The 54,708-nt window shown below is 72.3% G+C and carries 60 protein-coding genes and 1 pseudogene (1 of these 61 running past the window's edge); 44 read left to right on the forward strand and 17 right to left on the reverse strand.

Annotation, left to right across the window (positions count from 1 at the left end):
* The 4 genes in view from ACIQJT_RS02070 to ACIQJT_RS02085 are tightly spaced (each overlapping or abutting the next) and all read left to right on the forward strand, a layout consistent with a single transcriptional unit that may run on beyond the window.
* On the forward strand, window positions 1-1,276 hold the 3' portion of the coding sequence (locus ACIQJT_RS02070; RefSeq protein WP_365454866.1) for an L-fuconate dehydratase. It extends 74 nt beyond the left edge of the window; the window shows 1,276 of its 1,350 coding nt (coding positions 75-1,350); the start codon falls outside the window, past its left edge; the stop codon is at window positions 1,274-1,276.
* Complete coding sequence (locus ACIQJT_RS02075) at window positions 1,273-2,028, forward strand: SDR family NAD(P)-dependent oxidoreductase (RefSeq protein ID WP_402639079.1); 756 nt, start codon at window positions 1,273-1,275, stop codon at window positions 2,026-2,028. Before ACIQJT_RS02070 ends, ACIQJT_RS02075 begins: the two co-directional genes overlap by 4 nt.
* Window positions 2,025-2,984 (forward strand): aldo/keto reductase, encoded by a 960-nt coding sequence (locus ACIQJT_RS02080; protein ID WP_365454874.1) that lies wholly within the window; start codon window positions 2,025-2,027, stop codon window positions 2,982-2,984. Before ACIQJT_RS02075 ends, ACIQJT_RS02080 begins: the two co-directional genes overlap by 4 nt.
* A complete protein-coding gene (locus ACIQJT_RS02085) occupies window positions 2,981-3,109 on the forward strand; it encodes a hypothetical protein (protein WP_402639081.1) in 129 nt (42 codons plus the stop codon). The genes ACIQJT_RS02080 and ACIQJT_RS02085 overlap by 4 nt, the downstream gene beginning before the upstream one ends.
* A 14-nt stretch (window positions 3,110-3,123) precedes the next feature.
* Here the strand turns inward: ACIQJT_RS02085 and ACIQJT_RS02090 are convergent, their stop codons facing one another.
* On the reverse strand, window positions 3,124-4,545 hold the full coding sequence (locus tag ACIQJT_RS02090) for a lipase maturation factor family protein (RefSeq protein ID WP_402639083.1): 1,422 nt from the start codon (window positions 4,543-4,545) through the stop codon (window positions 3,124-3,126).
* Window positions 4,546-4,678: 133 nt separating this feature from the next.
* Here ACIQJT_RS02090 and ACIQJT_RS02095 point away from each other — a divergent pair, with 133 nt between their 5' ends.
* The 3 genes from ACIQJT_RS02095 to ACIQJT_RS02105 all read left to right on the forward strand — a co-directional run bounded on the left by ACIQJT_RS02095 (window position 4,679) and on the right by ACIQJT_RS02105 (window position 8,806).
* Window positions 4,679-5,731: a DUF6777 domain-containing protein gene (locus ACIQJT_RS02095; RefSeq protein WP_402639085.1), complete on the forward strand. Its 1,053-nt coding sequence runs from the start codon at window positions 4,679-4,681 to the stop codon at window positions 5,729-5,731.
* A 69-nt stretch (window positions 5,732-5,800) separates the two neighbouring features.
* Entirely contained in the window at window positions 5,801-7,906 is a 2,106-nt protein-coding gene (locus ACIQJT_RS02100) for a SpoIIE family protein phosphatase (protein WP_402639087.1), read from the forward strand.
* A gap of 36 nt (window positions 7,907-7,942) precedes the next feature.
* The gene (locus tag ACIQJT_RS02105; RefSeq protein WP_365454889.1) at window positions 7,943-8,806 is read left to right on the forward strand and encodes a DNA-formamidopyrimidine glycosylase family protein; all 864 of its coding nucleotides are present in this window, start codon (window positions 7,943-7,945) and stop codon (window positions 8,804-8,806) included.
* 10 nt (window positions 8,807-8,816) lie between these two features.
* Here ACIQJT_RS02105 and ACIQJT_RS02110 read toward each other — a convergent pair whose 3' ends face one another.
* From ACIQJT_RS02110 to ACIQJT_RS02120, 3 genes are all read right to left on the reverse strand, one after another.
* Window positions 8,817-9,470: a zf-HC2 domain-containing protein gene (locus tag ACIQJT_RS02110; protein WP_365454892.1), complete on the reverse strand. Its 654-nt coding sequence runs from the start codon at window positions 9,468-9,470 to the stop codon at window positions 8,817-8,819.
* A 150-nt stretch (window positions 9,471-9,620) separates the two neighbouring features.
* On the reverse strand, window positions 9,621-10,136 hold the full coding sequence (locus tag ACIQJT_RS02115; protein WP_402639089.1) for a hypothetical protein: 516 nt from the start codon (window positions 10,134-10,136) through the stop codon (window positions 9,621-9,623).
* A gap of 136 nt (window positions 10,137-10,272) precedes the next feature.
* Entirely contained in the window at window positions 10,273-10,818 is a 546-nt protein-coding gene (locus tag ACIQJT_RS02120) for a sigma-70 family RNA polymerase sigma factor (protein ID WP_365454898.1), read from the reverse strand.
* A 235-nt stretch (window positions 10,819-11,053) separates the two neighbouring features.
* Here ACIQJT_RS02120 and ACIQJT_RS02125 point away from each other — a divergent pair, with 235 nt between their 5' ends.
* Window positions 11,054-12,202 (forward strand): CapA family protein, encoded by a 1,149-nt coding sequence (locus tag ACIQJT_RS02125; protein WP_402639092.1) that lies wholly within the window; start codon window positions 11,054-11,056, stop codon window positions 12,200-12,202.
* 45 nt (window positions 12,203-12,247) lie between these two features.
* On the opposite strand, the gene ACIQJT_RS02130 is transcribed toward ACIQJT_RS02125, so the two are convergent.
* Window positions 12,248-12,724 (reverse strand): MarR family winged helix-turn-helix transcriptional regulator, encoded by a 477-nt coding sequence (locus ACIQJT_RS02130; protein ID WP_053849489.1) that lies wholly within the window; start codon window positions 12,722-12,724, stop codon window positions 12,248-12,250.
* Window positions 12,725-12,798: 74 nt separating this feature from the next.
* On the opposite strand from ACIQJT_RS02130, the gene ACIQJT_RS02135 reads away from it, so the two are divergent.
* On the forward strand, window positions 12,799-13,614 hold the full coding sequence (locus tag ACIQJT_RS02135; protein WP_402639094.1) for an alpha/beta fold hydrolase: 816 nt from the start codon (window positions 12,799-12,801) through the stop codon (window positions 13,612-13,614).
* Here the strand turns inward: ACIQJT_RS02135 and ACIQJT_RS02140 are convergent.
* Entirely contained in the window at window positions 13,611-15,023 is a 1,413-nt protein-coding gene (locus tag ACIQJT_RS02140; RefSeq protein WP_402639096.1) for an amino acid permease, read from the reverse strand. The genes ACIQJT_RS02135 and ACIQJT_RS02140 overlap by 4 nt on opposite strands.
* Before the next feature lie 115 nt (window positions 15,024-15,138).
* Window positions 15,139-15,600, reverse strand: coding sequence for a universal stress protein (locus tag ACIQJT_RS02145; protein ID WP_365454910.1), 462 nt, complete (start codon window positions 15,598-15,600; stop codon window positions 15,139-15,141).
* A gap of 316 nt (window positions 15,601-15,916) precedes the next feature.
* On the opposite strand from ACIQJT_RS02145, the gene ACIQJT_RS02150 reads away from it, so the two are divergent.
* A complete protein-coding gene (locus ACIQJT_RS02150; protein ID WP_402639099.1) occupies window positions 15,917-16,786 on the forward strand; it encodes a polysaccharide deacetylase family protein in 870 nt (289 codons plus the stop codon).
* A 30-nt stretch (window positions 16,787-16,816) separates the two neighbouring features.
* Here the strand turns inward: ACIQJT_RS02150 and ACIQJT_RS02155 are convergent, their stop codons facing one another.
* A complete protein-coding gene (locus tag ACIQJT_RS02155; RefSeq protein ID WP_365454916.1) occupies window positions 16,817-17,488 on the reverse strand; it encodes a class F sortase in 672 nt (223 codons plus the stop codon).
* Between the two features lie 333 nt (window positions 17,489-17,821).
* Between ACIQJT_RS02155 and ACIQJT_RS02160 the strand changes: the two genes are divergently transcribed.
* Complete coding sequence (locus ACIQJT_RS02160) at window positions 17,822-18,313, forward strand: hypothetical protein (RefSeq protein ID WP_402639103.1); 492 nt, start codon at window positions 17,822-17,824, stop codon at window positions 18,311-18,313.
* A 108-nt stretch (window positions 18,314-18,421) separates the two neighbouring features.
* On the opposite strand, the gene ACIQJT_RS02165 is transcribed toward ACIQJT_RS02160, so the two are convergent.
* The 3 genes from ACIQJT_RS02165 to ACIQJT_RS02175 all read right to left on the reverse strand — a co-directional run bounded on the left by ACIQJT_RS02165 (window position 18,422) and on the right by ACIQJT_RS02175 (window position 20,078).
* Window positions 18,422-18,952, reverse strand: a complete 531-nt coding sequence (locus ACIQJT_RS02165; RefSeq protein WP_402639106.1) for a hypothetical protein — start codon at window positions 18,950-18,952, stop codon at window positions 18,422-18,424.
* 208 nt (window positions 18,953-19,160) lie between these two features.
* Entirely contained in the window at window positions 19,161-19,925 is a 765-nt protein-coding gene (locus tag ACIQJT_RS02170) for a DUF4239 domain-containing protein (RefSeq protein WP_402639109.1), read from the reverse strand.
* A 21-nt stretch (window positions 19,926-19,946) separates the two neighbouring features.
* The gene (locus ACIQJT_RS02175; RefSeq protein ID WP_365454927.1) at window positions 19,947-20,078 is read right to left on the reverse strand and encodes a hypothetical protein; all 132 of its coding nucleotides are present in this window, start codon (window positions 20,076-20,078) and stop codon (window positions 19,947-19,949) included.
* A gap of 781 nt (window positions 20,079-20,859) precedes the next feature.
* On the opposite strand from ACIQJT_RS02175, the gene ACIQJT_RS02180 reads away from it, so the two are divergent.
* The 3 genes from ACIQJT_RS02180 to ACIQJT_RS02190 all read left to right on the forward strand — a co-directional run bounded on the left by ACIQJT_RS02180 (window position 20,860) and on the right by ACIQJT_RS02190 (window position 25,074).
* A complete protein-coding gene (locus ACIQJT_RS02180; protein WP_402639112.1) occupies window positions 20,860-21,828 on the forward strand; it encodes an SCO0930 family lipoprotein in 969 nt (322 codons plus the stop codon).
* A gap of 283 nt (window positions 21,829-22,111) precedes the next feature.
* On the forward strand, window positions 22,112-22,933 hold the full coding sequence (locus tag ACIQJT_RS02185; RefSeq protein WP_402639115.1) for an SAM-dependent methyltransferase: 822 nt from the start codon (window positions 22,112-22,114) through the stop codon (window positions 22,931-22,933).
* Window positions 22,930-25,074 (forward strand): putative bifunctional diguanylate cyclase/phosphodiesterase, encoded by a 2,145-nt coding sequence (locus ACIQJT_RS02190; protein ID WP_402639117.1) that lies wholly within the window; start codon window positions 22,930-22,932, stop codon window positions 25,072-25,074. Before ACIQJT_RS02185 ends, ACIQJT_RS02190 begins: the two co-directional genes overlap by 4 nt.
* A gap of 13 nt (window positions 25,075-25,087) precedes the next feature.
* Here ACIQJT_RS02190 and ACIQJT_RS02195 read toward each other — a convergent pair whose 3' ends face one another.
* Complete coding sequence (locus ACIQJT_RS02195) at window positions 25,088-26,326, reverse strand: PQQ-binding-like beta-propeller repeat protein (protein WP_402639119.1); 1,239 nt, start codon at window positions 26,324-26,326, stop codon at window positions 25,088-25,090.
* A gap of 58 nt (window positions 26,327-26,384) precedes the next feature.
* Window positions 26,385-27,272, reverse strand: a complete 888-nt coding sequence (locus tag ACIQJT_RS02200; protein ID WP_365454942.1) for a LysR substrate-binding domain-containing protein — start codon at window positions 27,270-27,272, stop codon at window positions 26,385-26,387.
* 120 nt (window positions 27,273-27,392) lie between these two features.
* Between ACIQJT_RS02200 and ACIQJT_RS02205 the strand changes: the two genes are divergently transcribed.
* The 6 genes from ACIQJT_RS02205 (at window position 27,393) to ACIQJT_RS02230 (ending at window position 35,866) form a co-directional block, all read left to right on the forward strand.
* On the forward strand, window positions 27,393-28,064 hold the full coding sequence (locus ACIQJT_RS02205) for a succinate dehydrogenase (protein WP_365454945.1): 672 nt from the start codon (window positions 27,393-27,395) through the stop codon (window positions 28,062-28,064).
* A 2-nt stretch (window positions 28,065-28,066) separates the two neighbouring features.
* Entirely contained in the window at window positions 28,067-30,016 is a 1,950-nt protein-coding gene (locus ACIQJT_RS02210; RefSeq protein WP_402639121.1) for a fumarate reductase/succinate dehydrogenase flavoprotein subunit, read from the forward strand.
* On the forward strand, window positions 30,013-30,762 hold the full coding sequence (locus tag ACIQJT_RS02215; protein WP_053851517.1) for a succinate dehydrogenase/fumarate reductase iron-sulfur subunit: 750 nt from the start codon (window positions 30,013-30,015) through the stop codon (window positions 30,760-30,762). The genes ACIQJT_RS02210 and ACIQJT_RS02215 overlap by 4 nt, the downstream gene beginning before the upstream one ends.
* A gap of 345 nt (window positions 30,763-31,107) precedes the next feature.
* Window positions 31,108-33,945, forward strand: coding sequence for an FAD-binding and (Fe-S)-binding domain-containing protein (locus ACIQJT_RS02220; protein ID WP_402639124.1), 2,838 nt, complete (start codon window positions 31,108-31,110; stop codon window positions 33,943-33,945).
* A gap of 227 nt (window positions 33,946-34,172) precedes the next feature.
* Window positions 34,173-34,946, forward strand: coding sequence for a GNAT family N-acetyltransferase (locus tag ACIQJT_RS02225; RefSeq protein ID WP_402639126.1), 774 nt, complete (start codon window positions 34,173-34,175; stop codon window positions 34,944-34,946).
* Window positions 34,943-35,866 (forward strand): lysophospholipid acyltransferase family protein, encoded by a 924-nt coding sequence (locus ACIQJT_RS02230; protein WP_402639128.1) that lies wholly within the window; start codon window positions 34,943-34,945, stop codon window positions 35,864-35,866. The genes ACIQJT_RS02225 and ACIQJT_RS02230 overlap by 4 nt, the downstream gene beginning before the upstream one ends.
* Here the strand turns inward: ACIQJT_RS02230 and ACIQJT_RS02235 are convergent.
* Window positions 35,781-38,255 (reverse strand): ATP-binding cassette domain-containing protein, encoded by a 2,475-nt coding sequence (locus ACIQJT_RS02235; RefSeq protein ID WP_402639130.1) that lies wholly within the window; start codon window positions 38,253-38,255, stop codon window positions 35,781-35,783. The two genes, ACIQJT_RS02230 and ACIQJT_RS02235, sit on opposite strands and share 86 nt — an antisense overlap.
* 10 nt (window positions 38,256-38,265) lie before the next feature.
* Complete coding sequence (locus ACIQJT_RS02240) at window positions 38,266-39,261, reverse strand: LLM class flavin-dependent oxidoreductase (RefSeq protein WP_402639132.1); 996 nt, start codon at window positions 39,259-39,261, stop codon at window positions 38,266-38,268.
* A 98-nt stretch (window positions 39,262-39,359) separates the two neighbouring features.
* Between ACIQJT_RS02240 and ACIQJT_RS02245 the strand changes: the two genes are divergently transcribed.
* Window positions 39,360-40,031, forward strand: coding sequence for a DNA polymerase beta superfamily protein (locus ACIQJT_RS02245; protein WP_402639134.1), 672 nt, complete (start codon window positions 39,360-39,362; stop codon window positions 40,029-40,031).
* On the opposite strand, the gene ACIQJT_RS02250 is transcribed toward ACIQJT_RS02245, so the two are convergent.
* Entirely contained in the window at window positions 40,013-41,131 is a 1,119-nt protein-coding gene (locus ACIQJT_RS02250) for a GTP-binding protein (protein WP_402639136.1), read from the reverse strand. The two genes, ACIQJT_RS02245 and ACIQJT_RS02250, sit on opposite strands and share 19 nt — an antisense overlap.
* On the opposite strand from ACIQJT_RS02250, the pseudogene ACIQJT_RS02255 reads away from it, so the two are divergent.
* Both ACIQJT_RS02255 and ACIQJT_RS02260 read left to right on the forward strand, forming a co-directional pair.
* Window positions 41,024-41,371: pseudogene (locus ACIQJT_RS02255) on the forward strand (recombinase family protein); the annotation flags it as partial. The gene ACIQJT_RS02250 and the pseudogene ACIQJT_RS02255 sit on opposite strands and share 108 nt — an antisense overlap.
* 87 nt (window positions 41,372-41,458) lie before the next feature.
* Complete coding sequence (locus ACIQJT_RS02260; protein WP_402640059.1) at window positions 41,459-42,439, forward strand: recombinase family protein; 981 nt, start codon at window positions 41,459-41,461, stop codon at window positions 42,437-42,439.
* 364 nt (window positions 42,440-42,803) lie between these two features.
* On the opposite strand, the gene ACIQJT_RS02265 is transcribed toward ACIQJT_RS02260, so the two are convergent.
* Window positions 42,804-43,115, reverse strand: coding sequence for a hypothetical protein (locus ACIQJT_RS02265; RefSeq protein WP_402639138.1), 312 nt, complete (start codon window positions 43,113-43,115; stop codon window positions 42,804-42,806).
* A 363-nt stretch (window positions 43,116-43,478) separates the two neighbouring features.
* On the opposite strand from ACIQJT_RS02265, the gene ACIQJT_RS02270 reads away from it, so the two are divergent.
* From ACIQJT_RS02270 to ACIQJT_RS02370, 21 genes are all read left to right on the forward strand, one after another.
* On the forward strand, window positions 43,479-43,715 hold the full coding sequence (locus ACIQJT_RS02270; RefSeq protein ID WP_402639140.1) for a helix-turn-helix domain-containing protein: 237 nt from the start codon (window positions 43,479-43,481) through the stop codon (window positions 43,713-43,715).
* A gap of 239 nt (window positions 43,716-43,954) precedes the next feature.
* Window positions 43,955-44,821 (forward strand): hypothetical protein, encoded by an 867-nt coding sequence (locus ACIQJT_RS02275; protein ID WP_402639142.1) that lies wholly within the window; start codon window positions 43,955-43,957, stop codon window positions 44,819-44,821.
* Complete coding sequence (locus ACIQJT_RS02280; protein ID WP_402639144.1) at window positions 44,818-45,486, forward strand: hypothetical protein; 669 nt, start codon at window positions 44,818-44,820, stop codon at window positions 45,484-45,486. Before ACIQJT_RS02275 ends, ACIQJT_RS02280 begins: the two co-directional genes overlap by 4 nt.
* Window positions 45,483-46,013, forward strand: coding sequence for a hypothetical protein (locus ACIQJT_RS02285; RefSeq protein ID WP_402639146.1), 531 nt, complete (start codon window positions 45,483-45,485; stop codon window positions 46,011-46,013). Before ACIQJT_RS02280 ends, ACIQJT_RS02285 begins: the two co-directional genes overlap by 4 nt.
* Window positions 46,010-46,246 carry a hypothetical protein gene (locus tag ACIQJT_RS02290; protein ID WP_402639148.1) on the forward strand — a complete coding sequence of 79 codons (237 nt, stop codon included), beginning with the start codon at window positions 46,010-46,012 and terminating at the stop codon, window positions 46,244-46,246. Before ACIQJT_RS02285 ends, ACIQJT_RS02290 begins: the two co-directional genes overlap by 4 nt.
* Window positions 46,243-46,629, forward strand: a complete 387-nt coding sequence (locus ACIQJT_RS02295; RefSeq protein WP_402639150.1) for a hypothetical protein — start codon at window positions 46,243-46,245, stop codon at window positions 46,627-46,629. Before ACIQJT_RS02290 ends, ACIQJT_RS02295 begins: the two co-directional genes overlap by 4 nt.
* 80 nt (window positions 46,630-46,709) lie before the next feature.
* The gene (locus tag ACIQJT_RS02300) at window positions 46,710-47,315 is read left to right on the forward strand and encodes a hypothetical protein (RefSeq protein WP_402639152.1); all 606 of its coding nucleotides are present in this window, start codon (window positions 46,710-46,712) and stop codon (window positions 47,313-47,315) included.
* On the forward strand, window positions 47,312-47,716 hold the full coding sequence (locus tag ACIQJT_RS02305; RefSeq protein WP_402639154.1) for a hypothetical protein: 405 nt from the start codon (window positions 47,312-47,314) through the stop codon (window positions 47,714-47,716). The genes ACIQJT_RS02300 and ACIQJT_RS02305 overlap by 4 nt, the downstream gene beginning before the upstream one ends.
* Entirely contained in the window at window positions 47,713-48,327 is a 615-nt protein-coding gene (locus tag ACIQJT_RS02310) for a helix-turn-helix domain-containing protein (protein WP_402639155.1), read from the forward strand. The genes ACIQJT_RS02305 and ACIQJT_RS02310 overlap by 4 nt, the downstream gene beginning before the upstream one ends.
* A 169-nt stretch (window positions 48,328-48,496) precedes the next feature.
* The gene (locus ACIQJT_RS02315; RefSeq protein ID WP_402639157.1) at window positions 48,497-48,727 is read left to right on the forward strand and encodes a hypothetical protein; all 231 of its coding nucleotides are present in this window, start codon (window positions 48,497-48,499) and stop codon (window positions 48,725-48,727) included.
* Complete coding sequence (locus ACIQJT_RS02320; protein ID WP_402639159.1) at window positions 48,724-49,101, forward strand: hypothetical protein; 378 nt, start codon at window positions 48,724-48,726, stop codon at window positions 49,099-49,101. Before ACIQJT_RS02315 ends, ACIQJT_RS02320 begins: the two co-directional genes overlap by 4 nt.
* The gene (locus ACIQJT_RS02325) at window positions 49,098-49,337 is read left to right on the forward strand and encodes a hypothetical protein (protein ID WP_402639161.1); all 240 of its coding nucleotides are present in this window, start codon (window positions 49,098-49,100) and stop codon (window positions 49,335-49,337) included. The genes ACIQJT_RS02320 and ACIQJT_RS02325 overlap by 4 nt, the downstream gene beginning before the upstream one ends.
* Window positions 49,338-49,343: 6 nt before the next feature.
* Entirely contained in the window at window positions 49,344-50,723 is a 1,380-nt protein-coding gene (locus tag ACIQJT_RS02330; RefSeq protein WP_402639163.1) for a MarR family transcriptional regulator, read from the forward strand.
* A 24-nt stretch (window positions 50,724-50,747) separates the two neighbouring features.
* Window positions 50,748-51,107, forward strand: coding sequence for a hypothetical protein (locus tag ACIQJT_RS02335; RefSeq protein WP_402639165.1), 360 nt, complete (start codon window positions 50,748-50,750; stop codon window positions 51,105-51,107).
* Window positions 51,104-51,712, forward strand: a complete 609-nt coding sequence (locus ACIQJT_RS02340) for a hypothetical protein (protein ID WP_402639167.1) — start codon at window positions 51,104-51,106, stop codon at window positions 51,710-51,712. Before ACIQJT_RS02335 ends, ACIQJT_RS02340 begins: the two co-directional genes overlap by 4 nt.
* Complete coding sequence (locus ACIQJT_RS02345; protein ID WP_402639169.1) at window positions 51,709-52,077, forward strand: hypothetical protein; 369 nt, start codon at window positions 51,709-51,711, stop codon at window positions 52,075-52,077. The genes ACIQJT_RS02340 and ACIQJT_RS02345 overlap by 4 nt, the downstream gene beginning before the upstream one ends.
* 92 nt (window positions 52,078-52,169) lie before the next feature.
* Complete coding sequence (locus tag ACIQJT_RS02350; RefSeq protein ID WP_402639171.1) at window positions 52,170-52,607, forward strand: hypothetical protein; 438 nt, start codon at window positions 52,170-52,172, stop codon at window positions 52,605-52,607.
* Window positions 52,604-52,966, forward strand: a complete 363-nt coding sequence (locus ACIQJT_RS02355; protein WP_402639173.1) for a hypothetical protein — start codon at window positions 52,604-52,606, stop codon at window positions 52,964-52,966. The genes ACIQJT_RS02350 and ACIQJT_RS02355 overlap by 4 nt, the downstream gene beginning before the upstream one ends.
* Window positions 52,963-53,490: a hypothetical protein gene (locus ACIQJT_RS02360; RefSeq protein WP_402639175.1), complete on the forward strand. Its 528-nt coding sequence runs from the start codon at window positions 52,963-52,965 to the stop codon at window positions 53,488-53,490. The genes ACIQJT_RS02355 and ACIQJT_RS02360 overlap by 4 nt, the downstream gene beginning before the upstream one ends.
* Window positions 53,487-54,194: a hypothetical protein gene (locus ACIQJT_RS02365; protein WP_402639177.1), complete on the forward strand. Its 708-nt coding sequence runs from the start codon at window positions 53,487-53,489 to the stop codon at window positions 54,192-54,194. Before ACIQJT_RS02360 ends, ACIQJT_RS02365 begins: the two co-directional genes overlap by 4 nt.
* A gap of 243 nt (window positions 54,195-54,437) precedes the next feature.
* Window positions 54,438-54,677, forward strand: a complete 240-nt coding sequence (locus tag ACIQJT_RS02370; protein ID WP_402639179.1) for a MerR family transcriptional regulator — start codon at window positions 54,438-54,440, stop codon at window positions 54,675-54,677.
* Window positions 54,678-54,708: the final 31 nt, after the last annotated feature.

Genomic DNA, 54,708 nt, shown 5'->3' on the forward strand with positions numbered 1-54,708 from the left:
CGGCTCCGACGCGATGAACCCGGACCCCGACTACTCGGCGGCCTACGTCGTCCTGCGCACGGACGCGGCCGACGGGCACGAGGGACACGGGTTCACCTTCACCATCGGGCGGGGCAACGAGGTCCAGGTCGCCGCGATCGAGGCGCTGCGCGGACACGTGGTGGGACGCTCCGTCGACGAACTGTGCGCGGACCCGGGCACGTTGAACCGCGACCTGATCGGCGACAGCCAACTGCGCTGGCTGGGGCCCGAGAAGGGCGTGATGCACATGGCGATCGGCGCGGTCGTCAACGCCGTGTGGGACCTGGCCGCCAAACGCGCCCGGAAGCCGCTGTGGCGGCTCCTGGCCGACGCCGAGCCCGAATGGCTGGTCCGGCAGGTCGACTTCCGCTACCTCACCGACGCCCTCACCCCGCAGGAGGCGCTGGACCTGCTGCGCCGGGGCCGGGCGGGCGCCACCGAACGCACCTCGAAGCTCCTCGCCACCGGCTACCCCGCCTACACCACCTCCGCCGGCTGGCTCGGCTACGACGACGAGAAGCTCTCCCGGCTCGCCGCCGAGGCCGTCACCGCCGGCTTCCGCCAGATCAAGCTCAAGGTCGGCGCGGACCTCGCGGACGACGTACGGCGCTGCCGCGTCGCCCGCCAGGTCGTCGGCCCGGGCATCCGCATGGCGATCGACGCCAACCAGCGCTGGGACGTCGACGAGGCGATCCGCTGGACCGAGGCGCTCGCGGAGTTCGACCCATACTGGATCGAGGAACCCACCAGCCCCGACGACATCCTCGGCCACGCCGCGATCCGCAGGGCGGTCGCCCCGGTGAAGGTCGCCACCGGAGAGCATGTCCAGAACCGGGTCGTCTTCAAGCAGCTCCTCCAGGCGGGCGCCCTGGACGTCGTCCAGATCGACGCGGCCCGCGTCGGCGGCGTCAACGAGAACCTGGCCATCCTGCTGCTCGCGGCCAAGTTCGGCGTACCGGTCTGCCCGCACGCAGGCGGGGTCGGCCTGTGCGAACTCGTGCAGCACCTCTCGATGTTCGACTACGTGGCCCTGACCGGCACGACCGAGAACCGGGTCATCGAGTACGTCGACCATCTGCACGACCACTTCCTGGACCCCGTGGTGATCACGGACGGCCACTACACGGCACCCACCGCGCCGGGCTTCTCGGCCGCGATGCGCCCGGAGTCCATCGCGCGGTACACGTTCCCGGGCGGCGCCTTCTGGGCAGAAGACCTCGCCGACGACACGGAGAAGAAAGGGCGGGCGGCATGAGCGACTTCGAGGGTCTGAGGGCCCTGGTGACAGGCGGCGCCTCCGGCATCGGCCGGGCCACCGCGGAACTCCTCACCGCACGCGGTGCCCGGGTCGCCGTCCTCGACCTGGACCCCTCGTCCGTGGAGAAGCCGCTGCTCGCCTACCGGGCGGACGTCACCGACGACGCCTCGGTGCGTACGGCCGTCGCCGCGGCCGCCGCCGACCTCGGCGGCCTCGACGTGCTGGTCAACAACGCGGGCATCGGAGCCCAGGGCACGGTCGCGGACAACGACGACGAGGAATGGCACCGCGTCCTCGACGTCAACGTCGTCGGCATGGTCCGGGTGGCCCGCGCCGCCCTGCCCCACCTGCGCGAGTCGGCGCACGCGGCGATCGTGAACACCTCCTCGATCGCGGCCACCGCGGGCCTCCCGCAGCGGGCCCTGTACAGCGCGACCAAGGGCGCCGTGTACTCCCTGACCCTCGCCATGGCCGCCGACCACGTCCGCGAGGGCATCCGCGTGAACTGCGTCAACCCCGGCACGGCGGACACCCCGTGGATCGGCCGCCTTCTCGCCAAGGCCGCCGACCCGGCCGCCGAACGGGCCGCGCTGGAGGCCCGCCAGCCCACCGGCCGCCTCGTCTCGGCCGACGAGGTCGCGGGCGCCATCGCCTACCTGGCGAGCCCGCTCTCCGGCGCCACCACCGGCACCTCCCTCGCCGTCGACGGCGGCATGCAGGGCCTGCGCCTGAGGCCGGTGGGCCCGTGAGGACGCACACCCTCGGCGGCAGCGGCGTCCCGGTCAGCGCACTGGCCTTCGGCGGCGCCGTCATCGGCAACCTCTACACCGAGGTGACCGACGAGCAGGCCCACGAGGCGGTGACGGCCGCCTGGGAGCGCGGCATCCGTTACTTCGACACCGCCCCGCACTACGGACTGGGACTGTCGGAACGCCGGCTGGGGGAGGCTTTGAGGGCTTTCCCGCGCTCGGAGTTCACCGTCTCCACGAAGGTCGGCCGCCGCCTGGAGCCGACGCCGGCCCACGGCGACGACCTCGCCCACGGCTTCGCCGTCCCCGCCGCCCACCGCCGCGTGTGGGACTTCTCGGCGGACGGTGTACGACGCACCCTGGAGGCGAGCCTCGAACGGCTCGGCCTGGACCGCGTGGACGTCGTCTACCTCCACGACCCCGACGACCACGCCGAACAGGCCTTCCGCGAGGGCTATCCGGCGCTGGAGAAACTGCGTTCGGAGGGGGTGGTCCGCGCGATCGGCGCCGGGATGAACCAGACGGAGATGCTCACCCGCTTCGTCCGGGACACCGACGTGGACGTGGTGCTGTGCGCCGGACGGTACACCCTGCTCGACCGGAGCGCGCTCACGGACCTGCTGCCCGCCGCCGAGGAACGCGGCGTGTCCGTCGTGATCGGCGGTGCCTTCAACTCCGGTCTGCTGGCGGATCCGCGGCCCGGGGCGACGTACAACTACGCACAGGCGCCCGGGGAGTTGCTGAAGCGTGCCCTGCGGCTGAAAGCGCTGGCCGAGCGGCACGGCATCGGTCTGCGCGCCGCAGCCCTCGCGTTCTGCGCGGCCCACCCGGCGGTCGCGAGCGTCCTGGTGGGCGCCCGCTCGGCCGCCGAGGTCCACGACAGCGCCGACCAGTTCGCCACCGCGGTACCCGCCGCCTTCTGGCAGGACCTGAGGGACACCGAGGGGCTCGCGTGAGAGTCGCCCCGCACACCAAGGTCCGCGCCGACGGCGTCGCCGAGCACGACGCCGCCCACCGCGCGAGCGCAGCCGAGCGTGCCGGCGTCCTCGGCGGCACGGCCACTCGCACCCACGGTCTCTGACCCCGCGGCTCACGTCAGGTCTGCCGGGCCGGTTGCGCCAGCCGGGTGGGAGGCAGGAACTCCCGCACATAGGTCCGCTCCCAGCACGCCCCCGTCTCCCGCAGCTCCCGCCACGTCGTGTACCGGTACCGGAAGAGGCGGGCGCGGACATGGCGGGGCGGCTCGTCGGCGGGGAAGGGGGAGCGGCGCAGCAGCCGCAGCGTGGCGGGATCGTTCTCCAGGAGCCGCTCCACCATGGTGCCGAACCACGCCCCGGCGTACGCGGGGGACAGCGCGGCGAACCACATCATCCAGTCCAGGCGCAGATGGTAGGGCGCGAACTGGCGCGGCCAGCGCCGCGGATCGCCCGGCTTGCCGCGGAACTCGTACTCCCGCCACTCCGAGTCCCGGCGCGGCACCTCGTCCGCCGTGCCCTCGACCACCACCTCGTAGCGGATCCGGCTGACGCTGCCGAACGCGCCGTAGGTGTTGACGAGGTGGAGCGGGTCGAAGGAGCGGTTCATGATCTGGCTACGGGAGATCATGTTGCGGACCGGGTGGTAGCTCAGGGCGAGGAGGAGAGCGCCGACGGCGAGGACCGTGACCTGGTACCAGAGCGGGGTCGCGGGCCGGTCCGGCGCCTCGCCCGGGAGCTCCAGCGCCGGCACCGCCAGGACGATCGTGATCCAGTTCAGCCAGGCGAAGTTGCCCGAGAGCACCAGCCAGAGCTGGGTCACGATCATCAGGGACGCGGCCGCCGTGGCGATCGGCTGCGGGGTGAACAACAGGAAGGGCACGACGAGTTGGGTGAGGTGGTTCGCGGCCGCCTCCACCCGGTGCACGGGCTTCGGCAGATGGTGGAAGTACCAGCTCAGCGGCCCCGGCATCGGCTGGGTCTCGTGGTGGTGGTCCAGGCACGTGAGCTTCCGCCAGCAGGCGTCGCCGCGCATCTTGATCAGCCCCGCGCCGAACTCGACCCGGAACAGCACCCAGCGCAGCAGGAACAGGACCACCACGGGCGGGGCCACCTCGTCGTTGCCCAGGAACACCGCGAGGAAGCCGACCTCCAGCAGCAGGGACTCCCAGCCGAAGCCGTACCAGGTCTGGCCCACGTTGACGATCGACAGGTACAGCAGCCAGGGCACCAGCCACAGCAGCATCCCGCCCCACAGCGGCAGCCGGGAGTCGAGGCCCGCCGCCAGCGCGACGGCCACCGCGCAGCCCGTCCACGCGCAGAGAGCGAAGAACCGGTCGGAGTAGTGGAGTTGGAACAGGCTCGGGGCCCGTCGGAACGGGACCCGCGCCACGAAACGCGGCACCGGCAGCATGCCGCGCTCGCCGAGCAGCGGCCGGAACTGGAGGGCCGCCGCCAGGAACGCGACGAGGTACAGCCCCGCCAGAGCCCGCTGGAAGACCAGCCGGCTCAGCCAGTAGTCGGGTGCGGTGAACCAGTCCACGGCCGTGCTCTCCTGCCTCCATTGTCCAGCCGGACCCTCGGTGACTCTCCGTGTACCTCCCTTCCGCTTGCGTAACCCAAGTGAGTGAAGCAGACAATAGTGGCGAACTGCACGGGACGGACGGGAGAGCGTGGTGCGGAGACCCACCAGGACCCTCGCCACGGCCGGTGTCCTGGCGGCGGCCCTGATCGTCGCGGGATGCGGCCGCGACGAGAGCACCGGCGAGCCGACCGGCACGCTCCTGCTGCAGCCGGCGGCGGCCCGGGGACCGAACCCCTTCACCCCCTCCGCGGCGACCGCGCCGCCGCCCCTCACCCGAACGCCCCACCGGGACGCGAGCGCCCCGCGGACCCTCTCCGGCGGGACGCCCGGCCTGTACGGCGGCACCGCGCGCGTCGGCAGTTGCGACGTGGAACGGCAGATCCGCGACCTGACCGCCGACCGGCGGAGAACGAGCGCGTTCGCGCGGGCCGCCGGAGTCCCCCCGGCCGCGGTCCCCGAACACCTGCGCGCTCTCGCCCCCGTCGTCCTGCGCGCCGACACCCGGGTCACCGACCACGGCTACCGCGACGGCCGGGCGAACGGCTTCCAGGCCGTCCTCCAGGCGGGCACCGCCGTCCTCGTCGACGGCCGGGGCGTGCCGCGCGTCCGCTGCGCCGGCGGCAACCCCTTGACGCCGCCGGTGGCCATGCGGGGCGGCGCGGTCGTGGAGGGGCGGCCGTGGCCCGGGTACCGGCCCGACCAGGTCGTCGAGGTGAGCCCCGGCGAGCAGGTCGTCACCGACCTCACGATCATCGACCTCGTCGACCACTCCTGGATCGAACGCCGGATCGGCCACGACTGCCGGCACGACCACGTCATCCCCACGACAGCACCCGAACCCCTGCCTCCCGAGGACCTCCCGGGGGACAGCGCCTCCCCGGACACCCCCCTCGGCACCCACCCGCCGACGCCCGTGCCGTCCCTGCCGTACCGGCCCTCCCCGCCGTCCACGCCCGACTGCGCCTCCGGGCGGCCGTACGACGACGGCTGCCCCACCCCCACCGTGCCGGCCGCGCCCCCCACGGTCCCGCCGGACGGCACCCGTCCGACCGCCACCGAGGTCTCCGGCACCGACCTCGGCCCCGAGACCGTCCCGGACACGCCCGATCTCCCCGACGGCGGCGGCCTGATCCCCGACGGCTGATCCCCGCCGATGCCGCCCAACACGCCGCCCCCGGTCGAAGAATCCGACAAATCCTGGCAAGGTGGCCCCATGGTTGATCGGGGAGCGAGCGCCCTGTCACTCCCGGACGACTGGCCCGCCCACCCGGATCCGATCCTGGCGCTCAATCGCATGGGCAGCTTCGACTGGGACCTCGACAGCGGCCTGTTCCACATGGACGCCCAGGCCCACGAGGTCTTCGACCTGCGCCCCGACGAGTACGACGACAACCCCGCGACCCTCGCCGTCCGGGTGCCGAGGAGCGAGGCGCACCGGCTCGACACCCTGGTCTCCCAGGCGATCAAGGACGGCAGCGAGAACTACGGCACCTACTTCCGCATCCGCTGCCGTGACGGCACCCTGCGCTGGACCCACACCCAGGGCTACATCCGACGCGACGAGACGGGCCGTCCGCGCCGGATCATCGGGATCGTCCGGGACGCCACCCAGGAGATGGGCGAGCTGGAGGTCCGCCGCGAGCAGGCCGCCCAGGACGAGGCCCGGCGCCGGCAGACCAACGTCGTCCAGCTCACCACGGCCGCCCTCGCCCACGCCCGGACCGTTCAGGACGTCATCGACGTCCTGAAGGACACCCACGGACTCACCCACCTCGGCGCCACCAGCCTGGTCATGGGCCTGGTCGAGGCGGGCCGCATCCGGCTGATCGCCGAGGGGCCCGCGGGCAGCTTCGTGCCGGGCACCGACATCACCCGGATCGACGAGCCGTACCCGATGAGCGAGGCCGTGCGCACCCTCACCCCCCGGTTCATCGAGTCGCCGGAGGAGTTCGCGGACCGCTACCCGATCCTGTGGCCGCACCTCACCGGCCTCAGGATCACCTCGGCCGCCTATCTCCCGCTCATCGCCGAGGCCCGCCCGATCGGCGCCATGGGCCTGCTCTACAGCGACCGGTACGGCTTCACCCCCGAGGACCGCAACGTCCTCATCGCCCTCGGCAGCAGCATCGCCCAGAGCCTCCAGCGGGCGATGCTCTACGAGCAGGAGAAGGACCTCGCCACCGGTCTCCAGCAGGCCATGCTGCCGCGCACCATCCCGAGCGTCCCCGGCGCCGACGTCGCCGTCCGCTACCGGGCCGCCAGCCCCGAGGGCTCGCTGGCCCGGGACATCGGCGGCGACTGGTACGACCTGATCCCGCTGCCCGGGGGCACCCCCTCCGGGGGAGGCCGCGTCGGCGCCGTCATCGGCGACGTCCAGGGCCACGACACCCACGCCGCCGCCGTCATGGGCCAGTTGCGGATCGTGCTGCGGGCCTACGCCGCCGAGGGTCACACGCCGGCCGCGGTGATGGCCCGGGCCTCCGTCTTCCTCCACGAACTCGACACCGACCGCTTCGCGACCTGCCTGTACGCCGAGGCCGACCTCGCCACCGGAGTCGTCCAGGCCGTCCGCGCCGGCCACATCGACCCGCTGGTCCGGCACGCCGACGGCACCTGCCGGCGGGTGCCCGTCGAGGGCGGGCTGCCGCTCGGGCTGTCCGTCGAGTTCGGGCAGCTCGAGTATCCCGTCACCACCCTCGAACTCGACCCCGGGAGCACCCTGCTGCTGTGCACCGACGGGCTCGTCGAACAGCCCGGCGCCGACCTCGACGACGGGATGCGCACCCTCACGGACCTCATCGGCGTGGGCCCCGCCGACGTGTGGGAACTCGCCGACCGGCTCATCGACGTGGCCGAGGAACGCGGGGGCGACGACGACGTGGCCCTGCTCCTGCTGCGCCGCCGCAGCCCGGACACCCAGCAGTCCGGCGGACGCCTCCAGCAGCACGTGGCCCCCGGTGACCCCGAGGCGCTGACCGGGGCCCGGCACATGATCCGGGCCGCGGTCGGCGCCTGGGGCGCGCGGGAGCGCTCCGACGAGATCGAACTGGTCGCCGACGAGCTGATCACCAACGCCCTGATGCACACCGAGGGGGCCGCGATCGTCACCCTGCGGGTCCTGACCGGCTCCGACCGGCGGATGCGCGTCGAGGTCGAGGACTCCTCCAGCGCCCTGCCGCGCCGCCGCGAGGCCGGTGCTTCGGGCGTCTCGGGCCGCGGCCTGCTCCTGGTCGACCTGCTGAGCGACGTGTGGGGCGTGGAGGCGCGGGGCGGCGGGAAGTGCGTGTGGTGCGAGTTCGTCGTGCCGCAGCGCACCTGACCTGACCACAGCCGCCCCCGGTGGCACTCTGGACCTATGCCGGAACTGCCCGAGGTGGAAGCCCTCAAGGACTTCCTCACCGAGAACCTGGTCGGCCACGAGATGGTGCGCGTGCTGCCGGTGGCCATCAGCGTCCTGAAGACGTACGACCCTCCGCTCACCGCCCTGGAGGGCCGCGAGGTGGCCGCCGTGCACCGGCACGGCAAGTTCCTCGACCTGGAGACGGACGGTGGCCCGCACCTCGTCACCCACCTGGCCCGCGCGGGCTGGCTGCACTGGAAGGACCGCCTGCCCGACGGCCCGCCCCGCCCCGGCAAGGGCCCCCTCGCCCTCCGGGTGGCGTTGGAGACCGGGGCCGGCTTCGACCTCACGGAGGCGGGGACGCAGAAGCGCCTCGCGGTGTACGTGGTGGCCGACCCTCAGGAGGTGCCCGGCATCGCCCGCCTCGGCCCCGACCCGCTGGCCGCGGACTTCGACGGGGCGAGCCTCGCGGCCCTGCTGAAGGACGAGCGCCGGCAGCTCAAGGGCGCCCTGCGCGACCAGACCCTCATCGCCGGCGTGGGCAACGCCTACAGCGACGAGATCCTGCACGCGGCGCGGATGTCCCCGTTCAAGCTGGCGGCCTCCCTGACCCCCGAGGAGACCGAGACCCTGTACCAGGCGCTGCGCACGACCCTCACCGAGGCGGTGGAACGCTCGAGGGGGGTGGCGGCGGGCCGTCTGAAGTCGGAGAAGAAGTCGGGTCTGCGTGTGCACGGCCGCACCGGCGAACCCTGCCCGGTCTGCGGCGACACCATCCGGGAGGTCTCCTTCAGCGACTCCTCCCTGCAGTACTGCCCCACCTGTCAGACGGGCGGCAAGCCCCTGGCGGACCGGCGGTTGTCGCGCCTGCTCAAGTGACCGGAGCCCGTCAGCCCGGCTCCAGCGTCACCAGGTGCTCCCCGTTCGACGTCCTGACCTCGTAGTGGTCGATCTGGTCGGCGTGGAAGGTGGAGCTGCCCATCATGATGTCGTCGCCGGTGCCGTGCCCGGTGGCGTTCCAGCCGGTGACGGTCTCCTCCGTGCCGTCATGGCCGATCGCGACGAGGTGACAGGCGCGCGGGCCGGACTCGTCCTTCACCTTGAGCTCCACCTGGGTGCCCCAGTCCTCGTCCTCGGTGGTGACCTGCGCCCACACGCCGGAGCGGGCGTCGGTCGCCTCGACGCTGGTGGCCCGGGCCGCGTCGGCGTCCGTCGTCATCGCCAGGGTGGAACCGCCCACGGCCAGGACCACCGAGGCGGCCACCGCGTACAGCAGCCGCCTGCGGCGCGCCCGGTTGCGGGCCGCGACCTCGGTGAGCAGGCGGCCCAGGAGCTGGGGGCCGGGCTGGGCCATCGGGTGCACGGGCCGCGGTGTCGCCCGGCGGTACAGCATCATCTGACGGGTCACAGGACCGAACTCGGTCACGTGTGCCGCGCACCTGGGGCACTCCATGAGGTGGTCCTCGAAGCGGAAGGCCTCCGCCTCGTCCAGCACGCCGAGCGCGTACGCGCCGACGTCGCGATGCCTCTCCAAGGACCTCATGCGGAAACCTCGTGCCGTTGGGTGTGGGTGGGGTTACTCCTTGCTCCCACCGGTACGCACCAGCCCGCCGAATCACTCAAGGCATGCACAGAATCGTGACCGAGGGATTCGGAGCGGTCGGCCCCGCGGATTGGTCCGGATCGAAGGAATCTAGAAAAGATGGATGGCGAGGTGGCCGAGCGGCAGACCGAGCTGCCAGGCCGGTGTCCACACCTTCGGACCCTCGTCCTCGCCGAGGCCCGCCCCACCGCCCGGCACGGCGTTCAGATCGGGTGCGAGCAGTTCCGTCTCCTCCAGCCAGCGCCAGGCCGCGGCCGCCAGTTCGAGGTCCGCGTCGGGCTCGCCGGTGGCGACCGCCTCGGCGGTCAGCGCGGCCATCCGCTCGCACACCCAGTCCTGCCACGGCTGGTCGTACGCCGTCAGGGAGAGCCAGTTCTCGAGCTGGGAGACGACCTGGATGCCGGAGAGCTCTCCCTCGGTGTCGGCGAGGAAGACGGTCAGCGCCAGCGCGTCCCGCCCGGCCCGGAACTCGAAGGACGTCGGCGGCATCAGATCGCCGGAACGCAGCAGCTCGTCGGCGATGTACTCGGCGTACAACCAGGCCATGGGGACGACGAGTTCGCCGCCGCCGGTGCCGTCCGTGCTCTCGTGCCCTCTGTGCAGCATCCCTTCCTGCCTTCCTCCGGTGCGTGCGCGTCGCCCGACCCCGGGCTCCCGGTCCGGAACACGGATAGGGACAGCCGATTACTCAACAGGGGTCCTCAGCAAGGCGCTTTACGGAGGTTTGACTTTCCCATTGGTTTCACCGCAGGTCGGCCGCGTATCCCGGAAGCACCCGGCGCAGGGCGCGCAGCGCGTAGTACGCGCGGGACTTCACGGTACCGGGCGGAATCCCGAGGATTTCCGCGGCCTCCGCCACACTCGCCCCCTGGAAATACACCAGCACCAGGACTTCACGGTGCTCCGGAGTGAGTGTCTTCACAGCCTCACGCACGTCGAGCGTGGCGGCGGCCCGCTCGGCGTGGTCGGCGCACACCCGGGCGTTCTCCAGGACCGCGTCGCCGACCTCGGCGGGACGTGCCTGCCGGGCCCGCCGCGCGTCGATCGCGAGCCGCCGTCCCACGGTCAGCAGCCAGGGCCGTACGGACTCGAAGTCGTCGGCGCGCAGCGCCTCGGGATGCTGCCAGGCACGCACGAGGGTCTCCTGCACCAGGTCCTCGGCGCGTTGCCGGTCGCCGTCGCTGAGCCGGAGGAGGAGCGCGAAGAGGGGCCGGCCGTGCTCCCGCTGCAGCGCGGCGAGCTCGTGCTCGGCGGTCGTCCCGTTCGTGAGGGTGGTTCCGGCCGTCATGGCCGTATGGCACCTCAGCGCGGGGCCGGGGGACAGGGCACGCACAAGGATCTGCGGCGGACGGTCGATCGCGTCGACGAACGGTTCGGTGAACGGTCCCTTCCGGGTCGCCGTTCGCGTGCCCTTCCGCTCTCCGCCCGCCCCGGACGGGTCAACAAGGCGGCCGGGCCGTTTGCGGACACGGACAAGCTCATACCTATTCGTCAGTAAATATGACCTTCAGTGGGGTGAGCTGATGATTGCACGCAGACGGCAGGTTGCCCTGGCCCTCACGGCCCTTCTCGCCGGAGGGGCGGCCTGTCAGGCGCACGACCACGGGGCACCCGGGCGTCCGGCCCCGGCCGCCGCCGCACCGCGCGGTTTCACGCTCGTCGCCTCCGGTGACGTCCTGCCGCACAGCTCGATCATCGACCGGGCCCGGTTCGACGCGGCCGGCAGCGGCTACGACTTCCGCCCGATGCTGGCCGGAATCCGGCCCGTCGTATCCGGCGCGGATCTGGCGCTGTGTCACATGGAGACCGTCTACGGCGCGAACGGCGACTACACCGGCTACCCGGTCTTCAAGTCCCCGCCCGAGGTGGCCCGGGCCCTCGCCGTCACCGGTTACGACGGCTGCTCCACCGCCTCCAACCACAGCCTCGACGACGGCGCCGAGGGTATCCGCCGCACCCTCGACGCCCTGGACCGGGCGGGTGTACGGCACGCCGGATCGGCCCGCACCGAGGCGGAGGCGCGCACCGTCACCGTGCTGCGCGCGGGCCCCGCGAAGGTCGCCCACCTCGCCTACACCTATGACACCAACGGCATCCCGCTGCCCCAGGGACAGCCCTGGGCGGTGAACCCGATGGACGAGAACAAGATCCTGGCGGACGCGCGGGCCGCCCGGAAGGCCGGCGCCGACGTGGTCGTCGTGTCCCTGCACTGGGGCACCGAATGGCAGGACGCGCCCGACGAGCAGCAGCTGGCCCTCGCCCGCGACCTGACCGCCGCCCGCACCGGCGGCCGCCCCGACGTCGACCTGATCCTCGGCACCCACGCCCATGTCCCGCAGGCGTACGAGAAGGTCAACGGCACCTGGGTGGTCTACGGCATGGGCGACCAGATCGCCGGCGAGATGTTCAACCACGAGGGCGTCCAGGACCCCCGCGGCAACCAGTCCACCCTCGCCCGCTTCACGTTCGCCCCGCCCGCGCGGCCGGGTGAGCGCTGGCGGGTCGCGAAGGCGGAGTTCGTGCCGCAGATGTTCGACGTGGACGCCGGACGGGTGGTGAACCTCAACCAGGCGATCGCGCAGGGCGCCGACGTCCAGGGCGTCCGCGACCGGATCCGCGAGGTGGTGCTGAGCCGGGGGGCGGCGAAGGACGGGCTGACGATGGGGCGGTAGGGCCCGGGGCGACGGCTCGTGTCCGGCGGGTCACGGGGCCGCGGCTCACTCCACGTCCACGTGGTCGAAGGTGCGCAGCATCTCCTTCAGCACGCGTACGCACGCCCGCAGTTCGGCGTCGGTCAGCTCGCCGCCGCCGACCTGCCGGTTCAGTGCGTGCTCGCGCGCGAGGATCGCGGTGATGACGGCCACGCCCTCGTCCGTGATGCGGATCAGCGAGGACCGCTGGTGGGCGGGGTTGGGCGTGGCCTCCGCCCAGCCCCGGTCCATCGCGTCGTTGGTCATGCGCTGCACGAACTGCCGGGTCAGCGCCATGATCCGGGCCATCTGGGGGACCGTCATGGGCCCGTACCGGTGCAGCAGGACGAGGACGGACCGCACGCCGACGGACACCCCGCCGGCCGCCTCGTCCTGCTCCAGTTTGCGCAGTCCGCGCCGGTAGAGGGCGCCGACCAGGTCGAACACCTCACTGACCCGGTGGCCGAGATCGTCGGGGGGCAGCGGCTCGTCGATGTCGTTCACCCGCTCATCATGCACCGCACCCCATCATGACAACCTGGTTGTCAAAGTCTCGCAAAGATGACACCTTGGTTGTCATGACAGTCGCTTCGGAACTGAGCTTCTTCGCGTCCACCGACGGGGACATCGCCTATCTCGACACCGGAACCGGGGACCCCGTCGTCCTGCTGCACTCCGGTTACGTCGACCACCGCCTCTTCGCGGCCCAGATCCCGGCCCTGGCCGCCGGACACCGGGTCGTCGCCGTGGACATCCGCGGCCACGGCTGGACCGCCAACGCCACCCGGCCCTTCCGGTGGGCCGACGACCTCGCCGCCCTGTTGCGCCACCTCGACGCCGGGCCCGCGGTCCTGGTCGGCGTCTCCATGGGCGGGGCCGTCGCCGGAGACACGGCGATCGAGTATCCGGAACTGGTCCGGGGCCTCGTGCTGAGCGGCGCCTCGGTCAGCGACTTCCAGTACACCCACGTAACGACCCGGCAGATCGTGGCCGAGTCCCACCGGACCCTGCACTCCGGCGACATCGAGGGCTGGCTGAAGGTGTTCCTGCGGTCCGTCGCGGGCCCCTTCCGCGAGGTCGGGGACACCGACCCGCGCGTCCTCGACCACCTGCGCGAGATGGCCCTGCACACCATCGCCAAGCACACACCGGGCGAACGGAACTGGCACGTGCCCATGACCGACACCTGGGCCCGCGTCCCGAAGATCGACGTCCCGGTGCTCACCGTCAACGGCACGCTCGATTCCCCGGACCTGATCGCCGACGCCGAGCGCTACGCGAGCACCGCGCAGAACGGCCGCTCGGTGCTGGTGGAGGGCACCTCGCACTTCCCGAACCTGGAGAAGCCCGAGGAGTTCAACGAGCTCCTCCTCGGGTTCCTGCGCGAGCTCTAACGCTCCGCCAGCGCCGACCGCCTGTACGAGTACCCGAAATAGATCACGGTGCCGATCGCGAACCACACCGCGAACCGCACCCAGGTCTGCCACTGCAGATAGGTGATCAGCCAGATCGAGAAGCCGACGCCCAGGGCCGGCACCACCGGCATCCACGGCGTACGGAAGGTGCGCGGCAGATCCGGCTGCCGGTACCGCAGCACGATCACCGCCGTGCACACCACCACGAAGGCCAGCAGGATCCCGATGTTGGTCAGCTCGGCCGCCTCGCCGATCGGCAGGAACCCGGCGATGGCGGCCGACGCGAAGCCGACGATCCACGTCACCCGCGTGGGCACGTGCCGCGTCGGGTGCGTCTTCGCGAACCACCGGGGCAGCAGCCCGTCCCGGGACATCGAGAACCACACCCGGGTCACCCCGAGCATGAACGTGAACATCACCGTGAGGATGCCGATGATCGCGCCCACCGCGATCACGTCCGCGAGCCCGCCGAGGCCCACCGACTTGAACGCCGTGGAGAACCCGCTCTCCTTGTCGATGTCCTTGTAGTCCTGCATGCCGGTCAGCACCAGACAGGCCGCCACGTACAGCACCATCGAGATCGCGAGCGAGTAGAGGATCGCCTTCGGCATGTGCCGCTGGGCGTCCTTCGACTCCTCCGCCGCCGTCGACATCGCGTCGTACCCGAAGACCGCGAAGAACACCGTCGCCGCCCCGGTGAACGCCCCGCCCACGCCGTACGGGAAGAACGGGTTGTAGTTCGCCGTGTCGATGTGGAACACCCCGACCGCGATCACCAGCAGCACGACCAGCACCTTGAGGACCACGACGACCATCTCGAAGCGGGCCGCGTTGCGGATGCCGAGGTTGAGCAGGTACGCGATCAGCAGGCACAGCACCGCGGCGAACAGGTCCACCCGGTGCCCGTCACCCGTACCGGGCGCGCCCAGCATCCAGTTCGGCAGGTCGGCGCCCATCTCCCCGACCAGGAAGCTGAAGTAGCCGGAGATGCCGATGGCCACCACCGCCACGATCGCCGTGTACTCCAGGAGCAGGTCCCAGCCGATGAACCAGCCCGCGAACTCGCCGAGCACCGCGTAGCCGTAGGTGTAGGCGGACCCCGCCTTCGGGATGAGACCGGCGAACTCGGCGTACGACAGCGCGGCCGCGGCGCTCGCGACACCGGCGACCAGGAAGGAGACGAGGACCGCGGGCCCCGCCGTACCGTTGGCCACCGTCCCGGCGAGCGTGAAGATGCCCGCGCCGATGATGCCGCCCACGCCGATCGCGGTCAGTTGCCACAGTCCCAGCGACCGTTCGAGGCCGGTGCCCTCGCCGGCCTCCGTCTCCTCGATGCGCTCGATCGGTTTGCGGCGGAGAATCCCCTCGCCCATACGGAGCCGGGCCATGCGCCTCACCTCTTCGCGGTCGGCAAACGGCTGACGGCGGATCATGATGGCGCAGACCCGGCGGCTGAGGAAGGGGCCACGCAGACACGCGGCCGCGATGCGCCCCGACAGCCCGCTACGGCACCACGGTCACCGGCCAGCGACCCGCCTTGACCAGCCGTACCGCGACCGAACCCACGATCCGGTGACCCGCCTGCTCCGAGGCGCCGACGACCACCGCGTCGGCCTTGAGCTCGTCCGCCGCCTTCGTCAGCCCGCTGTAGGGGTCGCCGCGGAAGGTGTGGAACTCCCAGCGCACGTCGAATATCCCCTTGTTCTGCTCGGTGGCGCGCCGGATCTGGGCGACCAGGTCCTCCGCGATCTCGTCCGTGGTCTCGGCGACCGGAGCGCCGAGCGCGGCGCCTGAGGCGATCACCGGCTGGACGTACACCACGGCGAGCAGCGCGTGCTGCCGCCGGGCCAGACCTCCGGCGTACGCCGCTGCGCGGAGCGATGAGTCGGAGCCGTCCACGCCGACGACGATGACCTTGGGCCCGTCCGTGCCCCGCTCAAACTGGTGCGAGTGCTGTTCCGTCACGGCCAGAGGCTATCGGAAGCCGCAGGTCCGGGCGGCGTTCGGGGCCCCGTTGACATCGGGTGCGCAAGCCTGGCGAAAAACGGGCACCCGGAGGGCGGGCCGCGAGCGGGCGGTCACCGGAGCCCGCCGCCGCCCTCGGCGCCCCGGCCTCGACGGAGGGGACGAGGCCGGGCCGACGCCGATCGACCCCGTACGACGTGGCCCTGACGCCCCGCCATGCCCGCGGAGCGTCCTCGCTGGGCCGGGCGGGTGTATTCGTGCCGCCGCACCGGTGTTGCTGAGGTGCGTCGGCGCTCCGCCGGGCGACTGATGAGTCATGACGAAGGATCAGTTGCTCACACGGCTGTCGTCGAAGGCGGCGGCGGTGCTCACGCGGCGCCGGGCCCTGCTGGCCGGCGCCGCCGCCGTCGGGGCCGCCGGCACGGCCGGGGTGTTCGCGGCCCTCACGGGCCAGGAACCGGTACGCCCGGCCCTCCCCGCCGCCGGCCCGCCCGCCCGTCGCGCGGTCAGGTCCTCGGCCTACCGCCTCCAGCCCCTGACCGGATACGGCCCGCCGCAGGCCGCCCCCCGCAAGACGCTCGTCCGCCACGAGCCGTTGCTGAAGGTGTCCGGACGCGGCCGGACCATGGTGCTGACCTTCGACGACGGACCCGACCCCCGCTACACCCCGCACATCCTGGACACGCTGGCCGAGTACGACGTGCGCGCGATGTTCTTCGTGTGCGGGGAGATGGCGGTCGACAACCAGGACCTGCTGGCCCGGATGGCCGACGAGGGGCACGTCGTCGGCAACCACACGTGGTCCCACCCGCTGCTCACCCGGCTCAGCCGCTCCCGCATCCGCTCCGAGATGGAACGCACCTGCGACGTCATCGAGGACGCCTACGGCGAGCGCCCCGAATGGTTCCGCGCCCCCTACGGCGCCTGGAACCGGGCCGCGTTCCAGCTCGGCGCCGAACTCGGCATGGAACCCCTCGCCTGGACCGTGGACACCCTCGACTGGACCACCCCGGGCACCCGCCGCATCGTCGGCCGGGTGGAGAACGGCGCCGCCCCCGGCGTCGTGGTGCTCTCGCACGACGCCGGGGGCGACCGCTCCCAGAGTGTCCGGGCGCTGCGCGACTACCTCCCGCAGCTCCTCGACTCCGGCTACCACATCACCGTCCCGCGCCGGCAGTACGCGTAATCGGAACGCGCCCGCCGGGTCGGGGAACGCTCAGCGGACCTCGACCAGGCGGGCGAAGGCGACGACATTGCCCGCGTAGCCGCTCTGCTTCGAGAAACCGCCTCCGCAGGTGATGACCCGCAATTCCGGGGCTCCCTTGGAGCCGTAGACACGGTCGCCGGGGAAATTGTTCTTCTCGAAGACCTCGATGCCGTAGATCTCGAAGACCGCGGTCTTTCCGTCCTTGCGTCTGATCTCGACGCGATTTCCCTTCTTCAGGGCCCCGAGTCCGTAGAACACGGCGGGGCCCTGTTTGTTGTCGACATGGCCGACGACGACGGCGGTGCCCTTCTCGCCGGGGGAGACCGCGCCGGTGAACCAGCCGGCCAGGTTCGGGTCCTCCGGCGGGGGCGCGCCCACCCAGCCGTCCGGGTCCAGGCCGACCGGAACCATCGGCGCGTCGACCCGGATCGCGGGAACGGACACCCGGTCGGGCACGGCGAACGGCAGGGGAGCGGGGGTGTTGCCGAAGGCGGTGCCGTGCACCCGGCTGTCCGCCGCGGCCGCCGACGCGGGCTGCGGCGGCCCCACGTCGAACTCCCCCGAACCGTTCCGAATGAGCGCGAGGCCGGTCAGCAGAACAAGCGCTATCACGCCCCAGGGAGCGCGCTTCCTCCGCTGCTCCTCCTCTTCGGCCAGCTCGGCCAACTCGGACGCAGACATTGACTTCCCCTCTCGACGCGGCCGTCGCCGTGCCATTCGCGCATACGAGAACGCTAAGTCCCGCGCGTGGAACCGGCGACGGGGCAACGGCGAACGGGTGGCCCCCGAACCCGGGTGGTGCGCCATCCGAGTTGCCGTGAACAGGAATTTTCTGACGGTCCGTGACCTGCGGAGATATCCGATTGTGTGCTTTTCGTTCGGCGTGTCCTCTCACCAGGACGGACCATTCCCGAAATGCGGGTCCGGGCAAGGCGTCTGAGGGTCTTTCTGGGAGGCGTTTTCTCGCCGATCCACCGGGGACCGTTCCCGGGGCGTCTCCCGCGGAGGATTCACATGCGTACTACTCGTGCCCTGGCGGCCGCCGGTGCCGCGGTCGCCGTGCTCGGACTCACCGCCCCGGCGGCCGTCGCCCGGGACGGCATGAACCTGAACCCGAGCAATGTGGTCGCCCTTCCCAACGTCATCGCCCGGGGCGGCCAGCTGACCATCACCGTCAACAACTGCACCGGCAACGCCACCGCGAGCTCGGACGCCTTCCGGACGATCAGGCTGACGACGGGGGCGAACAACCTGGCGACGGGACGCGCCACGGTCAACCGGAACGCGGCCACGGGATCGCACAGCATCAGCGTGGTCTGCGGCAACGGCACCGTGATCAATCCGACGGCCTTCACCGTCATCGGAGGCGTCCGCGGCGGTCTCGGCGGCAGCAGCTCCAGCGGGGCCACCCCGACCGACATGGCCATCGGCGGCGGTCTGGTGGCCCTGGCCGTCGTCGGCGGCGGGGTGTTCTGGATGCGCAGGCGGTCCGAGCGGCACATCTGATCCCGGCCGCTTCGCGGCAGGTCTCCGCCCCTTCGGAGACGACCTCCGCCCCGGACTCCGAGAGGAAGCCGGGGCGGAGGTCCGTGTCGGAGGCGCCCGGCAGGGCCGTCAGGCGCCCTCGTCGCCGGCGTGGCGACGGGAGAAGTGGTACGCCGCCCCGATCGAGCCCGCGATGAGCAGGGCGCCGATGCCGAGCTCCTTGGCGTCGAAGTCGGCCAGGCTGCCGCCCTCGCCCGCGTGCACGCCCCGGTCGGGGCGGAGCGGCGTCGGGGTGGGCCCGTCCGGGTGGCCGCCGGTGATGGTCAGGCCGGTGGTGCCGCTCGCGCCGTCACAGGTGAACGCCACCTGGTAGACCGCGCCGGGCCTGGCGTCCCAGTCGACCGCGACCGTGGACAGGTTCCTGCGCGGCGGGATGATGACGGTGTCGAACAGCCCCGAGGTGACGGTCGCGGTGCCCCGGCAGCCGCCGTCCCTCTCCAGCACCAGCGCCACCTGTCCGCCCGGGGCGACGGTCGAGGGCACGACGCTGAAACCGAAGGGTGTGATGTCGGTGTCGCCCTCCGCCACGGCGGCCGGTGCGCAGAGGGCCAGGGCGGTCACGCCCAGCAGTGCGGCCGAAGCGACGCGTATCGCGCGCATGGTGGTTCCTCCGGTCCCCGAGGAGCAACTGCGGACCTGTTCCGCCTACGTGAGAAATGCACCTCGATGACCGAAACGCTAGGAACGGGCGTCCGTCCGCGCGATCGCTGTCGCTCCGAATGGGGCATGGGTGTGGGCCGCTCAGGGGACGCCGGCGGCGTGTCGCACGCCGGACGTCCCCCTCCGGTGCCCGTGGGGTGAGCCCCGGTCAGCCCTTGGCGTCCGGGAACAGGGCGAGGAACGGTTCCGCCGACGCCGTGATGCCCCGGCTGTAGGGGGCGTCGAAGTCCCAGATCAGGAACAGCAGGAAGGCGATCAGCGCGGAGAACAGGCCGGCCAGGATCAGCTCGCGGGCCGTGCGCCGGATCTGGAGCGCGAAGACCATGCCGATGGTGACGACGGCGCCGCCGAGCAGACCGAACCAGACCACCCCGGGCATGGTGGGCTCGACCGAGTCGGCGCGCGCGTTGCGGGCCTGGTCCGCGGCGGCCACCTGGTCGACGAGCGGCTGGTAGGCCTGGGCCTCGAAGTCGGTCCTCGGCTCGTAGGAGGTGACGTCCGTGCGCAGCCGGTCGAGGAGCTCGGTGCCCTCCTCGGTCATGCGGCGGTGGTCGGCCATCTCCTTCCATTCCGTCGTGACGACGTGTCCGACATAGGCGTTGACATCGGCGCGAATGCGGTCACGGACGTCGGCCGGATAGACCTGGACCCGCTCCGAGATCTCGTGCAGCGCCTGCGCCTCCGCCTGCACGTGGTCCTGGGCCGCGCTGCGGGCCTCCCACACGCCCGCGATGGCCAGCCCCAGGACGATGGCGTACACCACCCCGATCCACATCGTCATGTACTCGATGACGTCCGGGGTCTCGCTGGGATCCTCGTCCACGGGAGCCGCCTTGTGGCGGATGAGCGTGATGACGACCACCACCGCGCACGCGGCCAGCATCGCGAGGATGAGAACAAGCCATTCCGGCAAGGGATGCCTCCTGGATCGGCACTAGCGGGGCCGCAGGGCGGCCACGGCGACCACCGCGGGCGCGGTGATGAGCAGGACGTAGATCACGGGCGAGGTCGTGCTGTGCGTGCGCCGCTCGGGCGCCTTCGCGTGGTGGTGGACCGGGTAGCTCACCGGGGGTGCCGAGGGGCCCGGGGCCGGGCTCGGCGGTGGCGTCCGTGTCGGCGTCGGGGTCGGGGTCGGCGTGGGAGCCGGGGCCGGTGGTGCGGGAGGCGGGGTCGGCCGCGCCCGCGGGGGTGCCGGCTGGGGTGCCGGTGCGGGTGGCGGCGGTGGCGGAGGCGGCGGCTCCGGTGTCGGGGTGGGCCGGGGCTTCGGCGGCTTCCGCGTCGGGGGCGGCTTCGGCGTGGGGTCCGGGGAGGGCGTCGGAGTGCAAGGGGGCTCTGGGGGAGTGGGGGGCGGGGTGGGTGTGGGGGTGGGCGTCGGTTTCGGGCAGGGCGGGAGGGTGGGCCACGTGAGGCTTCCGGCGACCGCCACCGCCTCGGCGCCGCCGGGGCCGACCGAGGCGTAGGCGCAGGCATCCGCCTCGGCCGTCCCGGCCGCGGGGCCGATGAGCGCCCACGCCAGGGTCAGCAGGGCCAACGCACGTATGGCGGTGGCGGATTGCGGTGATTCGGGTCGATGCACGACGAGATCATGAGGCCTGCCGGGCGATCTCACGCGCGGGCGCGAAGAGATTGCTCCGAAGGGAGGACAAAGGCTCGCCCGATGTTTGATTCCTGGGCGCTCGTCCGGCCGATGAGGCGTACGCCCGTGCGGTCCGAGAGGGGTGGGTCACAGCTTTCGGAAAGAAATTTGCGGCACGGTTGAACACAACCCCTGCTCCGGTGCGTACCCATGGTCGTGCGGCGGCGCAGCAGGGCGCTGCAACACCCTTTTGATTTATGGGGAGTTGACGATGAAGACCTCCTGGCGGAGCGCCTCACTCGTGGCAAGCGCCGCGGCGGTCCTGGCGCTGACGACGGCGTGCGGTCAGGAAAGCGGCACCTCGTCGGTGGGCAGTCAGAACGTCGGAGCCACCGCGGCGGCGGGCGGTTACGGCGGTGTCGGCTCCGGTGTCGGGACGGGCACCAGCCCCAGTGCCGACGCGAGTTCGCCCGCGATCGGCCAGGGGAACCTGGGGGCCCAGTCGGCCTCGGCCGGCAAGTTGCAGGTGTCCGCGAACGCCGAGCTCGGGGACGTGCTGACCGATGCCACCGGCCTCACCCTCTACCGCTTCGACGAGGACACCGCCGAGCCGCCGAAGTCCAACTGCAACGGCGACTGCGCGACGGCTTGGCCGCCGGTGCCCGCGGACGACGCCTCGGCCGGTGCCGGTATCGACAAGGCGCTGCTCGGCGAGGTGACCCGGGCCGACGGCAGCAAGCAGCTCACCATCGCCGGCTGGCCGGCCTACCGCTACGCCAAGGACACCAAGGCCGGGGACCTGACCGGCCAGGGCGTGGGCGGCAAGTGGTACGCGCTGGCCCCCACGGGCAAGAAGGCGTCGGTCGCCAGCCTGCCCGGACTGTCCACACGCAACGACCCCGACCTGGGCGAGATCGTCGTCGACAAGAACGGCATGACGGTCTACCGCTTCGCCAAGGACAAGGCCTGGCCCGAGCCGGTCTCCAACTGCACCGGTGCCTGCCTGGAGAAGTGGCCGGTCGTGGCGCCCGTGTCGGCGAGCGACACCAAGGGCGTCCAGAAGAAGGGCCTGATGAGCTTCACCCGTTCCGACGGCGTCAAGCAGCAGACCGTCAACTGCTCGCCCATCTACACCTTCGCGGCCGACAAGAAGCCCGGGGACACCAACGGCCAGGGCGTCGGCGGCACCTGGTACGCCGTCCGCCCCAACGGAGAGATGGTCGGCATCTCCGACAAGTGACACTGGCCCCGCCGATCCACCGGTCCGACCCCTCCGCGCCGCACGGAGGGGTCGGACCGGTTTGCCGTCATTTCCCCCAAGCCCCCGCGATTCGGCGCCCGTTCCACAACTCTCCGGAGCACGGCACTCACGTTTCGTGGAGAATGCACCGCCACTTCCTGGCGGCACGTGCCGCAGGCAGTGACCGGGAACGGACGGTCAATTTCCGTTTCCGCTCGCTCCTTTGGCGGGCGATCAGTAGCCTCAGCTCGAACACCGGATCGCCTACGCCTTGGAGAGATACATGGAGCGTCCCGCCTGGGCTCCCCGGAGCATCGACATCTCGGTGCCGAGCGTGGCGCGTATCTACGACTTCTACCTGGGCGGTTCGCACAACTTCGAGGCCGACCGGGTGGCGGCCCGCAAGGCCATGGAGCACGTCCCGGGACTCCCGAAGATCATGCAGGCGAACCGGGCGTTCATGCGCAGGGCGGTGCGCTTCGCGGTCGACCAGGGCATCACGCAGTTCCTGGACATCGGCTCCGGCATCCCCACCTTCGGCAACGTCCACGAGGTCGCCCAGAGCGCCAGCCCCGGCGCCCGCGTCGTCTACGTCGACCACGATCCGGTGGCGGTCGCGCACAGCCAGGCGGTCATCGCCGACAACCCGGACGCGGACGTCGTCGCGGCCGACCTCCGCAAGCCCCGGGAGATCCTGGAGAGCGCCGAGGTCCGGCGGCTGATCGACCCGAACCGTCCGGTGGCGGTGCTCCTCGTTGCCATACTGCACTTCGTGGAAGACGCGGACGACCCCCACGGAGCGGTGGCCGAGCTGCGCGACGCGTTCGCGCCCGGCAGCCTGCTGGTGCTCACGCACGCCGCCTACGAGGGCATCCCGCTGTCGCAGGAGCAGGTCCAGGGCGCGATGGATGTGTACAAGGACATCCGCAACCCGCTGATCATGCGCTCGCACAACGAGATCGCACGGTTCTTCGAGGGGTACGACATGGTGGAACCCGGACTGGTGCCGATGCCGCGGTGGCGGCCGGAGTCCGAGAACTGGGACCCCGAGGACGAGGACCCGTGGGCCTTCTCCCAGTTCGGCGGCGTGGGGCGGGCGGCGTGAGCGCGGAGCCGGACGGCCCGGAGGACAGACTGCGCCGGTTCGCGACGATCTGGAGCCGGGCCGTGTTCCCGGTGACGTCGACGTCCGCGACCCGGCCGGAGTTCGATGAGCAACTGCTCGCGCTGGCCCGCCGCCTGAGCGGGGCACTCGCGGCCAGGACCGTCGACACGGACGAGGGCCGGGCGGTCGGCGCCGCCCTGGTCGACGCGCACTGCACCGACCCGGAGGCGCTGACCCGCTCCCTGGACTGCGTGGACGCCTATCTGGTGCTCTACTGCGGCGGGGACGGCGACCGCGAGGACCTGCGGTCCAGGTGCGCACGCCTCCAGCACGCCATGGCCGCCGGGTTCGCGCAGGCGCTGCGCGAGCGCACACTCGCCGAGCAGGAGGCCATCGCACAGGCCGCGCTGGAGGCGCAGGGCGTGGTGGCGCAGGCCCTGCACGCGACCGAGGCGCGCTTCCGGGCCGTGTTCGAGGGCGCGGCCATAGGAATCGGCATCGCCGACCTGGACGGCAACGTCCTCCAGGTCAACGGCGCCCTGCTGCGCATGTTCGGCATCACCGACCAGACCATGCGCGGCCGCAACGTGCGGGAGTGGACGCACCCCGACGACGCGCCGCAGACCTGGACGCTCTACGACGAGCTCGTCCGCGGCGAGCGCGAGCACTACCACCTCGAAAAGGCCTTCTACCGCCCCGACGGCACGGTCCTGTGGACCAACCTGACGGTCTCCCTGCTGCGCGACGCCGACGGCACCCCGCAGTACCAGCTGGCCCTCATGGAGGACACCACCGAGCGCCGGCTGCTCAACCTGCGGCTGCGCTACGAGGCCACGCACGACGCCCTCACCGGGCTCCCCAACCGCACCCTGTTCTTCGAACGCCTGGAGAAGGCGCTCAGCGCCGGCGAGGGCCAGCGGTTCGGCCTGTGCTACCTCGACCTCGACGGCTTCAAGACCATCAACGACAGCCTCGGCCACGCGGCCGGCGACCGGCTGCTCGTCGAGGTCGCCGACCGGCTCCAGTCCTGCGCGACCGCCCCGGGCGAGATGGTCGCCCGCCTCGGCGGTGACGAGTTCGTGGCGCTGACCACCGGCCCGGACACCGAGAGCGAGGTCGACGAGCTCGCGGCGCGCATCATGAACGCCCTGCTCGCCCCGGTCCGCATCGACGGCCGCGAGCTGACCGTGCGCGGCAGCATCGGCATCGTCGAGGGCCCGGCGGGGGAGCGGGGTCCCGCGGAGGTGCTGCGCAGCGCCGACATCACGATGTACCGGGCCAAGTCGGCGGGCGGCAACCGCTTCGAGCTGGCCGACCCGGAGGCCGACGCCCGCGCCATCACCCGGCACGGGCTGACCACGCAGCTCCCGGCGGCCCTGGAGCGGGGCGAGTTCTTCATCGAGTACCAGCCGCTGGTGCACCTCGGCGACGGCAGTGTGCGGGGTGCCGAGGCGCTGGTGCGCTGGCTGCACCCGCAGCACGGCGTCCTCGGCCCGGACCGGTTCATCCCGCTCGCCGAGCACACCGGGCTGATCGTGCCGCTCGGCCGCTGGGTCCTGGAGCAGTCGGTACGGCAGGCGCGCGAGTGGCGAGAACGGTACGGCGAGGACACCGCGGGCGGCCCGCTCCGCATCAACGTCAACCTCTCGCCCTGCCAGCTCACTCACCCCGGCCTGGTCCAGGACACGGTGGACATCCTGGAGCGCGCCGGGGTGTCCCCCGACGCCCTCTGCCTCGAAGTCACCGAGTCGGCCCTCATCGGCGCCGACGACGACCTGCTCAAGCCGCTGCGCCGACTCGCCGAGATGGGCGTCGACATCGCCCTGGACGACTTCGGCACCGGCTACTCCAACCTGGCGAACCTCCGCCGCCTCCCGGTCAGCGTCCTCAAGCTGGACCGCTCCTTCACCCAGAGCATGCAGCAGTTCCCCGCCGACCCGGTCGACCTCAAGATCGTCGAGGGGATCGTCTCGCTCGCCCACGGCCTGAACCTCGCGGTGACGGTCGAGGGCGTCGAGACGGGCGCCCAGGCCGAGCAGTTGCGGATACTGGGCTGCGACACGGCCCAGGGCTGGTACTACGCCCGTCCGGGCCCGCCGGAGCGGCTGCACGAGCTGGCCCTGGTGGACGCGACGGGCTGACCGCCCCGCTCCCTCAGGGCAGCGGCAACGGCAGCGAACGCAGCGAGCCGTGGGTGCGGGCCATGACGAGGATGTGGCCCGTGTCCCCGCCCGGCGCGACGAGGACGGGGTGTTCGCCGTCCCTGGCCTGCGCGTACACCGGGGACATGCGGGGCGCGGCGCTGCCGGTGCCCCGCGGACCCGCGTGCAGGTCGAGCGTGATCACGCGGCCCCGGGTGGCGCTGTCGTTGCCCGGGGTGAAGGTCACGAACCGGCCGGCGGTCACGGTGGCGTCCGCCTCGGTGGCGTACGTGCTCCACAGCCTGCGGTCGTGCTCGAGGTCGTACGCGAACCAGTTGCCCGCGCTCGTGTCCTCGGCGCCGGCCTCGTACAGCACCAGGACCCCGTCGTCGGAGATCACCCCGTGCACGGGCTTGTCGATGGTGTTCCCCGGGGTCGGCAGCGGCTTCAGGGTCGCCGGGTCCAGTCGCCGCATCGGCGGGAAGGTGTCCCCGGCGGAGAGCGGACTGCCGGTGCAGACCAGGTAGTGGCCGCCGGTGACGAGGTGCGGGCACGCGACGCCCGTGGGGCCGGTCGCCAGGGTCCTGCCGGTGCGGGCGTCGCGGGCGGTGACCCGGGTGCCGTCGGCCGTGTAGACGCGGCCCCGGAAGGCGGCCACGGGTTCGCCCGTGCTCCAGGCGACGGTCCGGTGCCAGAGGGGCGTGCCGTCGGAGGCGCGAACGGCCTCCAGCACTGCGGTTCGTGACGTGGTGCCAGCCGTCCCGAGGGCGTGGACGACGCCGTCCGCCGCGCCGAGGGTGACGTAGGCGCCGCCGGTGGGCGACCGGTGGGTCCACGCCCGGGCACCCGTGCGCAGATCGGCCGCGCGGAGCACGCCCCCGACTGCGGTCACGGCCCGTTCGTCGGCCGCGTCGACGACCAGTCCGGCGCTTCCGCCGCGGTCGTCGGCGGGCACCGCCCAGGTGACACGGCCGTCGGCCCGGGAACGCCCCACCAGTCCGCCGGAGTCGGTCGCGCAGACCACCTGGTGTGCCGTCGCGCCGCAACTGCCGTGCGCCTCACGGCTGGAGAGGGACGCCGTCCACGCGCGCCACGGGCCCGAGACGGACGCCGAGGCCGTCCGCGCCGCCGGCTCCGAGCCCCCGGACGGCGAGGAGACCGCCGGGCTTCCCGGCCCGCCGGACGCGGTGTGCCCTGCGCACCCCACCAGCACCAGCAGCACCGCGGCCACCGCGACGATCCGCCGTCTCATCCCGCCCACCCCCGTCCGAGTGCGCCCCCGTCCGAGAGGCACCTCATGCTACGGCCGCTCAGCGCTCCAGCAGCATCCGCTGCAACTCCCGTGCCGCCCGCGGTGGAGCGACGTCGCTGCGGTGGGCCAGCGCGATCGTCCGGTGCAGTCCGGGCCGGGCGAGCGGGGTGACCCGCAGCCCCCGTCCGGACCGCGTGGCGACCATGCGCGGCACGACGGCCACGCCCAGACCGGCCCGCACGAAGCCGAGGACCGCGTCCATCTCCCCGCCCTCGACCGCGAAGTCCGGCTCGAAGCCCTCGGCACGGCACGCGGCCACGGTCAGTTCACGCAGGTCGTAGCCGTGCCGGAACATCACGAGCGGCTCGCTCTCCAGGTCGGCGACGCGCACGGTACGGCGGCCCGTCCCCCCGGGCGCGGGCGCCTCCGGCGACGACACGACCACGAGGTCCTCGCGCAGCAGCTCCACCGTCGTCAGCGCCGGGGAGGGCGACGGCAGCGGGAGCACCACCAGGGCCAGGTCCAGGGCGCCGCGCGCGAGCAGCCGTACGAGGTCGTGGGAGCCGCCCTCCTCGATCATCAGCCGGATGCCGGGATAGCGGTCGTGGAAGGCGCGCAGCACGTCCGGGAGCAGGCCCGTGCACAGACTCGGGGTGGCGCCGAGCCGGACCCGGCCGCCGCGGAGCTGCACCAGCTCCTGGACCTCGTGCCGGGCGGTGTCCGCGTCGGCGAGGATGCGGCGGGCCAGCGGCAGCAGGGCCTCGCCCGCGTCGGTGAGGGTGATGTTGCCGCGGGCCCGCAGGAACAGGTCCGCCCCGAGCTCCCGCTCCAGGGCCCTGATCTGCTGCGACAGGGAGGGCTGGGCGACGTGGACCGCCTCGGCCGCGCGCGTGAAGTGCCGGGTCTCGGCGACCGCCACGAAGTACTGGAGCTGCTGGAACTGCATCCTCGTACGATAGCCGCTGCCTATGGAATCAAGCCGGACCATGTCTTGGACCGATCGGGTCCTTCGGCTCTAGCGTCTTGAGTCATGGCTCTGGCAACGCGGACGGACCGACGGCCGTCCATGGCACGCACCGTGTGGGACAGCTCCGTCGGCAAGAAGACCGTGATGGCCGTCAGCGGCCTGATCATGCTGCTCTACCTGGTCGTCCACATGATCGGCAACCTGAAGATCTTCTTCGGGCCGGGCGAGTTCAACCACTACGCGCACTGGCTGCGCACGGTGGGCGAGCCGTTCATGCACTACGAGTGGACGCTCTGGCTCATCCGGATCGTGCTGGTCCTCGCCGTCGTCGCGCACGCCACCTCGGCCTACCAGCTCAGCCGCCGGGACATCCGGGCGCGGCCGAGCAAGTACGTCCACAGGAAGCCACGGGCGAGCTACGCGACCCGGACCATGCGCTGGGGCGGGATCATCCTCGGCCTGTTCATCGTGTGGCACCTCCTCGACCTGACGACCGGCACCGCGCACCCCGGCGGCTTCCAGGAGGGCCACCCCTACCAGAACGTCGTGGACACCTTCTCCACCTGGTACGGCAACGTCGTCTACATCGTCGCGATGCTCGCCCTCGGTCTGCACGTCCGGCACGGCTTCTGGAGCGCCGCGCAGACCCTCGGCGTCGGCAGCCGCACCCGCGACCGCGCCCTCAAGGCCGTCGCGAACGTCCTCGCACTGCTGCTCACGGCCGGCTTCGTCGCCGTGCCCGTGGGTGTCATGACCGGAGTGGTGAGCTGAACATGACTTCCTACGCGGACTACACGACCGGTGAACCGGTCGTCGACACCAAGGCCCCGCAAGGGCCCGTCAACGAACGCTGGGACAAGCGGCGTTTCGAGGCGAAGCTGGTCAACCCCGCCAACCGTCGCAAGCACACGGTGATCGTGGTCGGCACGGGTCTCGCGGGCGGCTCCGCGGGCGCCACCCTCGCCGAACAGGGCTACCACGTCGTCCAGTTCTGCTACCAGGACTCCCCGCGCCGCGCCCACTCCATCGCCGCGCAGGGCGGCATCAACGCGGCCAAGAACTACCGCAACGACGGCGACTCGATCCACCGGCTGTTCTACGACACCGTCAAGGGCGGCGACTTCAGGGCGCGCGAGTCCAACGTGCACCGCCTGGCGCAGATCTCGGTCGAGATCATCGACCAGTGCGTGGCACAGGGCGTGCCCTTCGCGCGGGAGTACGGCGGCCTGCTCGACACCCGCTCCTTCGGCGGGGTGCAGGTCTCCCGGACCTTCTACGCCCGCGGCCAGACCGGCCAGCAACTCCTGCTCGGCGCCTACCAGGCCCTCAGCAGGCAGATCGCCGCCGGGAACATCGAGATGCACGCGCGCACCGAGATGCTCGACCTGATCGTCGTGGACGGGCGGGCCCGGGGGATCGTGGCCCGGGATCTGATCACCGGGAAGATCTCCACGTACTTCGCGGACGCCGTCGTCCTGGCGAGCGGCGGCTACGGCAACGTCTTCTACCTGTCGACGAATGCCATGAACTCCAACGCCACCGCCGTCTGGCGGGCCCATCGCCGCGGAGCTCTCTTCGCCAACCCGTGCTTCACCCAGATCCATCCGACCTGCATCCCGCGCACCGGCGACCACCAGTCCAAGCTGACGCTGATGAGCGAGTCACTGCGCAACGACGGCCGGATCTGGGTGCCCAGGGCCAAGGGCGACGACCGGCCGCCGAACAAGATCCCCGAGGACGAGCGTGACTACTACCTGGAGCGGATCTACCCCTCCTTCGGCAACCTGGTCCCGCGTGACATCGCCTCCCGCGCCGCGAAGAACGTCTGCGACGAGGGCAGGGGAGTGGGGCCGGGCGGACAGGGCGTCTACCTCGACTTCGCCGACGCCATCGAGCGCATGGGACGCAAGGCCGTCGAGGCCAAGTACGGCAACCTCTTCGACATGTACCAGCGGATCACCGACGAGGATCCGTACGAGGTGCCGATGCGGATCTACCCCGCCGTGCACTACACGATGGGCGGCCTGTGGGTCGACTACGACCTCCAGACCACGATCCCCGGCCTGTTCGCGATCGGCGAGGCCAACTTCTCCGACCACGGGGCCAACCGGCTCGGCGCCTCCGCGCTGATGCAGGGTCTCGCCGACGGCTACTTCGTGCTGCCGGCCACCATCAACGACTACCTCGCCCGCAATCCGCACCAGGACGCGGTGACCGACGAACACCCCGTGGTCCAGGAGGTGCTGGCCGAGACCGAGGACCGGATCAACCTGCTCCTCGCCGTCGACGGCGACCGTACCCCGGACTCCTTCCACCGCGAGGTCGGCGAACTCATGTGGGAGTTCTGCGGAATGGCCCGTAGCGACTCGGGGCTGCGCAAGGCGCTGGAGCGCATCCCGCAGATCCGTGAGGAGTTCTGGCGGCGCATCAAGGTGCCCGGTACGGGCGAGGAGTTCAACCAGTCCCTGGAGAAGGCCAACCGGATCGTCGACTACCTGGAGCTCGCCGAGCTGATGTGCCTCGACGCGCTGCACCGCGCCGAGTCCTGCGGCGGCCACTTCCGAGAGGAGTCCCAGACCGCGGACGGTGAAGCGGCCCGCAACGACGAGGAGTTCGCCTACGCGGCGGCCTGGGAGTTCACCGGCACCGGCGAGCCGCCCGTCCTGCACAAGGAAGACCTGGTCTTCGAGTACGTCCACCCCACCCAGCGGAGCTACGCATGAAGCTCACCCTGCGCGTCTGGCGGCAGAAGAACGCCGACGCCGACGGAGCGATGTCCACGTACGAGGTGGACGGCATCTCGTCCGACATGTCCTTCCTGGAGATGCTGGACACCCTCAACGAGGAGCTCATCCTGCGCGGTGAGGACCCCGTCGCCTTCGACCACGACTGCCGCGAGGGCATCTGCGGCGCGTGCTCGCTCGTCATCAACGGCGACGCGCACGGACCCGAGCGGACGACCACCTGCCAACTGCACATGCGGTCCTTCTCGGACGGCGACACGATCGACGTCGAGCCGTGGCGGGCGTCCGCGTTCCCGGTGATCAAGGACCTGGTCGTGGACCGGTCGGCCCTCGACCGGATCATCCAGGCCGGCGGGTACATCACGGCCCCCACCGGGTCGGCTCCCGAGGCGCACGCCACGCCGGTGCCCAAGCCGGACGCCGACCTCGCCTTCGAGCACGCGGAGTGCATCGGCTGCGGGGCGTGCGTGGCCGCGTGCCCCAACGGGGCGGCCATGCTCTTCACCTCGGCCAAGGTCAACCATCTCAACGTGCTGCCGCAGGGGGCGCCGGAGCGAGAGACCCGGGTCCTCGACATGGTGGAGCAGATGGACGAGGAGGGCTTCGGCGGCTGCACCCTGACGGGCGAGTGCGCGACGGCCTGCCCGAAGGGGATTCCGCTGGTCTCCATCACCAGCATGAACAGGGAGTGGCTGCGGGCGACCCGGAAGGTCGCCAAGCGCTGAGAGACGTTCGCCGACAAGGTGCGGACGGGTGGGGTCGGACGTGGTGCTCAGGTCCGGCCCCATCACGGCCTGTCCGGGCAGCCGGGCGGATCTCCGGCGACGGGAGCGGGCGGCGAGGAATCACCCGACCCGGCCGACCGGTGACGCCGCGCTCGTGCTCGACCCGATCGCCGGGCACGGCAGCGGCGAGAGTGCCGATGAGCGTACGTACCGGCCGGGCCGGCCTGGCCGCCGTGGCCCGGGCGGCAGGGCCGCATCCGGTCCTCGCCTCCCGAAGCGGGGCCCGGCAGCCCCGAGCCTCCCTCCGCGTGCGGCCCCTTCGAACCGTACGATGGGGACGCGACCATGGCTGACGATCCGACGACCCCCACCGAGACGTTCCTGGACGCCCTGCGCGCCCGGTTCGGCGACCTCGTCGACGGCTCGTCCGCGACCAGGGCGCTCTACTCCACCGACGCCTCGAACTACCGGGTCGTCCCCCGGTGCGTACTCACCCCCACGTCGACGGACGACGTGATCACCGCCGTCGGCATCGCCCGCGCCCACGGGGTGCCCGTCACCGTCCGGGGCGCAGGCACCTCCTGCGCGGGCAACGCCGTGGGCCCCGGGCTCGTGATCGACTTCTCCCGTCACCTGAACCGCGTCCTGTCCGTCGACCCCGGCTCCGCGACGGCCGTGGTCCAGCCCGGAGCGGTCCTGAGCACCCTCCAGCAGGCCGCCCTGCCCCACGGACTGCGGTTCGGCCCCGACCCGTCCACCGCCACCCGGTGCACGATCGGCGGGATGATCGGCAACAACGCATGCGGACCGCACGGCCTGTCCTACGGGCGCACGGCCGACAACGTGGTGTCCCTGACCTGGCTGACCGGCGACGGCGAGGTGGTCACGGCCGGATCGGGCCGGGACGCGCTCGCGGCGGTGCCCGGCCTGGACTCCTTCGTCGCGGCGAACCTGGCCGTCCTGCGCACCGAGTTCGGCCGCTTCGGACGCCAGATCTCCGGTTACTCCCTGGAACACCTGCTCCCGGAGAACGGACACAACCTCGCGGCCGCCCTCACCGGCACCGAGGGCACGTGCGGCATCCTCCTCGAAGCGGTGGTCGCACTCGTGCCCCGGGCACCCGCACCGGCCCTGGCCGTCCTCGGCTACCGCGACATGGCGGCGGCCGCCGACGACGTACCGCAGCTCCTGCCCTTCGAGCCGCTCGCCCTGGAGGGGCTGGACGCCCAGCTCGTCGACGTGGTCCGCCGGGCGCACGGCGGCGCCGGTGTGCCCACCCTGCCCGCGGGCGGGGGCTGGCTGATCGCGGAGGTCGGCGGTGCCGGATCGGCGGAGGCCGTCGAGGCGGCCGGGGAACTCGTCGCCGCCTCCGGCTGCTGCGACGCCGTCGTGCTGCCCGCGGGCCCCGAGGCGACCAGGCTCTGGCAGATCCGTGCCGACGGCGCGGGGCTGGCCGGACGCACCGCCGACGGCAAGCAGGCCTGGCCCGGCTGGGAGGACTCCGCCGTCCCCCCGGAACGGCTCGGTGACTACCTGCGCGGGCTCGAAGCCCTCATGGCCGAGGAGCACGTCTCCGGTCTCGCCTACGGCCACTTCGGCGACGGGTGCGTCCACCTCCGCGTCGACTTCCCGCTGCACGCCGGGGCCGCGCCCATGCGCAGGTTCCTCGAACGCGCCGCAGCCCTGGCCGCCGAGCACGGCGGCTCCCTCTCCGGCGAGCACGGGGACGGCCGGGCCCGCTCCGAGCTCCTGCCCACCATGTACAGTCCCGAAGCCCTGCGCGCCATGGCGGACTTCAAGGCCCTGCTGGACCCCGAGGACGTCATGAACCCCGGTGTCGTCGTCCGCCCGGCCCCGCTCGACGCCGACCTGCGCCGCCCGCGGGCCCGCCGGCTCCGGGCCACCGACGGCTTCGCCTTCGCACACGACGGCGGAGACATCACCGACGCCGTCCACCGGTGCGTCGGGGTGGGCAAGTGCCGGGCCGACCTGCGCGCGCAGGGCGATTTCATGTGCCCGTCGTACCTCGCCACCCGGGAGGAGAAGGACTCCACGCGGGGCCGCGCCCGGATGCTCCAGGAAATGCTCAACGGCGGTGTCGTCACGGCCGGCTGGCGCTCTCCCGAGCTCCACGACGCCCTCGACCTGTGCCTGAGCTGCAAGGCCTGCGCGAGCGACTGCCCGACCGGCATCGACATGGCCACGTTCAAGTCGGAGACCCTCCACCAGACGTACAAGGGCCGGCTGCGACCGCTGAGCCACTACACGCTCGGCCGGCTCCCGCTGTGGCTCAGGCTGGCCGCACCGCTGGCCCCGCTCGTCAACATCGCCGGCCGCGTCCCGCTGCTCCGCAGGGCGATGACGGCGACGACGGGGGCCGACCCCCGCCGTTCGCTGCCGACGCTGCCGCGCAGGCCGTTCCGCCGGAGCAGGCCGTCGGGGACCGTCGGAGCGCCGACCGGCGGTCCCAAGGTCCTCCTGTGGGTCGACTCCTTCTCCGACGCCCTCGATCCGGCCATCCCCCGGGACGCCCTGGACGTCCTCGCCGCCGCCGGCTGCGACGTGGAGATCGCCGCGCTCGGCGCCTGCTGCGGACTGACCCTCGTCTCCACCGGCCAGCTCACCGCCGCCAAAGCCAGGCTGCGCAGGACCGTCGACCTCCTGCTCCCGCACGTCAGGAACGGCAGGACGGTCGTCGGCATCGAACCGAGCTGCACCGCCACACTCCGCTCCGACCTCGTGGAACTCCTCGCCGACGACCCGCGCGCCGCGGAGCTCTCCCGCTCGGTCAGGACCGTCGCCGAGTTCCTCACCTCCCTCGGCTGGACTCCACCGCGAGCGGCCGAGGAACTCCTCGTCCAGCCCCACTGCCACCACCACGCCGTCATGGGCTACGACGCCGACCGGGCCCTCCTGGAAGCCATGGGCTGCGATGTCGAGATCTCGGCCGGATGCTGCGGCCTCGCCGGGAACTTCGGCATGGAGAAGGGCCACTACGAGGTCTCCGCGAAGATCGCCCGGGACGGCATCCTCGCCAGGGCCGTAGCGAGTCCCGGGCGCCGCATCCTCGCCGACGGGTTCTCCTGCCGCACCCAGGTGCGTGACCTCGCCGGCCTCGACAGCCGCCACCTCGTGCAGGTCATCGCCGAGGCCCTGCGCCGCGGTACGGCCGAACGGCCGTGAGGACCGACGGCCGCCCCCACGGCGCGGCAGCCGAGCCCCCGGACCCCTCCGGTCACCGGCGGGACACCGCCCCGTCGGCGGAGCAGGACGCCCCGGACACCTCGCCCGAGCCGTTCAGCCTCCCCACATCCGCACTCCCGCCACCGGTCACGTACACGCCAACCGGCGTCGGGAGAACAGGGACAGCGGCACCGCTCGCCGCCTCCGCCCGTGATCTGGAGAGTGCCATGACCGGCGTTTCCACCCTCGACCGACCCGCGCAGAGCGTCGCCCCCACCCGCTACACCGTCACCCTGGCCCGCGACGAGGACGACGTACGGGCCGCGCAGCGGCTGCGGCACGACGTGTTCGCCGGGGAGATGGGCGCCCTCCTGGCCTCGCCGGAACCCGGCCTCGACATCGACGGGTTCGACGCCTACTGCGACCACCTGCTCGTCCGCGACACGGTCACCGGCCAGGTCGTCGGCACCTACCGGCTGCTGCCCCCGGAGCGCGCCGCGGTGGCCGGACGCCTGTACTCGGAGGGGGAGTTCGACCTCACGCCGCTCGACGCGATCCGCCCCGGCCTCGTCGAGGTCGGCCGCTCCTGTGTGCACCCCGACCACCGGGACGGGGCCGTCATCGGCCTCATCTGGGCCGGGATCGCCCGCTACATGGTGGACCGTGGCCACGACTGGCTGGCCGGCTGCTGCTCGATCCCGCTCGCCGACGGCGGCGCGCTCGCGGCCGGCGCCTGGGACCGGGTGCGCACCAAGTACCTGGCACCGGAGGAGTTCCGGGTACGGCCCCTGCTGCCGTGGGAGCCCGCGGAGGGCACGCCCGCCGCCCGCACCGAGCTGCCCCCGCTGCTGCGCGGCTACCTGCGCCTCGGCGCATGGGTCTGCGGACAGCCCGCCCACGACCCGGACTTCGGCGTCGCCGACATGTACGTGCTGCTGTCGATGCGCCGGGTCAACGCCCGCTATCTGCGGCACTTCCTCTCGCTCGTCCCGGCCCGATGAGCGCCTGGCTGCCCAGCGCTCCCTGCACCCCGGGGACGTGCCTGGAGCGGACAGGGTCCGTCACGGCCGTACCCCGTGCCGTGCTGCGGCTCCTCGCGGTCACCGCGGTGCTGCTGGCGGGAATCGCGGTGCTGCCGGCCGGCCGGTTGATCCCGGCCGACGTGGTCAGGTGGTGGTGCCGGACGGTGGTGCGGGCGTCGGGGGTCCGGATCCGGCTGTCCGGCACCGGCGCGCCCGTGCCCGCCGGCGGGGTGCTGCTGGTCGCGAACCACATCTCCTGGCTCGACATCCCGCTGCTGGCCGCCGTGCGTCCCGCCCGGATGCTCGCCAAGTCCGAGATCCGCCGGTGGCCCGTGGCCGGCCGGCTGACGGCCGGCAGCGGCGCGCTGTTCATCGACCGGGACCGGCTGCGCGCCCTGCCGGACACCGTCGCCCGGATCTCGGACGCGCTGCGCGGGGGCGCCGCGGTCGCCGTCTTCCCCGAGGGCAGCACGTGGTGCGGCCGCGCCCAGGGCCGGTTCCGCCGCGCGGTCTTCCAGGCGGCCCTGGACGCCGGGGTGCCCGTCCAGCCGGTGCGCCTGCGCTACCGGCTCGCGGACGGCGCAGCCAGCACGGCCCCCGCCTTCGTCGGCGACGACTCATTGCTCACCTCGGTGTGGCGGGTGGCGTCGGCCCGCGGACTGACGGCCGAGGTGCACGTTCCGGCGCCGATTTCCCCGGGCAGCCATCCCGACCGCCGCTCCCTGGCCCGGGCGGCCCAGTCGCACGCGTGCCCGGGGCGGACCGGGGAGCACGCGGCCCCGCCGCTCACGGCCGCCCCCGTGACCGGCGGCCTCAGGCGCCCGGCGGTCGTGCCGGAGCGCCGACCGGTGCCGAGCCTGCGGAGCCGACCCCCGGCACCCGGCCTGCGTGCAGGGTAGGGCCGCGCCGGAGCGGTACCCGCCGCGCTCCGGAGGTGCCGGAGGCTCCGGGACCGCCCGGGTCAGGCGCCCGTGCCCAGCGCCCGAGCCAGACGCCCGCCTCCGCCCCGGCCACCTCCCGCGGCACGCCCGCCGCCACGATCCGGCCGCCCGCGTCGCCGCCGCCCGGCCCCAGGTCGATCACCCAGTCCGCGCCCGCCACCACCGCCATGTCGTGCTCGACGACGATCACGGTGTGCCCGGCGTCCACCAGGCCGTGCAGTTGGCGCATGAGGACCTCGACGTCGGCCGGGTGGAGACCGGTGGTGGGTTCGTCGAGGAGATAGAGAGTGTGGGCGTGGCGGGCGCGCTGGAGTTCGTTCGCGAGCTTGATGCGCTGGGCCTCGCCGCCGGAGAGCTCGGTGGCGGGCTGGCCGAGGCGGAGGTAGCCGAGGCCGACGTCGAGGAGGGTGGTGAGGCTGCGGGCCGCCGCCGGGGTGTCGGCGAAGAAGTCCGCCGCCGACTCCACCGTGAGGTCGAGCACCTGGGCGATGTTCCGTCCCCGGTACGTCACTTCGAGCGTCGCGGGGTTGTAGCGGGCCCCGCCGCAGTCCGGGCAGGGCGCGTAGGTGCTGGGCAGGAAGAGCAGCTCGACGCTGACGAACCCCTCGCCCTGGCAGGTCTCGCAGCGCCCCCCGGCCACGTTGAAGGAGAACCGGCCCGCTCCGTAGCCCCGCTCGCGTGCCTGGCCGGTGCCGGCGAAGACCTTGCGCACGACGTCGAACAGGCCCGTGTAGGTGGCCAGGTTGGAGCGCGGGGTGCGGCCGATCGGCTTCTGGTCGACGCAGACCAGACGGTCAGCTCCCGCCGACTCCGCGGTGATCTCGCCGACCAGGGTGGACTTGCCCGAGCCCGACACCCCGGTCACCGCGGTGAACACACCGAGCGGGAACGCGGCCGTCACCCCGCGCAGGTTGTGCCGGTGGACCGGACCGACCTTCGACCATCCGCGGGGCGACCGCACTTCACGCTCCACGGCGGGGGTGCGGTCGAACAGGAAGCGGGCGGTGGCCGACCCCTCGACCTGCGCGAGCTCCGCGACCGGCCCGCTGTGCAGCACCCGTCCGCCGTGCTCACCGGCCCCCGGCCCGACGTCCACCAGCCAGTCCGCGCCCCGCATGACGTCCAGGTGGTGCTCCACCACGAACACCGAGTTGCCGGCGGCCTTCAACCGCGCCAGCACGGCGAGCAGGGCCTCGGTGTCCGCGGGGTGCAGTCCGGCGGAGGGTTCGTCGAGGACGTACACCACACCGAACAGCCCGGACCGCAACTGGGTCGCCAGGCGCAGGCGTTGGAGTTCGCCCGCGGACAGGGTGGGGGTCGCGCGGTCCAGGCTCAGATAGCCGAGGCCGAGCTCCACGACGGGCGCGATCCGGGACTTGAGGTCCTCGGTCAGGACGCGCGCGGTCTCCCCGCGGCCGACCAGCGAGGCGGCCAGCTCGGTCAGCGGCAGGGCCGCGAGCTCGGCGATCGTGCGGCCCGCGAAGGTGACCGCCATGGCCTCCGGGCGCAGTCTGCTGCCACCGCAGGCCGGGCAGGGCGCGGAGACCAGGAACCGTTCCGCCTTCGCCCTCAGGGTCTGGCTCCTGGAGTCCGCGAACGTCTTCAGGACATAGCGGCGGGCGCTCATGTACGTGCCCTGGTAGGGGCGTTGGATACGGTCCGCGTCCCGCACCGGGTGCACGGTGACCACCGGCTGCTCGTCGGTGAACAGGATCCACTCCCGCTCCGCGGCGGGCAGCTCACGCCACGGCCGGTCCACGTCGTGCCCGAGCGCGTCGAGGATGTCCCGCAGGTTCTTGCCCTGCCAGGCGCCGGGCCACGCCGCGATGGCGCCCTCCCGGATCGACAGCGACGGGTCGGGCACCAGCGACTGCTCGGTCGTACGGTGCACGCGGCCCAGGCCGTGGCACTCCGGGCAGGCGCCGACGGCCGTGTTGGGGGAGAAGGAGTCCGAGTCGAGCCGTTCGGCGCCCGGGGGGTAGTCGCCGGCCCGGGAGAACAGCATGCGCAGCGAGTTCGAGAGGTTGGTGACCGTGCCGACTGAGGAACGGGACGTCGGCGCCGAACGCCGCTGTTCGAGTGAGACCGCGGGCGGCAGCCCGGTGATCTCCCCGACCTTCGGTGCCCCCACCTGGTGGATCAGCCGGCGCGCGTACGGCGCCACCGACTCGAAGTACCTCCGCTGGGCCTCCGCGTAGATCGTCCCGAACGCCAGGGACGACTTCCCGGACCCGGACACGCCCGTGAACACGGCCAGCACGTCGCGTGGCACGTCGACGTCCACACCCTTGAGGTTGTGCTCACGGGCACCGCGGACGCGGACGTACGGGTCGTGGGGGCCGGGCATGGGAACGACTCTAACCGGAGGTGATCGCCGCCAGCCGCCGGTAGGAGTCCAGCAGGGCCTCGCGGTCGTACGTACTGGTGGTGACCAGCACCTCCTGCGCGCCGGTCTCTTTCAGGACCGTCTCCAGCTCGTGGGCGACCTGCTCCTCGGTGCCCGCGATCTGCCCGGCGAGCCCGGCCTCGTAGAAGCCCCGCTCCTTGGCCGTCATGGGCAGCGCCTCGACGCGCTCGGCGGGCGGCAGCGGAGGGAAGGTGCCGTGGGTCCGGGAGTGCGCCATCGACCAGGCCTCGGGGATCAGCAGGCGTCGCGCCCCCTCGGGAGTGGCGGCCACCGCGACCGTCCCGGAGATCACGACGTACGGCTCCCGCGCCCAGTCGGAGGGCCGGAAGTGCTCGCGGTAGTGGTCGATGCCCCGCTGCATCTTCTCGCGGTTCCTGAGGTCGCCGATGACCATCGGCAGGCCCGCGCGGGCCGCGATCGCGGCACCCTCGCCCATGGCCAGCACGAAGGGCGGCACCGTCAGGCCCTCGGCCGGGCGGGCGTGCACCCCGGTGGGGGAGGTGCCGCGGAACCAGCCCAGCAGCTCCTCCAGCTGTCCGGCGAAGTCGTCGGCGTCGTCCTTGCCCCGCCCCAGCGCCCTGCGCACACCGTCGGTGAAGCCGACCGAACGACCCAGGCCCATGTCGATCCGGCCGGGGAACAGGGACTCCAGCACCCCGAACTGCTCGGCGACGACCAAGGGCTGGTGATTCGGCAGCATGACACCGCCGGTGCCGACGCGGATCGTGTCCGTGGCGGCGGCCACGGCGGCCGCCAGCACCGTCGGCGCGGAGCCCGCGACTCCCGGCACACCGTGATGCTCCGAGACCCAGAACCGGTGGTAGCCGAGCCCTTCCAGCTCCCGTGCCATGCCGACGGTGTCCTGGAGCGCCTGCGCGTTCGTGCCGCCCTCGCGGGTGCGGGAGCGGTCGAGGACGGAGAAGCGGGTGGCGGCCAGGGCACTCACACCGGGTTCAACGCCTGACCGGACCCGGTATTCCCGGCACCCCGACCGCCCGGAAAACCGGATGACCGCGATCGCCGCAGGTCAGCACAATGGGCCGGGTGACCGTTCAGAACATCCTGCTCTCCGGCATCGTCGGCTCGACCGCGTACGGACTCGCCCGCGAGGGCTCCGACGTGGACCGGCTCGGCATGTTCGCCGCGCCCACCGAGACCCTGCTCGGGCTGCACGCGCCGAGGGAGTCGTACGTCACCACGGCCCCGGACCGCACCCTGCACGAGGCGGCGAAGTGGTGCCGGCTCGCCCTCGGCGGCAACCCGACCGTCATGGAGCTGGTGTGGCTGCCGGACGAGCTGTACGAGGTGCGCACCCCGCTCGGTGACGAACTCATCGCCATCCGCGGGTCGTTCCTGAGCGCCCGGCGGGTCCGGGACGCCTATCTCGGCTACGCCACGCAGCAGTTCAGGAAACTGGAGAGCCGCGGCGGCGACCACCGCACGGCCAAGCACGCGCGGCACCTGAAGCGGCTCTGCCGTCAGGGACTGGAGCTGTACACCACCGGACGGCTCACCGTGCGGGTCGAGGACCCCGGGGCGTACCACCGCTTCGGGGACGCGGTCGCCGCCGACCCGGCCTCGGCGCGGTCGCTGCTCGCCCACTACGAGAGCGCGTTCGCCGAGAACCGCAGCGCGCTCCCGGACCGGCCCGACGAGGCACCGGCCGAGGCGTGGCTGCGCCGCGTCCGCGCGGAGTTCTACGACACGGCCGCGTGAGCGTGGCTGCCGACCGTCTCGTGGTCGCAGGTGTCGTCGACGCCGTGGGTGTCCCAGGCGGGGAAGGGGTCGACGAGCGGGCGCTCCTCACCGGGGGCCAGCAGGCAGCCCGCGAGGGCGTCGTGCAGTGCGTCCGGCTCCAACTGCGTCCCGATGAGCACGAGTTCCTGCGCGTATCGCGCCTCGGGGTCCCGTGCGGCCGACGGCTCGAAGCGGGCCACCGAACCGGCCTGTGACCACAGTCCGGTCACGTGCGGGCGGCTGGCCAGGGTGAAGAAGCCCTTCGAGCGCAGGACCCGTCCGTACGCCCCGCTGTCCAGCTCCTCGGTGACGAAGTCCCACAACCGGCCGGGGTGGAAGGGGAGTTCGGAGCGGAACACGGTGGAGGAGACCCCGTACTCCTCGGTCTCCGGGATGTGTTCGCCGTTGAGCTCCCGGACCCAGCCCGGCGCCTGCTGGGCTCGCTCCAGGTCGAACAGGCCGGTCCCGAGGACCTGTCGGAGGCCCACGCGGGCGTGCTCGGCCTCGACGATCCGGGCGAGCGGGTTGAGCCGTGCGAGTGCCGCCCGCAGCCGGGCCGCGGCCGCCGCGTCCACGAGGTCGAGCTTGTTGAGGACGAGGACGTCCGCGAACTCGATCTGGTCGACGAGGAGATCGCTGACCGTGCGCTCGTCGTCCTCGAAGGGCGCGAGGCCGCGCTCGGCGAGTTCGTCGCCCCGTTCCAGCTCGGGCAGGAAGTTGGCCGCGTCCACCACCGTGACCATGGTGTCGAGCCGGGCCAGATCCCCGAGGGTGGCGCCGTCGTCGCGGGCGAAGGCGAAGGTCGCGGCCACCGGCATGGGCTCCCAGATACCTTGCCAATGGCCGTAATTATGCTGTGAACTCAAGCCGTGACTCACCAACTGGACACCGGACGCCTGGTCGCCCGCGAGTACCGACGTCTGTCCGATGCCAAGGGCGGCACGAGCATCGAGGACCAGGGCGGCGACAACACCGCGGCGGCCGACGACAACGGCTGGGTGCTTCACGCCGAGCCGTACGTCGACGACGGACTGAGCGCCTCCCGGTACGCCCGCAAGCGCCGCGACGACTTCGACCAACTGGTCGCCGATCTGGCGAGCGGGCCCACCGGCCGCGAGAGCCGGTTCGGCGCCGACATCCTGATGTTGTGGGAGAGCTCCCGGGGCTCCCGTCGCGTGGGCGAGTGGGTGTCCTTCATCGAGCTGTGCGAGGACAAGGGCGTCAAGATCTGGGTCACGACCCACGAGCGGCTGTACGACCCCGCCAACGGCCGCGACCGCAAGGCACTGATCGATGACGCCAACGACTCGGAGTACGAGTCGTACAAGACCCACAAGCGCGTCAGCCGCACCGCTGCCAACCAGGCCCGCAAGGGCAGGCCGTACGGCGAGGCACCGTACGGCCTGATGCCGGTCTACGACCCTCAGACCGGCAAGCTCCAGAACTGGGTGGAAGACCCCCTGCGGTCGATCGTCCCGAAGGAGCTCTTCCGGATGCTGGAGGCCGGCGTCCCTGTCTCCGTGATCGCGGCCCGGTTCGCCAAGCGCGGTTACACCAACCGCTCCGGCCGCCCGTTCACGCACGCCCACCTGCGGGACATGGCCGAGCGGCACTCCTACGCAGGCCTGCGCGTCCACAAGGGCACGGTCTACGACGGCACCTGGGACGCGATCGTGCCCGTCGTCAGGTTCTGGAACGTCCAGCGCATCCTGTTCGCCCCAGGCCGCGCGACCTACCGGGGTGGCGGCGCCAGGCATGAACTGACGGCCGGCCTGCACTGCGACCGGTGCGGCAGCCTGTTCCGCGTCGACGCGGCCAACTCCAAGACCAGGAAGCCCTCGTACAAGTGCAAGGCCGGCGGCTGCACCACGATCCAGAAGGAACTCGTCGACGACTACCTCATCGGCACCCGCGAGGAGCCAGGCGCCATGATGGCCTACCTGGCCCGCCCCGACCTTCACGAGCTGCTCGCCGCGCCGGAGGCGGACGCTGACGAGCTGCGAGACGTGCAGGCCCGGCTCGCCGAGGAACGCGCGGAGCTGGCGAAGATGGAACACGCGACGCCCACCACGCTCGCCGCGGTGGAGATCCTGGGCCGCTCACTGGAGGCGAAACGGGCTGAGGTGCAGCTCCTGGAGGGAATCGAGCGAGAACTCACCCTCCCACCCACGATCCTGAGGTTCATCCAACCCGGACGCGACGTCTGGGATGCCTGGGAGGCCGCACCGGTCGCCGCGCGCCGTGAGCTCGTGCGCATCGTTCTCAGCGAACGCGGTCTCGGTAAGACCTTCATCAGGCCTGCTCCGCGCACCGGACCAAATCAGTCCATCGCCGGCCGCATCAGCTTCCGCACATCGGCGATGGCCTCCGTCACTTGGCTGCCGTGACACGCGGCGATGGACCAGCCGTAGGTGCCTCTTGGCGTGCACAACTTCCTCTTCCGCGACCGGCGGCCCAGGCGAGGCGTTCACAGCCTGTTGCCGGAACGTTTCTACGCCTGCGAGTACCGCGTCCGTCGCCTCCATGACCCTGCGATCACGTTCTCGCCGACGCTGCACCACGTGCAATAACAGGACAGGTATGGCCGCCATGGTCAGCAGGGATCCGGCTGCCATCGCCGCAACCACTTGACCAACATTCACCCCGATCACCTCCCCTATGTGTGTATGGGGCATATGTGGGGGGAGGTGACTACTGTGCGTTCTGAAGCGATCACGATCTAGCATATATGCACAGTTCGTGATTCAACCGTTACCCAACGCTGCGGCGTCCGCGCGGTCCCTCCATTCCGTCTTCGCGTTCCCCGGTCGGGCCTGCTCTATGGGTGCGAATGATCTGCGCCCGGGCTCGTTCCCAGGCCTCCTCGGCCTCGTCCGGGGAGAGACCCAATTCCCGTACCTGGGCCGCCATCAGTCGCCCCGCCAGTTCCAGCTCCTGAGTGAGTGTTGGGCGTTCCGTTGATGCCTCGGAATCGCTGCGCAGGATCTCGCGCAGGATTTCGGCCGCCTCGGCCCGGCCGGCTTCTTGGAGTCGATCGGGGGTCACTCCGACAGTGCGTGCCATGTGCGCAAGCGTGAGGTCGGGTGCATAGGCGCGCTTCGGTGGGCGCTTGCGCTCGTAGCCACTCTCGATCTGCCGCCATCGGCCCCCGCCGATTTGGATCTGCGTTTGCTCGGCCGCAGCTTCGGGGCTCAGTCCGCGGGCTTGGCGTGCAAGTCGGATGAGCACCCCCTCTGGGGGTGGCTGCAACTCGCTGGCAGGACTCACGCCCTGGCCTCCAATCACTGAGCTTCACTGCACTTCACTGAACTTTAGCGAATATCAGTGCAGGTCAGAGGGTGAATGTCGCTTTGAGTGACTGATGCCTACTGATGTCGCTGGTATCAGTGCATTGCAGTGAGCTTCAGCCTGTTCTAGTCTCGACTCATGAAGTCCTTGCCAAACCAGGACCCCCTTGTGGTGCGCCGAAAGCGCATCGAAGCAGGCCTGACCCAGGGGGCGCTCGCCACCAAGGCTGGGATCTCGCAGTCCTACATGTCGCTGCTGGAGAAGGGCACTTGCAGCGCCTCTGCCCCCGTCCTGAAGCGCCTTGCGGACGTCTTGGACTGCCAGATCGCTGACCTGATGCCGCCCGAGTCAAGTTCCGCGGAGAGTGCCGCGTGACGCGGGAGGAGCGGCGGGAGTCGATCCGTCGGCTGGTGGACGCTGCGCCGCTTCTGCCGCCTGAGGACATCGACCGCTTGCGTGCTCTCCTCCCGGGCCTGCGTCGCAGTCGCGCTGAGGTGCGTCGCACGGCGCAGCGTCCAGCCGCCTGACCACACAAGAACGGGGCCGCGCCGGGCTGGACCCCGATCGCGACCCCTCGGGATCACCACCCCCACGTCCTTTAGGAGTGGATCACCTTGTCCGCATCATCCCAGACTCCGCCCGGGGCTCTGCCACCCGAGGCCCCGCCCGCGCAGCGGCCGATGGCCGAGGCCGAGCGTGACGCGTACGCCGCATACGGCGTCGCGATCCCGGCCCCTGCCGGACCGGCCGAGCAGGAAGCGCCGGCGTCGACGTCCTCCGTACAGCTCGCGACCGGCGTGATCCGGAAGGCGATGGCCGATGGGTCGGCGACGGCCGAGGACATCGCCCAGGCCGAGGCGGCCGCCGGGATCCTGTTCGACCCGGAGACCGCCGCGACGATCGCGACCGACGCCTACGAGCTGGCCCGGGCCGAGGACCGCGCCGAGCTCGCGCTCGCCGAGCAGGACCGCGAGGCCCTCGACTGGCTCCGCCTGCGGTGGCGGGCGATCGGCCAACTCTGCGAGGGCCGCCCGGACACCGACCTCCTGACGGTCCGCGAGGTCCTTACGGCCGCCGACGGCACACCGCCCACCGGCGCTCCACTCGCCATCACGTGGGCCCCGGAACAGGGAGTCGAACTCTCCGACGGCAGGCTCACCGGACGGACGGTTGTGCCGTGCACGACCGCCCGCGGCGGGAGCGCCGCTCTCGTCCTCGACGACGAGCAGCGCGAGAAACTCGCAACGCTCCTCGGCCTCCAGGTCTGCGACATCAACGCCCCGTGCGAGACGCCCGGCTGCGGCGAGGGCGCCGACGCCGAGGTGTCGGACCTGTTCGGTTGGTCCCGCCTGGAGATCGCCTCCCTCAACCAGGGGCCGCGCTGGTACTGCAGCGACATGTGCGTGTTCGCCGCGCTCGCCCGCGCCGGCCACGAGCAGCGCGAGGACGAGCGCCAGGCCGAGCTCGGCGGTGACCTGTGATATCGGCTCTCGACACCTACCTCGGCTGGGACAGGCCCGAGCACTACGACGGCTGCAAGCGTCCGTCGTGGGACGTCGCCGTTCGACGTGACGAGCACGCGGCCCGCTACGGCGGCGGGTTCGGCGAGCCGCCGGCGAAGCACGCGTGCCCGGACGAGTACTGCGCGCACGGCACCTTCTTCACCAAGGTCACGGTGCGGATCGTGTGCCTGTCGTGCGGGGCCGCGCAGTTGGTCACCGGTGAGCACACCGAGGACACCGGCACCTCGATCACGAGTTCCAGGCACCTCGGCTACGGCCTGGCGCCGCGTCAGGCGGCCGGCCTGCTGCTGTGGCCCGGGCAGGCGTGGCTGGACTTCGGGCGCGCCCTGTCGGAGGAGCCGCACGACTTCGTCGTCACACGGATGGGCGTCAAGCGGGTCACCGAGGACGTCATCGTCGGTCAGCTCACCCAGGGCCGCGGCAAGCTCGGCGGCATCGTGTGGACGGCGCTCGCCGTGCCCGACCCCGAGGGCCCGTTCGGCTACGGGCAGCAGATCCGCTGGGCGCACCGCAACGACGGCCGGGGCGACGGTGGTGCGCCACTGCGCACGGTCAAGGCGGCCGCCAGGTGGGTCGGTGCACGCGTCGTTGAACACCAGGTGCTGGCCGGTGGTGCAGTGTGAGGGCCATCGAGGAGAGCGCGGCCGTGGCCGCCACCGTCGAGGGCATCGGGAAGGACACCGGCGACGGCAGCCAGTCGTCCGCCGGCGGCGTTCACCCGGCCCAGCCGTTCCCGCACCTGCCCTACGGCGACGCGCTGCACGCGGAGCTGACGCTGGCGGGGCTGGCCCCGGACGTGATGGCGGCCGGCGTGCGCGCCGAGGGCCCCTACGGCGAGGGGCCGAGGGAACTGTTCCTGCGGGCCGAGTGGCTGCCCGGGCACGAGGACCTGGCCGCCCCGCACGAGGCCGGGATGGTGCTGCAGTGGTCGCACCTGACCGGCTGGAGCCTGCTCTTCGGTGACGACCTGGTCGTCCTGGACGTCGACGACCTGGCCGCGCCCGCCCTGCTGACCGATGCGGTCCTCGAGGGAGCCGTCCACGGCATCGGCATGCGCTACCTGCCACCCGAGGGCGCGGCCCGCTGGGAGCACGCCCGCGGCCTCGATGTGGCCCTCGATGCCCTCGCGGTCCTGGGGGGTGAGTCGTGAACGCCGCCGTGTGGCTCATCAGCATCGCGTCGGGCGCCGCACTCGTGCTGTGGGTGGTCGCCGGCGTCATCGACGCGCTGGCCGAGCGCCGCGAGGTGCCACGCGTGGTGCAGCCCGTACGGGCCTGGCCAGCGCCGCCGCCGTGGAGCCGGGGCGAGTTGTTCCGCGCCCGCCAGGCCCGGGCCGCCCGGGCACGTCGACGCCAGTTGGCAGCAAAGGACGTCGTCCGATGACCCGTACCGAGGCGATCGCCGCCGTCCTGCGCCGCCCGGTGCTTGAGCGTCCGCTGCTCGCGCACGAGTTGCGCGGACCGATGGTCCAAGGCCTGGGCTCCGGCACGACGGTCGTGGAGTGGGAGGCGAGCGTGCCGCAGTTGGCCGAGGCCATCGACCTCGCGCTGGCCCAGGCCGATGCGTCCACGGCCGCGGCGATGGCCGGCAGCGCGGCCGCCGGTCACGCCCTGGTCGTCGAGGACCGGGGCGGTGACCTGGTCGGCATCTGCCAGTGCAGCCGAGTGCTGGGCCGCATCAACCCCGGCACCCGCCTCGATGCGCTCGCCGTGCCCTGGATCCGCCACACCGGCTCCGGCCTCACCGCGGCCGCCACGCGTACCTGACCTCACCCGAACTCCCGGGCGGGCGTGACGTGCCCTGACAACCGTCGCGCCCGCCCGGGCACCAACCACTGAAGGAATCCATGATGCGCCGCTCCGTCGAGCTGCAGATCATCACCGACGCCCTCGCGACCGGCCCGGGCGGCAACCGCCGCTCGTGCCAGCGGATCTGGGGCCGCGCCTTCGGCGCGAGCCTGGACACCGGAGCCGCCGGAAACGTGTGGGTGTCCGACGTCCACGAGCTCGCCGTGCACGTCCACACCCGCCTCTACGGGCGCCCCGACGTCACCGTGGCGGAAAGCCCGCTCGCCCGGGCCGCCACCGCCCGACGCCAGTCCGGCATCGAGGGCGAGATCGCCGCCCTCATGGACGCCGGCACCGAGCTCGCCTCCGCGCCCTGGTACCCGGCTCAATCCGGCGACCTCCTGCACGTCCACTACGAACAGGCCGGAGAGATGCCGCCGTTCGGCGAGACGTACCTGATCACCGAGCTCGACGACGGCTGGTTCAGCACGCAGTTGCTCGCCCATACCTGCCCGCTCGCAGACGACCAGGCCGAGGAGTCGGTGGGGTTCTTCGCCACCAACTCTGTCCAGGACCCGCTGTACGTGGCCTGGTACGAGGCCGGCCCGCACCGGCTGACGATCATCCGCGACGGCCGCCCCGTCCACATCGGCGGTGTCCGATGAGCGAGGACATGGCGTACGACGAGGGCGCTCAGGCCGTCGCGGCGATGACGGCTCAGGAGCTCGCCGCGAACGCGCGTGATGACGCCCCCGTGGACCCGGAGGACCTCGACTACGACGACCTGGAGCCGTGCGGCGAGGGCATGTGCCAGTGCTCGTGCGGCCAGGGCTGCGTCTGCGGGTGTGAGTGCCCGGGCGACGACGAATGGAAGCCGGGCGAGTGCGACCACTGCTACGGCCAGACCCTCGACGGCCCCCTCGGCCCGATCTACTGCGCGTGCGCGATCGGGCAGGGCGCCGGATACGAGGACTGCCGATGCGGGCCGCCGCCCGGGCACGTGCCCGACTCCGAGAGCGCCACCTACGAGATCGTCGGCACTCCTGACTCGGGGGTGGCGCGGTGACGCCGGCGTCGGCGCGGGCACTGCGCCGCCGCCGGGTGGCCGATCTGCGGGCGGCCGAACCGGACCTGAGTCTGCGGCAGATGGCCGACCGGCTGGGTATCTCGCGGGACACCGTGACCCGCGACCTGGAAGCGCTCGACCGCGAAGCGGCCGACATTCGTCCACCGGCCGAGGCACCGGATGGGCCGGTGGCCGATTCTGCGCCGCAGGTCAGTGAGGGAGATGACGTGGTGGCCGAGACCGGCACCGATCAGGTGGACGAGGCCGGCCGACGGGTGGCCGAGGATCGTCCACCGGCCGGTTCGGCCGCGGCCGACCTGGTGGCCGACGCTGCGCCGCCACGTCTGCCCCGGCGGATCCGGTCGGGCGAGGAGCTGGTGATCGACCTGTCGCGCTCGCCGGCGCTGCGTCGCGACCTGGCCGTCCTGGAAGCGACAGGGCTGAGTCCCGAGGTGCTGGTTGCCAAGGCGGTAGCGGTCCTTCGGTTCGGCCACGAGCAGGCCGTACGGGCCGGTCGTCTGCGCCCCGGTGATCCCTTCGTCGCCCTGGACGTGACGGTGGGCCCACCCCCGGCAGGCCTGCGGCGTCCCGCCCCCGCCTCGGGGCCCTGAGCCGGTCCGGCCGCCCCGTCCCCTCCATCCCCCAGGGGCGGCCGGACCTCCCGAACGCACGTACGAAAGCCGAGGTGGTCGTGATGTACCGGCTGTGGCTGGGCCTGTCCCTCCTGCTGCTGTGGGCGGTCCTCGCCTGCTCCGGCCCCGTGCCCGGGCGGTAGCGGCCGTGTCGGGTCGGTGGGCGCCCGCCGCGGCGTTCTTCGGCCTGCACGTCGACTGCGGCCACTACAGCACCCACCGCGACAAGTGGCTGCGCCTCCCGGTGGCCCGCTTCACCTGCCGGTGGGGCTGCGAACTCGAGGCGGTCGGCGTCGCCGACGTCATCGACTTCACCTCCACCACGGTCCCCGAACACGCCCGGCACTGCCCGGGCCCCAATACCCGGAGAACCCCATGAACTCCAGAGACACCCAGCCCTCCGTGGCCGAGGCCCGGCGCACGCCGTACGACCGGCACGCCTGGGAGGACGCGGTACTGCATGCCTCCTTCCACCCCCCTGTCCGGCAGATCGCGCTCACGCTCGCCCACTACGCCGGCCTTGACGGACACCTCCCGGCCAACGGCGTGCAGCACTCCGGCCGCCTGTCCGTGCGCACCGGTCTGGGCCCGGAGCGCGTGCGCAACAACCTGCGCGCGCTGGAGAAGGCGGGATTCATCTGGCGCCCGGACCGCGATCCCCAGAACGCGGGCCGCGTACGGCCGATCACGCTGACCATGCCGCCCGCCCGGGCGCGCGGCGAGCTCCCCAGTACGGGCGAGGTGCCCCAGTGAACGGCGAGCAGCAGTTAGCGCTGCTCCCGGACGATCCGCCCGCCTACGGCGGACCCGCGGCCGCCGCGGTCGCCCCGATCCGCACCCAGGGCCGCACCGAGTACGCCGTGCACTGCGACGGCCCCGGCGGCTGCGGCGCCTACCACCGCCACATCTTCCCCGGCATCCGCACCGGCCCGTGCGGCGCCACCTACACCGTTCCCGGCGGCGACGAGGTCGCCGACGACTCCAGCTAGGACACCGTGACCCACTCCCGCGAGCTCGCCCCCGAGCCCCGCCACAGCCGTGGCGGGGCCGGTGGTGCTGCGCGCGGGCAGGACGAGCCGTCGTGGCTGCGGCAGAAGGTCAAGGTGCCCAAGCGGGTATGGGGCAGTGGCCGTTACAGCCCGGGCGCGGTGGCCTGGCACGCCCAGATCACCGCCCTGCAGTGCCGCCCCGAACACTGCCGCGCCTCCGTCGCGGTGCTGGCCGGGTGGATGGGCGACAGCAAGCGCTCCGGGGAGCGCTACCTCGCCGAGCTGCACGCACCCGGCCCCGACGGCATCCCCGAACTGACCACCATCCGCCACACCGACGCCGCCGGCGACGGCGAGACCGCCGAGCGCTACACCCGCGCCCTCGCACGTGACGAGCACTTCGCCTATGTGCCGGTGCTGGCCGCCAAGACGCTGCGCCACCGGCTGTTCGTCCTGTACTGCGCGATCGCCTACGCCGTCGCCACGCGCACCCCGGTCACCATGGCCGAGCTGGCCGCCCTGCTGGGCGTCTGCGAGTACTCCGCGCGCCGCATGACCAACGAACTGGAGCGCCTCGGCTGGATCACCGTCCACCGCCGCACCGGCGCCCACGGCCGCAACGAGTTCGAGGTCCACGACCGCCCCCTGCAAGCGGTGCCTGACAAGCCCCCGCCACCGCACACAGATGGCGGATCGGGAGCGTGCACGGATGGCGGATCCCTCGCGTCTAAGGAAGACACTGGATTGACTGACGGGAGAAGCACGCAGGAGCGTGGTTCTTCCGCCGTAGGCGAGGTGACCGTAAGTGGTCGCCCGCCTGTGGATACCGGCGGTAACGCTGCGGGTGACGGTGTCGGTCGTCGCTCCGGTCGCTCCAGGGACCCTCGCGGCCAGGTCGTTCCGGCCTCCCTGCGGGGCCGTGTGCGCCCCGCTGCGCCCCCGGCGTACGCCACAGGCCCGCTGCTCGTCTCCCCGCGTGTCTGGGCCGTCCTGGCCCCCGTCAGGGATCTCCTGCCCCACGTCAGCAGCTTCGCGCTGCGGCGCATCGCCCGCGAGATCGGACGCCAACTCGACTCCGGGTTCTGGGCCGAGGACATCCGCGACCAGATCACCCGCCTGCGCCAGTGGACACCCGCCGAGGACATCCGCGATCCCGGCCGCTGGCTCCTCGGCGCCGTCCTGCCCGTCCGCTCCCGCTGCGGGCGCCCCGGCTGCCACTGGGGCTTCCTCGCCTACACCGGCATGCCGTGCAAGGCCTGCAGAGAGTTGGAAGCCGACCGTGCCCGCGGCGACCACCCCCCGCATAGCGCCTGGCACGAGTGCACCCAGTGCCAGAAACCCAGCCGACAGCCCTTCCCCGACGGCCTGTGCCGCACCTGCGCCTGAACCACTGAGAGGACCCCTCCTGCGATGCCCTCGACGCCCTACCCGATACCGCGCCCGCCCGCCCCCAACGGCTACGGCACCTGCCCCGACTGCCACGCCCGCGTCCTGTACTGCCTCACCGACTCGAACAGACGCACGATTGCCGTGGAACCCGAGGCCGACCCCACCGGCAACCAGGCCGTACGCGTCGACACCCAGGGCCTGTACTGGGCCCGCCAGCTCTCCAAGGCCCGCCCCGCCGTCGAACAGCGCGAAGTCCTGCGCCGCCCCCACATCGCCAGCCTCACCTGCCCCGCCGCCCTCCGCGCCCGCGCCACCCGCGCCCGCCGCACCACCGGCCGCGCCCGCACCGGCGTACGCCCCACCCCCTGGCGGCAACGATGACCACCACCAGCCCCGCGGAACGAGACCAGCAGATCGCCGCCATGCTCCGCGCCGGCGCCACCTACACCCAGATCACCCGCGAGCTCGGCGTCGGCAACAACACCGTCCGCCGCGTCCGCGCCACCCTCGGCATTCCCGTGCCCTCCGGCCGCGCAGGCTCCCGCCCCCTCACCGACACCGAACGCGCCACCCTCACCGAACAACGCCACCCCCGCGCCGCCGCCATGCTCCGCGCCGGATTCACCCACCAGCAGATCGCCGACGCATGCGGCATCGGCGCCGGCACCGTCACCGACATCCGCCGCGCCCTGAACATCCCCGTCCCGCCCGGCCGCCCCGGCCCGAAAGGCCCCCGCCCAGCACTCGCCCTCGACCGCCAGGCACTCGACGACCAGATCGCCGAGCTCCTCACCGCCGGCCACACCAACGCCTACATCCGCGCCCACCTCCACGTCAGCTCAGCCCGCGTCACCCGCGTCCTGCACGAACGCTCCATCCCCCTCCCGCCCGAACGCGCCAGGTACCAACGCCGCGGCCGCCACCTCTCCGACGACCGCACCCGCACCGACCAGGCACACGAACCAAGCCCCGGAGACACGCCGTGACCCACAGCCCCGCGCGCCGCGACTGCACCCCCGCCGAGGCCATCGCCCACGCCCTCGACGACCACTGGCTCACCACACCCCCCGGCGAACCGATCTACCACACCCAGGCCGCCGAAGCCGTCCTCGACCACCTGAACGGCCACGGCTACACCATCGCCAGCGACACCCCAAGGACCCCCGTGCCCAGCCTCCGCACCATCACCACGACCGCCCTCATCACCCTGGCCACCGCCGCCTCCGCCATCGCGGCCGCCATCCGCACCGAGTGGGCCTGGGCCGGCATCGGCGTACTCGCCGCCGCCTTCCTCGGCCACGAGACCCTCCGCGACCTCCGCGACCGCCGCCGCCGGCGCCCCGCCCGATAGACCGCCCTCGCGCGCGCACGCGCCTGCGAACGCGCGCGCGGTAACCGCAGGCGCACGCGCGCGAGGGACACCACCCCTACCCGCCAGTACACATGGCCGCATCACACCGGCCGGAAAGAACGATCATGAGCAAACAGTTCGACTACATCACCAGCGACGACCCGTTCGCCGTCTGCCAGTCCGGCACCCGCCTCAGCCCAGCCGTCAAATGCGGACACAAGGACCCCGGCTTCTTCGTCATCCTCTTCGGACGGCCCATGTCCCAAACCGAGGGCGAAGCGCACCAGCGCATCGACACCGTCATGGGCCGCTGCAACCTCGCCGACCTCTTCGGCTCCGTCCAGGCCCAGATCCTTCACCGCGAAGGCGAAGACGCACTGAAGGCCTTCCTGGCCGCCGTCACCCACCACACCGACGCCAGCCTCGCCGCCCTCAGAGACATCCACGCGCAGCAACGCGACTGCTGTGAAGCCGCCTTCCGCACCGGCGGCCGCGAACACACCTGCGGCAGGAACGAGACCCAGCCGTGAACAACCCGAACACCACCCACCGCGTGCTGCGCGAGGTCCTCGCCGAACGCGCCCGCCAAGACGAACGCTGGGGCGAACAGAACCACCCCGACGGCACCGGGCCCACCATCGAGCTCCTGCCCGGCTGGCCCGCCCGCGAGCTCGCCGACGCAGCCCGGGCCACCTGCCAACTCCACGCCGACCAGGGCATCCTCACCTACCGCGACGTCTTCGGCGAGGAGGTCTGCGAAGCCCTCGCCGAGAACGACCCCGCCAAGCTGCGCGCCGAACTCGTCCAGGCCGTCGCCGTCGGTGTCCTCTGGATCGAGGCCATCGACCGACGCCGGACCCAGGCACGCGCCGAGGAGGTGCCCCAGTGACCCGGCCTCCGACCGACGAACACGGCGCATACATCCGCTCGACCATCGACCCGGACACCCGCAAAGCCGCGTGCCTGCTGCGCTGGGGCCCGGTCGAGGCGCTCCTGACCCCCGAGGTCACCCTGAACACGGCCCGCGACCTCACGGCCGCTGCCGCACACGCCGAGACCGACATCGCGTTCCTCGACTGGTGCCGCCACTCCCTCAAGGTCGACCTCAACACCGCCGGCCACATGCTCCTGGACATCCGCGCAGGGCGCCCCGCACCGCAGGACAAGGTCGCGCTGCGCATCGAGGCCGTCGCCGGAGCCAAGACCGGTCTGCCCATCGTCCGCGTCGGCCGCGGCTCCATGAAGGGCGACCTCACCCCCGACGAAGCGCGCCAGATGGCACGCCACTGGACTGAAGCCGCCACTGCCGCACAGATCGATGTCCGCCTCCGCTACGTCCTCGGCGAGCACCCAGCCCTCACCCCAGGAGACATCGACCAGATCTTCAGCCAGCTCCAAGGACTCCAGCGATGACCGGCTGCCCCCTCTGCCCGCGCAGCGCCCCGGACGGCCAGCACCTGTGCCCGCTGCACGCCGCCGACATCCGCGGCTGGCTCGCCGAACTCCCGCACCAGGCACGCCTCCTGGCCGATTTCCTCGCGCCCGCCGGCCGCCTCGCCGAGGGCCGCCTCGGCGGCACCGGCCGCGCCACCGCCCCCGTCCCCGTCGACCTCCGCGTCCTGGTCCTCCTCGGCCCCGGCCGCTACGACCCCATCGGCCCCGACGACGACGGCACCGCACCCATCGCCGCCGTCCTCGGCGCCTGGGCCGGCCACATCGCCTACCACTACCCCTCCGCCTACCGAGACCCCCACGGCACCGCCCACACCGGCCCCTGCGAGCAGGCCTGGCCCGTGCGCGGCGAGACCATCACCGGCTGGTGCACCTGGCTCACCGCCTACCTTCCGTTCGCCCTCACGCTCCCGGTCGCCGCCGAGTTCCACCGCGCCCTGGAGAGCCTCGTCCACCGCATCCGCGACATCACCCACGCCATTCCGCACCAGCACGAGATGACCGCCGCCTGCCCCACGTGCGGCAGGTGCGCGCTTCAACGCACCGACGGGCAGTGGGAGATCGTCTGTTCCTTCTGCGGTCACCGGATGGAACCCGAGGCTTACGAACAGCACGCCGCCGCGACCCTCGCCGCCCACCAGGCCGCCGACCCACCCGCCGCCTGAACCCGTGCCACACTCCCTGTGGCGCCTGCCTTCACATGGTGTCCACCGGCCCGCCACACAACCCCCGTCGTGGCGGGCCGGTGTGTTCCTGCTGGACAAGATCGCGACTTAGCGTCACACTCCTGCCAGCGGCACCCGTGTGTCCGCGCCCAGGACAACACCGCACGGAAGCCTTGCACCGCAGCAGCCCCAGGCCAGCCAGGCCCGGGGCTGCTGCCATGAACGGACAGTGGGGGGTGACACATGGACACCCCCACCTACACCACCCCCGAGGCCGCCCAGCTCGCCACCCGCTGGCGCCGCGCCCTCTCAGGCGGCGCAGCCGCGGTCAAGCCCTGCACCATCCGCCAGTGGGTCACCCGAGGCCACCTCACCGCCTGCGGCCTCGACGAACGCGGCCCCCCCCTCTACGCCCTGCCCGACCTCGCCCAAGCCGAGTACAAGACCCGCACCCGCGCCCTCATCCTGGCCAGCGCCCCCTGACCGCCCCCGCCCCACGATCGTGCGGGGCCGC

The organism is Streptomyces sp. NPDC091972 (assembly GCF_044756385.1).
Classification (GTDB): Bacteria; Actinomycetota; Actinomycetes; order Streptomycetales; family Streptomycetaceae; genus Streptomyces.

Bases quoted from the DNA above. Each gene is read 5' to 3' on its own strand.
- ACIQJT_RS02075 (WP_402639079.1), top strand. From the start codon at position 1,273: ATGAGCGACTTCGAGGGTCTGAGGGCCCTGGTGACAGGCGGCGCCTCC.
- ACIQJT_RS02100 (WP_402639087.1), top strand. From the start codon at position 5,801: ATGGTTGATCGGGGAGCGAGCGCCCTGTCACTCCCGGACGACTGGCCC.
- ACIQJT_RS02105 (WP_365454889.1), top strand. From the start codon at position 7,943: ATGCCGGAACTGCCCGAGGTGGAAGCCCTCAAGGACTTCCTCACCGAG.
- ACIQJT_RS02110 (WP_365454892.1), bottom strand. From the start codon at position 9,470: ATGAGGTCCTTGGAGAGGCATCGCGACGTCGGCGCGTACGCGCTCGGC.
- ACIQJT_RS02115 (WP_402639089.1), bottom strand. From the start codon at position 10,136: ATGCTGCACAGAGGGCACGAGAGCACGGACGGCACCGGCGGCGGCGAA.
- ACIQJT_RS02120 (WP_365454898.1), bottom strand. From the start codon at position 10,818: ATGACGGCCGGAACCACCCTCACGAACGGGACGACCGCCGAGCACGAG.
- ACIQJT_RS02125 (WP_402639092.1), top strand. From the start codon at position 11,054: ATGATTGCACGCAGACGGCAGGTTGCCCTGGCCCTCACGGCCCTTCTC.
- ACIQJT_RS02135 (WP_402639094.1), top strand. From the start codon at position 12,799: ATGACAGTCGCTTCGGAACTGAGCTTCTTCGCGTCCACCGACGGGGAC.
- ACIQJT_RS02140 (WP_402639096.1), bottom strand. From the start codon at position 15,023: ATGGCCCGGCTCCGTATGGGCGAGGGGATTCTCCGCCGCAAACCGATC.
- ACIQJT_RS02150 (WP_402639099.1), top strand. From the start codon at position 15,917: ATGACGAAGGATCAGTTGCTCACACGGCTGTCGTCGAAGGCGGCGGCG.
- ACIQJT_RS02155 (WP_365454916.1), bottom strand. From the start codon at position 17,488: ATGTCTGCGTCCGAGTTGGCCGAGCTGGCCGAAGAGGAGGAGCAGCGG.
- ACIQJT_RS02160 (WP_402639103.1), top strand. From the start codon at position 17,822: ATGCGTACTACTCGTGCCCTGGCGGCCGCCGGTGCCGCGGTCGCCGTG.
- ACIQJT_RS02165 (WP_402639106.1), bottom strand. From the start codon at position 18,952: ATGCGCGCGATACGCGTCGCTTCGGCCGCACTGCTGGGCGTGACCGCC.
- ACIQJT_RS02180 (WP_402639112.1), top strand. From the start codon at position 20,860: ATGAAGACCTCCTGGCGGAGCGCCTCACTCGTGGCAAGCGCCGCGGCG.
- ACIQJT_RS02185 (WP_402639115.1), top strand. From the start codon at position 22,112: ATGGAGCGTCCCGCCTGGGCTCCCCGGAGCATCGACATCTCGGTGCCG.
- ACIQJT_RS02195 (WP_402639119.1), bottom strand. From the start codon at position 26,326: ATGAGACGGCGGATCGTCGCGGTGGCCGCGGTGCTGCTGGTGCTGGTG.
- ACIQJT_RS02200 (WP_365454942.1), bottom strand. From the start codon at position 27,272: ATGCAGTTCCAGCAGCTCCAGTACTTCGTGGCGGTCGCCGAGACCCGG.
- ACIQJT_RS02205 (WP_365454945.1), top strand. From the start codon at position 27,393: ATGGCACGCACCGTGTGGGACAGCTCCGTCGGCAAGAAGACCGTGATG.
- ACIQJT_RS02210 (WP_402639121.1), top strand. From the start codon at position 28,067: ATGACTTCCTACGCGGACTACACGACCGGTGAACCGGTCGTCGACACC.
- ACIQJT_RS02215 (WP_053851517.1), top strand. From the start codon at position 30,013: ATGAAGCTCACCCTGCGCGTCTGGCGGCAGAAGAACGCCGACGCCGAC.
- ACIQJT_RS02220 (WP_402639124.1), top strand. From the start codon at position 31,108: ATGGCTGACGATCCGACGACCCCCACCGAGACGTTCCTGGACGCCCTG.
- ACIQJT_RS02225 (WP_402639126.1), top strand. From the start codon at position 34,173: ATGACCGGCGTTTCCACCCTCGACCGACCCGCGCAGAGCGTCGCCCCC.
- ACIQJT_RS02230 (WP_402639128.1), top strand. From the start codon at position 34,943: ATGAGCGCCTGGCTGCCCAGCGCTCCCTGCACCCCGGGGACGTGCCTG.
- ACIQJT_RS02235 (WP_402639130.1), bottom strand. From the start codon at position 38,255: ATGCCCGGCCCCCACGACCCGTACGTCCGCGTCCGCGGTGCCCGTGAG.
- ACIQJT_RS02260 (WP_402640059.1), top strand. From the start codon at position 41,459: ATGCCGGTCTACGACCCTCAGACCGGCAAGCTCCAGAACTGGGTGGAA.
- ACIQJT_RS02265 (WP_402639138.1), bottom strand. From the start codon at position 43,115: ATGGCACGCACTGTCGGAGTGACCCCCGATCGACTCCAAGAAGCCGGC.
- ACIQJT_RS02270 (WP_402639140.1), top strand. From the start codon at position 43,479: ATGAAGTCCTTGCCAAACCAGGACCCCCTTGTGGTGCGCCGAAAGCGC.
- ACIQJT_RS02295 (WP_402639150.1), top strand. From the start codon at position 46,243: ATGACCCGTACCGAGGCGATCGCCGCCGTCCTGCGCCGCCCGGTGCTT.
- ACIQJT_RS02300 (WP_402639152.1), top strand. From the start codon at position 46,710: ATGATGCGCCGCTCCGTCGAGCTGCAGATCATCACCGACGCCCTCGCG.
- ACIQJT_RS02305 (WP_402639154.1), top strand. From the start codon at position 47,312: ATGAGCGAGGACATGGCGTACGACGAGGGCGCTCAGGCCGTCGCGGCG.
- ACIQJT_RS02320 (WP_402639159.1), top strand. From the start codon at position 48,724: ATGAACTCCAGAGACACCCAGCCCTCCGTGGCCGAGGCCCGGCGCACG.
- ACIQJT_RS02335 (WP_402639165.1), top strand. From the start codon at position 50,748: ATGCCCTCGACGCCCTACCCGATACCGCGCCCGCCCGCCCCCAACGGC.
- ACIQJT_RS02340 (WP_402639167.1), top strand. From the start codon at position 51,104: ATGACCACCACCAGCCCCGCGGAACGAGACCAGCAGATCGCCGCCATG.
- ACIQJT_RS02350 (WP_402639171.1), top strand. From the start codon at position 52,170: ATGGCCGCATCACACCGGCCGGAAAGAACGATCATGAGCAAACAGTTC.
- ACIQJT_RS02365 (WP_402639177.1), top strand. From the start codon at position 53,487: ATGACCGGCTGCCCCCTCTGCCCGCGCAGCGCCCCGGACGGCCAGCAC.
- ACIQJT_RS02370 (WP_402639179.1), top strand. From the start codon at position 54,438: ATGGACACCCCCACCTACACCACCCCCGAGGCCGCCCAGCTCGCCACC.